The 55,859-nt window shown below is 59.2% G+C and carries 53 protein-coding genes and 1 tRNA gene (1 of these 54 only partly in view); 35 read left to right on the forward strand and 19 right to left on the reverse strand.

Translation table 11 applies throughout. The annotated features are described in order from the left end of the window. Window positions 1-79: 79 nt before the first annotated feature. Window positions 80-161, reverse strand: a tRNA-Leu gene (locus AC24GY_RS06295). Between the two features lie 50 nt (window positions 162-211). After that, window positions 212-1,150, reverse strand: coding sequence for a CPBP family glutamic-type intramembrane protease (locus tag AC24GY_RS06300; RefSeq protein ID WP_487681251.1), 939 nt, complete (start codon window positions 1,148-1,150; stop codon window positions 212-214). Window positions 1,151-1,184: 34 nt separating this feature from the next. Here AC24GY_RS06300 and AC24GY_RS06305 point away from each other — a divergent pair, with 34 nt between their 5' ends. Beyond that, window positions 1,185-1,481, forward strand: a complete 297-nt coding sequence (locus AC24GY_RS06305; protein ID WP_487681253.1) for a hypothetical protein — start codon at window positions 1,185-1,187, stop codon at window positions 1,479-1,481. 7 nt (window positions 1,482-1,488) lie between these two features. Here AC24GY_RS06305 and AC24GY_RS06310 read toward each other — a convergent pair whose 3' ends face one another. Then, window positions 1,489-2,226, reverse strand: a complete 738-nt coding sequence (locus AC24GY_RS06310) for a hypothetical protein (protein WP_487681255.1) — start codon at window positions 2,224-2,226, stop codon at window positions 1,489-1,491. Between the two features lie 207 nt (window positions 2,227-2,433). Between AC24GY_RS06310 and nuoD the strand changes: the two genes are divergently transcribed. Next, a complete protein-coding gene (gene nuoD, locus AC24GY_RS06315; protein WP_422317586.1) occupies window positions 2,434-3,693 on the forward strand; it encodes an NADH dehydrogenase (quinone) subunit D in 1,260 nt (419 codons plus the stop codon). A 36-nt stretch (window positions 3,694-3,729) separates the two neighbouring features. Beyond that, entirely contained in the window at window positions 3,730-4,230 is a 501-nt protein-coding gene (locus AC24GY_RS06320) for an NADH-quinone oxidoreductase subunit NuoE family protein (protein ID WP_487681257.1), read from the forward strand. Between the two features lie 64 nt (window positions 4,231-4,294). Here the strand turns inward: AC24GY_RS06320 and AC24GY_RS06325 are convergent, their stop codons facing one another. Then, window positions 4,295-4,957 carry a type II secretion system protein gene (locus AC24GY_RS06325; protein ID WP_487681259.1) on the reverse strand — a complete coding sequence of 221 codons (663 nt, stop codon included), beginning with the start codon at window positions 4,955-4,957 and terminating at the stop codon, window positions 4,295-4,297. A gap of 315 nt (window positions 4,958-5,272) precedes the next feature. Here AC24GY_RS06325 and ppdK point away from each other — a divergent pair, with 315 nt between their 5' ends. Beyond that, window positions 5,273-8,221, forward strand: coding sequence for a pyruvate, phosphate dikinase (gene ppdK, locus AC24GY_RS06330; protein WP_487681261.1), 2,949 nt, complete (start codon window positions 5,273-5,275; stop codon window positions 8,219-8,221). 142 nt (window positions 8,222-8,363) lie between these two features. On the opposite strand, the gene AC24GY_RS06335 is transcribed toward ppdK, so the two are convergent. Further along, complete coding sequence (locus tag AC24GY_RS06335; RefSeq protein WP_422317594.1) at window positions 8,364-8,921, reverse strand: hypothetical protein; 558 nt, start codon at window positions 8,919-8,921, stop codon at window positions 8,364-8,366. A 75-nt stretch (window positions 8,922-8,996) separates the two neighbouring features. On the opposite strand from AC24GY_RS06335, the gene AC24GY_RS06340 reads away from it, so the two are divergent. Genes AC24GY_RS06340 through AC24GY_RS06365 form a run of 6 tightly spaced genes read left to right on the forward strand, consistent with a single transcriptional unit; the run spans window position 8,997 to window position 14,509 of the window. Further along, window positions 8,997-9,452 (forward strand): DUF2452 domain-containing protein, encoded by a 456-nt coding sequence (locus AC24GY_RS06340; protein ID WP_487681263.1) that lies wholly within the window; start codon window positions 8,997-8,999, stop codon window positions 9,450-9,452. Next, a complete protein-coding gene (locus AC24GY_RS06345; RefSeq protein ID WP_487681265.1) occupies window positions 9,452-10,702 on the forward strand; it encodes a valine--pyruvate transaminase in 1,251 nt (416 codons plus the stop codon). Before AC24GY_RS06340 ends, AC24GY_RS06345 begins: the two co-directional genes overlap by 1 nt. A 16-nt stretch (window positions 10,703-10,718) precedes the next feature. Beyond that, entirely contained in the window at window positions 10,719-11,666 is a 948-nt protein-coding gene (locus AC24GY_RS06350; RefSeq protein ID WP_487681267.1) for an SAM-dependent methyltransferase, read from the forward strand. Continuing rightward, a complete protein-coding gene (locus AC24GY_RS06355; RefSeq protein ID WP_422317602.1) occupies window positions 11,663-13,081 on the forward strand; it encodes a TonB-dependent receptor in 1,419 nt (472 codons plus the stop codon). Before AC24GY_RS06350 ends, AC24GY_RS06355 begins: the two co-directional genes overlap by 4 nt. A 52-nt stretch (window positions 13,082-13,133) precedes the next feature. Continuing rightward, the gene (locus AC24GY_RS06360; RefSeq protein ID WP_487681269.1) at window positions 13,134-13,439 is read left to right on the forward strand and encodes a PLD nuclease N-terminal domain-containing protein; all 306 of its coding nucleotides are present in this window, start codon (window positions 13,134-13,136) and stop codon (window positions 13,437-13,439) included. 8 nt (window positions 13,440-13,447) lie between these two features. Beyond that, window positions 13,448-14,509 carry an HD domain-containing protein gene (locus AC24GY_RS06365; protein ID WP_487681271.1) on the forward strand — a complete coding sequence of 354 codons (1,062 nt, stop codon included), beginning with the start codon at window positions 13,448-13,450 and terminating at the stop codon, window positions 14,507-14,509. Here AC24GY_RS06365 and AC24GY_RS06370 read toward each other — a convergent pair. Continuing rightward, window positions 14,506-15,606 carry a site-2 protease family protein gene (locus AC24GY_RS06370; protein ID WP_487681272.1) on the reverse strand — a complete coding sequence of 367 codons (1,101 nt, stop codon included), beginning with the start codon at window positions 15,604-15,606 and terminating at the stop codon, window positions 14,506-14,508. The genes AC24GY_RS06365 and AC24GY_RS06370 overlap by 4 nt on opposite strands. A 17-nt stretch (window positions 15,607-15,623) precedes the next feature. After that, window positions 15,624-17,402, reverse strand: a complete 1,779-nt coding sequence (locus AC24GY_RS06375) for a SulP family inorganic anion transporter (RefSeq protein WP_422317609.1) — start codon at window positions 17,400-17,402, stop codon at window positions 15,624-15,626. A 187-nt stretch (window positions 17,403-17,589) separates the two neighbouring features. Here AC24GY_RS06375 and AC24GY_RS06380 point away from each other — a divergent pair, with 187 nt between their 5' ends. After that, entirely contained in the window at window positions 17,590-17,886 is a 297-nt protein-coding gene (locus tag AC24GY_RS06380) for a Smr/MutS family protein (RefSeq protein WP_487681274.1), read from the forward strand. Between the two features lie 6 nt (window positions 17,887-17,892). Here AC24GY_RS06380 and AC24GY_RS06385 read toward each other — a convergent pair whose 3' ends face one another. After that, on the reverse strand, window positions 17,893-18,276 hold the full coding sequence (locus tag AC24GY_RS06385) for a hypothetical protein (RefSeq protein ID WP_487681276.1): 384 nt from the start codon (window positions 18,274-18,276) through the stop codon (window positions 17,893-17,895). A gap of 254 nt (window positions 18,277-18,530) precedes the next feature. Here AC24GY_RS06385 and tig point away from each other — a divergent pair, with 254 nt between their 5' ends. From tig to AC24GY_RS06405, 4 genes are all read left to right on the forward strand, one after another. Beyond that, window positions 18,531-19,880 carry a trigger factor gene (gene tig, locus AC24GY_RS06390; protein WP_487681278.1) on the forward strand — a complete coding sequence of 450 codons (1,350 nt, stop codon included), beginning with the start codon at window positions 18,531-18,533 and terminating at the stop codon, window positions 19,878-19,880. Window positions 19,881-20,040: 160 nt separating this feature from the next. Then, entirely contained in the window at window positions 20,041-21,987 is a 1,947-nt protein-coding gene (locus AC24GY_RS06395) for a RecQ family ATP-dependent DNA helicase (RefSeq protein ID WP_487681280.1), read from the forward strand. Between the two features lie 96 nt (window positions 21,988-22,083). Beyond that, window positions 22,084-22,770, forward strand: coding sequence for a hypothetical protein (locus AC24GY_RS06400; protein WP_487681282.1), 687 nt, complete (start codon window positions 22,084-22,086; stop codon window positions 22,768-22,770). Window positions 22,771-22,851: 81 nt separating this feature from the next. Then, window positions 22,852-24,102: an SGNH/GDSL hydrolase family protein gene (locus AC24GY_RS06405; protein ID WP_487681284.1), complete on the forward strand. Its 1,251-nt coding sequence runs from the start codon at window positions 22,852-22,854 to the stop codon at window positions 24,100-24,102. Between the two features lie 8 nt (window positions 24,103-24,110). Here the strand turns inward: AC24GY_RS06405 and AC24GY_RS06410 are convergent, their stop codons facing one another. Then, the gene (locus AC24GY_RS06410; RefSeq protein WP_487681286.1) at window positions 24,111-25,667 is read right to left on the reverse strand and encodes a phospholipase D-like domain-containing protein; all 1,557 of its coding nucleotides are present in this window, start codon (window positions 25,665-25,667) and stop codon (window positions 24,111-24,113) included. Between the two features lie 72 nt (window positions 25,668-25,739). Between AC24GY_RS06410 and AC24GY_RS06415 the strand changes: the two genes are divergently transcribed. Genes AC24GY_RS06415 through AC24GY_RS06430 form a run of 4 tightly spaced genes read left to right on the forward strand, consistent with a single transcriptional unit; the run spans window position 25,740 to window position 29,364 of the window. Next, a complete protein-coding gene (locus tag AC24GY_RS06415) occupies window positions 25,740-26,498 on the forward strand; it encodes a creatininase family protein (RefSeq protein WP_487681288.1) in 759 nt (252 codons plus the stop codon). Beyond that, window positions 26,471-26,920, forward strand: coding sequence for a hypothetical protein (locus tag AC24GY_RS06420; RefSeq protein ID WP_487681290.1), 450 nt, complete (start codon window positions 26,471-26,473; stop codon window positions 26,918-26,920). Before AC24GY_RS06415 ends, AC24GY_RS06420 begins: the two co-directional genes overlap by 28 nt. A gap of 4 nt (window positions 26,921-26,924) precedes the next feature. Next, window positions 26,925-28,166 (forward strand): MFS transporter, encoded by a 1,242-nt coding sequence (locus AC24GY_RS06425; protein ID WP_487681292.1) that lies wholly within the window; start codon window positions 26,925-26,927, stop codon window positions 28,164-28,166. 7 nt (window positions 28,167-28,173) lie between these two features. Further along, window positions 28,174-29,364, forward strand: a complete 1,191-nt coding sequence (locus AC24GY_RS06430) for a sialidase family protein (RefSeq protein WP_487681294.1) — start codon at window positions 28,174-28,176, stop codon at window positions 29,362-29,364. 6 nt (window positions 29,365-29,370) lie between these two features. Here AC24GY_RS06430 and AC24GY_RS06435 read toward each other — a convergent pair whose 3' ends face one another. After that, the gene (locus AC24GY_RS06435; RefSeq protein ID WP_422317631.1) at window positions 29,371-29,802 is read right to left on the reverse strand and encodes a hypothetical protein; all 432 of its coding nucleotides are present in this window, start codon (window positions 29,800-29,802) and stop codon (window positions 29,371-29,373) included. Between the two features lie 46 nt (window positions 29,803-29,848). Further along, window positions 29,849-32,158: a hybrid sensor histidine kinase/response regulator gene (locus tag AC24GY_RS06440; protein WP_487681297.1), complete on the reverse strand. Its 2,310-nt coding sequence runs from the start codon at window positions 32,156-32,158 to the stop codon at window positions 29,849-29,851. A gap of 325 nt (window positions 32,159-32,483) precedes the next feature. Between AC24GY_RS06440 and AC24GY_RS06445 the strand changes: the two genes are divergently transcribed. The 8 genes from AC24GY_RS06445 to AC24GY_RS06480 all read left to right on the forward strand — a co-directional run bounded on the left by AC24GY_RS06445 (window position 32,484) and on the right by AC24GY_RS06480 (window position 40,630). Next, on the forward strand, window positions 32,484-32,891 hold the full coding sequence (locus AC24GY_RS06445) for a ComEA family DNA-binding protein (RefSeq protein WP_487681299.1): 408 nt from the start codon (window positions 32,484-32,486) through the stop codon (window positions 32,889-32,891). A 174-nt stretch (window positions 32,892-33,065) separates the two neighbouring features. Next, on the forward strand, window positions 33,066-33,611 hold the full coding sequence (locus tag AC24GY_RS06450; protein WP_422317637.1) for a NuoI/complex I 23 kDa subunit family protein: 546 nt from the start codon (window positions 33,066-33,068) through the stop codon (window positions 33,609-33,611). After that, window positions 33,611-34,189: an NADH-quinone oxidoreductase subunit J family protein gene (locus AC24GY_RS06455; RefSeq protein ID WP_422317639.1), complete on the forward strand. Its 579-nt coding sequence runs from the start codon at window positions 33,611-33,613 to the stop codon at window positions 34,187-34,189. The genes AC24GY_RS06450 and AC24GY_RS06455 overlap by 1 nt, the downstream gene beginning before the upstream one ends. Beyond that, on the forward strand, window positions 34,186-34,503 hold the full coding sequence (gene nuoK, locus AC24GY_RS06460) for an NADH-quinone oxidoreductase subunit NuoK (protein WP_487681302.1): 318 nt from the start codon (window positions 34,186-34,188) through the stop codon (window positions 34,501-34,503). The genes AC24GY_RS06455 and nuoK overlap by 4 nt, the downstream gene beginning before the upstream one ends. A gap of 9 nt (window positions 34,504-34,512) precedes the next feature. Then, window positions 34,513-36,393: an NADH-quinone oxidoreductase subunit L gene (gene nuoL / locus AC24GY_RS06465; protein ID WP_487681304.1), complete on the forward strand. Its 1,881-nt coding sequence runs from the start codon at window positions 34,513-34,515 to the stop codon at window positions 36,391-36,393. A 12-nt stretch (window positions 36,394-36,405) separates the two neighbouring features. Then, entirely contained in the window at window positions 36,406-37,866 is a 1,461-nt protein-coding gene (locus tag AC24GY_RS06470) for a complex I subunit 4 family protein (protein WP_487681306.1), read from the forward strand. Between the two features lie 7 nt (window positions 37,867-37,873). Then, window positions 37,874-39,346: an NADH-quinone oxidoreductase subunit N gene (locus AC24GY_RS06475; protein WP_487681308.1), complete on the forward strand. Its 1,473-nt coding sequence runs from the start codon at window positions 37,874-37,876 to the stop codon at window positions 39,344-39,346. A gap of 36 nt (window positions 39,347-39,382) precedes the next feature. Continuing rightward, the gene (locus tag AC24GY_RS06480; protein ID WP_487681309.1) at window positions 39,383-40,630 is read left to right on the forward strand and encodes a C39 family peptidase; all 1,248 of its coding nucleotides are present in this window, start codon (window positions 39,383-39,385) and stop codon (window positions 40,628-40,630) included. Here the strand turns inward: AC24GY_RS06480 and AC24GY_RS06485 are convergent, their stop codons facing one another. Both AC24GY_RS06485 and AC24GY_RS06490 read right to left on the reverse strand, forming a co-directional pair. After that, window positions 40,631-41,062 carry a DUF5069 domain-containing protein gene (locus AC24GY_RS06485; RefSeq protein WP_487681310.1) on the reverse strand — a complete coding sequence of 144 codons (432 nt, stop codon included), beginning with the start codon at window positions 41,060-41,062 and terminating at the stop codon, window positions 40,631-40,633. It abuts the gene before it with no gap. A 43-nt stretch (window positions 41,063-41,105) separates the two neighbouring features. Continuing rightward, on the reverse strand, window positions 41,106-41,819 hold the full coding sequence (locus AC24GY_RS06490; protein ID WP_487681312.1) for a LamG domain-containing protein: 714 nt from the start codon (window positions 41,817-41,819) through the stop codon (window positions 41,106-41,108). A gap of 67 nt (window positions 41,820-41,886) precedes the next feature. Here AC24GY_RS06490 and AC24GY_RS06495 point away from each other — a divergent pair, with 67 nt between their 5' ends. Then, window positions 41,887-42,996, forward strand: coding sequence for an alpha/beta hydrolase family protein (locus AC24GY_RS06495; protein WP_487681314.1), 1,110 nt, complete (start codon window positions 41,887-41,889; stop codon window positions 42,994-42,996). A 28-nt stretch (window positions 42,997-43,024) separates the two neighbouring features. Here the strand turns inward: AC24GY_RS06495 and AC24GY_RS06500 are convergent, their stop codons facing one another. After that, window positions 43,025-44,173, reverse strand: coding sequence for a 6-phosphofructokinase (locus AC24GY_RS06500; RefSeq protein ID WP_422317657.1), 1,149 nt, complete (start codon window positions 44,171-44,173; stop codon window positions 43,025-43,027). Window positions 44,174-44,261: 88 nt separating this feature from the next. On the opposite strand from AC24GY_RS06500, the gene AC24GY_RS06505 reads away from it, so the two are divergent. The 3 genes from AC24GY_RS06505 to AC24GY_RS06515 all read left to right on the forward strand — a co-directional run bounded on the left by AC24GY_RS06505 (window position 44,262) and on the right by AC24GY_RS06515 (window position 46,197). After that, window positions 44,262-45,182: an EamA family transporter gene (locus tag AC24GY_RS06505; protein ID WP_487681316.1), complete on the forward strand. Its 921-nt coding sequence runs from the start codon at window positions 44,262-44,264 to the stop codon at window positions 45,180-45,182. A gap of 90 nt (window positions 45,183-45,272) precedes the next feature. After that, on the forward strand, window positions 45,273-45,488 hold the full coding sequence (locus AC24GY_RS06510; RefSeq protein ID WP_487681318.1) for an addiction module protein: 216 nt from the start codon (window positions 45,273-45,275) through the stop codon (window positions 45,486-45,488). A gap of 187 nt (window positions 45,489-45,675) precedes the next feature. After that, complete coding sequence (locus AC24GY_RS06515; protein ID WP_487681320.1) at window positions 45,676-46,197, forward strand: hypothetical protein; 522 nt, start codon at window positions 45,676-45,678, stop codon at window positions 46,195-46,197. A gap of 35 nt (window positions 46,198-46,232) precedes the next feature. On the opposite strand, the gene pbpC is transcribed toward AC24GY_RS06515, so the two are convergent. Beyond that, complete coding sequence (pbpC, locus tag AC24GY_RS06520; RefSeq protein ID WP_487681322.1) at window positions 46,233-48,488, reverse strand: penicillin-binding protein 1C; 2,256 nt, start codon at window positions 48,486-48,488, stop codon at window positions 46,233-46,235. Between the two features lie 327 nt (window positions 48,489-48,815). On the opposite strand from pbpC, the gene AC24GY_RS06525 reads away from it, so the two are divergent. From AC24GY_RS06525 to AC24GY_RS06535, 3 genes are read left to right on the forward strand one after another with little or no spacing between them, the layout of a single operon-like run. Then, window positions 48,816-49,649, forward strand: coding sequence for a prephenate dehydratase (locus AC24GY_RS06525; protein WP_397381162.1), 834 nt, complete (start codon window positions 48,816-48,818; stop codon window positions 49,647-49,649). A 46-nt stretch (window positions 49,650-49,695) separates the two neighbouring features. Continuing rightward, window positions 49,696-50,700 (forward strand): BPSS1187 family protein, encoded by a 1,005-nt coding sequence (locus tag AC24GY_RS06530; RefSeq protein WP_487681324.1) that lies wholly within the window; start codon window positions 49,696-49,698, stop codon window positions 50,698-50,700. 44 nt (window positions 50,701-50,744) lie between these two features. Then, window positions 50,745-51,722 carry a 3-keto-disaccharide hydrolase gene (locus AC24GY_RS06535; protein ID WP_487681326.1) on the forward strand — a complete coding sequence of 326 codons (978 nt, stop codon included), beginning with the start codon at window positions 50,745-50,747 and terminating at the stop codon, window positions 51,720-51,722. Window positions 51,723-51,769: 47 nt separating this feature from the next. Here AC24GY_RS06535 and AC24GY_RS06540 read toward each other — a convergent pair whose 3' ends face one another. Then, the gene (locus AC24GY_RS06540) at window positions 51,770-52,594 is read right to left on the reverse strand and encodes an FHA domain-containing protein (RefSeq protein ID WP_487681328.1); all 825 of its coding nucleotides are present in this window, start codon (window positions 52,592-52,594) and stop codon (window positions 51,770-51,772) included. A 473-nt stretch (window positions 52,595-53,067) separates the two neighbouring features. Between AC24GY_RS06540 and AC24GY_RS06545 the strand changes: the two genes are divergently transcribed. After that, on the forward strand, window positions 53,068-53,508 hold the full coding sequence (locus AC24GY_RS06545; RefSeq protein WP_487681330.1) for a hypothetical protein: 441 nt from the start codon (window positions 53,068-53,070) through the stop codon (window positions 53,506-53,508). A 7-nt stretch (window positions 53,509-53,515) separates the two neighbouring features. Here the strand turns inward: AC24GY_RS06545 and AC24GY_RS06550 are convergent, their stop codons facing one another. The 3 genes in view from AC24GY_RS06550 to AC24GY_RS06560 are tightly spaced (at most 22 nt apart) and all read right to left on the reverse strand, a layout consistent with a single transcriptional unit that may run on beyond the window. Then, complete coding sequence (locus AC24GY_RS06550) at window positions 53,516-54,256, reverse strand: TVP38/TMEM64 family protein (RefSeq protein ID WP_487681332.1); 741 nt, start codon at window positions 54,254-54,256, stop codon at window positions 53,516-53,518. Continuing rightward, complete coding sequence (locus tag AC24GY_RS06555) at window positions 54,256-55,422, reverse strand: outer membrane protein assembly factor BamB family protein (protein ID WP_487681334.1); 1,167 nt, start codon at window positions 55,420-55,422, stop codon at window positions 54,256-54,258. The genes AC24GY_RS06550 and AC24GY_RS06555 overlap by 1 nt, the downstream gene beginning before the upstream one ends. Before the next feature lie 22 nt (window positions 55,423-55,444). Continuing rightward, window positions 55,445-55,859: the final stretch of a hypothetical protein gene (locus AC24GY_RS06560; protein WP_487681336.1), read on the reverse strand. It continues 695 nt past the right edge of the window; 415 of the gene's 1,110 nt are visible here — the last part of the coding sequence; its start codon lies beyond the right edge, outside the window; its stop codon occupies window positions 55,445-55,447.

A 55,859-nucleotide genomic window follows, 5' to 3' on the forward strand; every position in this document is an offset into this window, starting at 1 on the left:
GCGGAGATAAGATGCGGGCTGGGTCGGCTTTGTTCAATGTGATTTTTTGCCAGCGCCACAGCGCAGCCCCCATCGCAAGTGCCGGAGACAGGACTCGAACCTGCACTAGTTTCCCAACCAGATCCTAAGTCTGGCGCGTCTACCAATTCCGCCACTCCGGCATGGAGTTGCATGCGGCATGATCCGTGCGGACACCCATGCTGCAAATGAATTATCGCGTGCGCAGCAGACGGCAGGCGATCCAGCCGGTGGCCAGGACAGTGCACAGCGGCATGAGCCCCACCTTCAAATTGGCTCCGATCCAAGGCAGCCAGCTGCCGGAATAGGTGGTCAGGGCGCTGAAGTATTTCAGGCCAAAGACCCAGCCACCATGCAGGCCGATGCCGGCCCACAACGCCCCCGTTTGCATGCGCGCTTTGGCCAGCACCCAGCCGACGGCGAAGAGCGTGGCAAATTCAGCGAGGAGAAAGTGCACATCCCCAAAGCCGACGGCGATTTGTCGGAGCACGAGGAATCCACTGCTCCAGGTGACGGCGGCATCACTGATCTGCCAGCCTTCCGGGGGTTTGAGAAAATGTACCAAAGCGAAGACGAAAGTGAGTGAGAGCAGGGCTTTCGTCTCCTTCATGGTGCGCAGCAGCAGGCCCAGCAGCAGACCACGGAAGAAAAACTCCTCCACGATGCCCGCGCCGAGTGCGGCGGTGATGGGTTCCCCCAGTTTCCACCAGCGCGGGTCGGGGCGCAGTTGGTAGGCGCCCATCTCGAGGAAAAAGAACCCGAGCGCGAGCAGCAGACCCGAGGCCAGAACAAAGCCGACGGCCCATTGTTTGAGCCCCGTGTTGAACGGACGCCAGGCAGGCAGCAGCGTGCGTTCCAGCCGCACCCAGCGCATGAAGGGCCAGATGAAGGCGATGGCGCAGACAAGCACGGCGCGGTTGAAGTAGCGCGTGAACTGCGCCCGCTCGATTTCTGAGAGCAGCCACTTCACCAGCCCGGCGTCATGCAGGGATGAAGTGGAAAGCCAGCCATGGGCGGCTTTGCCAAGGTGAAACAAAGGCGCGGACAGCAGCGCCCCGCCAAGCATGACAGCGAGAAGATAGAGCAGGAGTTTCGGCAGGGCAGGGGAACTGCCGGGGCTGGCGGCTTGCATGGGAGCGATACTAGCGCATTCTGCGTGCTCTCAAATGACCAAAAACCAAATCCACGAATGGCATGAGCGTCTCGAAGACGGTCGCAAACAATACATCCGCGCGTACTGGAACTCGCGCGAATGGCTGTTTCGCTATGCCCATCCCGATGGCGAGGCGTGGATGCCCTTGGAAAATCCACCGCCGGAGCGCTGGCTGGAGCTGCGCGATCTGCTCTTCCGCAAGTATCAGCGCAAAAAGCTCCCTTGGAAGTACGTCGTCGATCTGGACAAGAAGCTGGAGGACATGGGGATCAAGATCGAGGAAGACGAGCCGAAGACAGAGGACGACTGACGCCCCGTCATTGGGCCCCGGCATTCGTTTTGATCTCGGATGTCACTCCTCCGCCGTAGGCCGCGCCAAAACGCATGCCCACCTGCACCTCGGGGAAAAGAAAACGACGGCCTGCGCGTGCGCTGCGCCGCCGTGAAACAATCCCGAGCAAGGCCAGGAGGACACCCCCACAAGCCAGAAAGATTGGAACTCCCAGCGCGAACGGTTTTTCACCCCGTTGCAGCCAGAGCGACTGTTTCAGCCGCACGGTTTCCATGCTGCGCAGCCGGTCCATCCAGTAGCGCGTGGCCTGGATGAGCCTTTCTTCGAGCGTGAGTTTGGTGTCGGCCTGGATGCGGCGAGCCTCCTGGATGATCTCGACGAGATCGGCCGCCGGGTAGCGTTCCCAAAAATCTGGAGAAAAAGAAATCGCGTTGCTGTTGCTGGCACGGTCGTAGGCCATCAGCACGGCAGGCCGCGTCCCGCTCCATTCACGTCTCGTGATCTGGGCCTTTCTGCGGACGGTGAGCCCGGCAGGCATGAAACTGGTGGCCTGGATCCACGCATCGCATTTCAAATTCTGGGAAAACTGTTTGAGCTCCTCGGCGAGCACCCGGTGGCCTTCAGCGGTGAGGGCGCGGGTCTCATCGCGAATACCGTCTGCAGGTGGCTCAGTCTGGGCCACTCCCCATCCTGCCATGGCTAGCCACACCGCAGCAAAAACCGGGAAAAGCAGGTGTCGATTGAGGCGTGGAGCGTATCGCATGTCCGGCCTCAGTCTGTCCCAGACCGGGCCTGAGGGCAACTTCCGGCGTGGCAGCCCTCGGTCCTTGACCCTATAATAAACGGGCTGGAGAGGGTTTTTTGAGGCTGGTTTGAGCGCGCTTGTGAAATTTTTCACAAAATCGCCTTGCCGCTCTTTGGGCAGCGTAGATAGATACCCCTCACGCACGCTACCAGCCCCCTGCTTTTCATGCCCACTGTCACCCGAGAATACGAGGCCCCGGATACCGCCGCCAAAGCGGCCCGGCAGCTCGAAGCTGTGGAAGAAGCCACGACGGACATCGTCGGAGAGAAACTGGTGCTCAACATGGGGCCCAGCCATCCGGCCACCCACGGTGTGTTGCGGCTGATTCTGGAACTCGACGGCGAAATCATCACCAAGTGCGATCCCGATGTGGGCTTTCTGCATCGTGGCGACGAAAAAATCGCCGAGAACATGCACTACAACCAGTTCGTGCCCTACACGGACCGGCTGGACTACCTGGCACCGCTGGCGAACAACGTCGCCTATGCCCTCGCTGTGGAAAAGCTCATGGGCTGGGAAGTCCCTGAGCGTGGCCGCGCGATCCGCGTGATCTGCTGCGAACTGGCCCGCATTTCCGCCCACATGCTCGGAGTCGGGGTGTTTGCCATGGATGTCGGTGCCATGACCGTGTTCCTCTACACCTTCACCGAGCGCGAAAAGATCTACAATCTGTGCGAGCAGCTCACCGGCGCGCGCTTCACCACCAGCTACACCCGCGTGGGTGGCCAGATCCGCGATCTGCCCAATGGCTTTGTCGGTGCCGTGAAAACCTTCCTCGATCAGTTGGAGCCTGTCATCGATGAGATCGACAAGCTGCTCTCGCGCAATCGCATCTTCATCGACCGCACGCAGGACATCGGGATCATCTCCAAAGAAGACGCCATCGGTTACGGTCTCACAGGCCCAAACCTGCGCGGTTCAGGTGTCGAACATGACCTTCGCAAGGCGCATCCTTACCTCGATTACGACAAGTACGAGTTCGACGTGCCAGTCGGCACCAAGGGCGACTGCTATGATCGTTATCTGGTGCGCATGGAAGAGATGCGCCAGAGCGTGCGCATCCTCCGGCAGGTGTTCGCGACTCTGCCGGAAGGCCCCATCAATGTGGCCGACGCCAAAGGGCTGCTGCCAAAGAAGGAAAAAGTGCTGATGAAGATGGAGGAGCTCATCCACCACTTCATCATTTCCACCCAGGGCATTGATGCTCCTGCGGGAGAAGTTTATTTCGCCGCCGAAAATCCCAAGGGAGAGCTCGGCTTCTACATCAACAGCACCGGCGGCGGTGTCCCGCACCGCTTGAAAATCCGCGCCCCCTCTTTCCTCAATCTCAGCATCATCTCCAAGCTGATCCCCGGCCACATGCTCAGCGACATTCCTGCAGTGCTTGGCAGCCTGGACTTCGTCATGGGCGAATGTGACCGCTGATTCATCCTAACCATTTCATCCGAGACACTCCCCCGCATGGCCTTTGAAGTTCCAGCCGAATTGGAAAAACGCATGGACGAGGCGATCTCGCATTACCCCGTTTCAAAACGCAGCGCCGTCTTGCCCCTGCTGCATCTCGTGCAGGAGCACTTCCGCTTCATCAGCGAAGAGGCTGTGAACTGGGTGGCCGCCAAGCTCTCTCTGGAGCCGATTCAGGTGCTCGAAGTCGTCACCTTCTATCCGGGCTTCCGCCAAACCGCTCCCGGCAAGTACCACATCCGCGTGTGCCGCACGCTCTCATGCGCCATGGCAGGAAGCTACGAGCTGATGGACGCGCTTTGCAAAGCCGGCAACATCGACCGCTCCCACACGGATCATCATCATCCCATCGCGGCCAGCGCCGATGGCAAGTACAGCATTGAATTTGCCGAGTGTCTGGCAAGCTGCGGTTTTGGTCCGGTCTGCATGATCGAGGACGACTTCTATGAGAAAGTCGATCCCGCCAAGGCGGGTGAACTGCTCGCTCAGCGCGTCTGATCAAGGCACAAAAAAGCGCAGGGTTTGCCGCTGCGCCTCTTGAGGTGTGACTGATGTCGGTTTCTTACTTGGAACGCCAGGACACAACGTCATCCTGCGTTTGTGCCTTCAAGTCCTGGCCCCAGCTGTAAATGGCGACTTCCAAGGGGAGCTTCTGCGGCGGAGGGCTGATGGTGTTCGCAGAGATCTTGGGATCCGAGTTGGTCAAATCTGGATTGGCCACCTGAAGATCACCATTGGTATCAAGCAGCACGTAATAGACGGTGCCCCAGAGATCGACCAACTTGTAGGGAGGCTGTGCGTTGACCAGGCCAAACTTGCCATTCCTGGCAATCGGCAGGTCGATGAATTTGATGCCCTTGGGGTTCAGGTTGACTGCTCCGCCGCCGCCACCTGAGGCAGAGGCTGATGTCAGCGTTGTGAGCGCACCGACGATGCCGCTGTTCTCATCTGTCGGCAAAGCCTGAATGTCCATTCCGGAGGCTGCCGCGCTGAGCAGGCTGGGATTCACCGGCCAGCGGTTGTAATCAACCTGATAGCTCGTGATGGCGCTACGCATGTCTTTGAGGACCACCTGCACCTGCAACTTTCTCCCATCCGCCATCAGCTTGTTGGCCTGTGAGATGACCAGACCTGCAAGGACGGCGATGATGGTGATCACCACCAGCAGTTCGATGAGCGTAAAGCCCGGTCGTGTGGAAAAGTTGGAACGAGGTTTGAGTTTCATGATCTTCGGTTGGGTTTGTGTTGGGCGTGTACCAGGAACGAAAGGGGTTCGAAAAAAACAGTCGTCGTTCCGACTGAAGTATTTAATCGTTTTTGCGTTGCCACGTCAATACTTGTCATGAACAAGCGCCAACTTCGACGGGTGCTGACAAGGTGAACCACGACCCTTGTGACCCTTGATGCGCCGCCTTCACCGGGAGCTTTGATTGTCAACTAATGCTTGCATCATATACTGCAACGATTTAAATCCGCGCTTCAAACCCCACTGAACACACACACAACCACGAATCGCATCAGACGATTCGAAATATCTCATATGGCAAAGACAGCATCCAAGGGCAGCGCAGACAAAAAGAAGTACGTTTACTTTTTCGGACCAGGAAAATCAGACGGTGATGGTTCCATGAAAGCATTGTTGGGCGGCAAGGGCGCCAATCTCGCAGAGATGAGCCGCATCGGCCTTCCCGTTCCTCCCGGGTTCACCATCAGCACAGAAGTCTGCACATACTTCTACGAAAACAAGAGAACCTACCCTGCCTCTTTGCAGTCGCAGATGGAAGCTGCCGTCAAGGGCATGGAAAAAATCATGGGCTACAAGTTCGGTGACGCCAAAGGCTTCCCGCTTCTCGTTGCCGTGCGTTCCGGTGCACGTGACTCCATGCCCGGCATGATGGACACGATCCTCAACCTTGGTCTGAACGATCAAACCGTTCTCTCCCTGGTTGCCGCCACGAACAACGAACGCTTCGCCTGGGACTGCTACCGCCGTTTCGTTCAAATGTATGGTGACGTCGTTCTCGGCGTGCAGAAGCTCGAAGGTGAAGACCATGAGCCGTTTGAAATGGCCATCGAAAAGTTCAAACACGAAACCTACGGCAAGGACATCATCGACAGCGATCTGACCGCCGATGACCAGAAGGAACTGGTGAAGCGTTTCAAGGCTCTCGTCAAAGAGCGCACCGGCAAGGTGTTCCCTTCCGATCCATGGGATCAGCTGCGTGGTGCTGCCGGCGCCGTCTTCGGCAGCTGGATGAATGACCGCGCCATCGTTTATCGCCGCAAGTACAACATCCCTGCCGAGTGGGGCACTGCCGTGAACGTGCAGGCCATGGTCTTCGGCAACACCGGTCCGACTTCTGGATCCGGCGTGGCCTTCACCCGCAATCCTGCGAACGGCACCAACGAATTCTACGGTGAGTTCCTCATCAATGCCCAGGGCGAAGACGTCGTCGCCGGCGTGCGCACTCCTGAGCCGGTGATCCAGCTCAAGAAGGAAATGCCGAAGTCCTACGCCGAACTGCTCCTGGTCCGCCAGAAGCTTGAAAAGCATTTCAAGGACGTACAGGACATCGAGTTCACCATTCAGGAAGGCAAGCTGTTCATGCTGCAGACCCGCAATGGCAAACGCACCGCCGCCGCCGCTCTGAAGTTCTCCATCGACATGGTGAAGGAAAAGCTCATCGACTGGGAAACCGCCGTGCTGCGTAATCCTGCCGATCAGCTCGAACAGCTCCTTGCTCCGATCTTTGACGTCGCTGACGTGAAGAGGGCCAAGGCCATCGCTTCCGGTCTTCCTGCAGGCCCGGGTGCCGCATCTGGCAAGATCTACCTCAACGCCGACCGCGCCGTCATCGCCGAAGCAAAAGGTGAGAAGGTGCTCCTCGTCCGCAACGAAACCAGCCCGGAAGATCTTCGCGGCATGATCGCTGCCGAAGGCATTCTGACTGCACGTGGTGGTGTTTCATCCCACGCCGCTCTCGTCGCCCGTCAGATGGGCAAGGTTTGCATCTGCGGTGCCGCCGCTCTGGAAATCGATTACGACAAGAAGACGGTTTCTGTCGCAGGTGTGACCTTCAATGAAGGGGATTACCTCTCCATCGACGGCACCAGTGGCATCGTTTACGGTGGCGAGCTGAAGACCGCTCCTTCCGAAATCATCACTGGCATGATCAGCGGCGACAAGGCCGCCCAAGGCACCGAAAAATTCAAGAGCTTCCAGCAGCTCATGATCTGGTGCTCCAAGGCCACTCGCATGCAGGTCCGCACCAACGCCGACAATCCGGAGCAGACGCAGAACGCCATCGCTTTCGGTGCTCAGGGCATCGGTCTCACCCGCACCGAACACATGTTCTTTGAAGGTGACCGCATCGACGCCGTGCGTGAAATGATTCTGGCTGACAACGTGGCTGACCGCAAAAAGGCGCTCGCCAAACTGCTGCCTTATCAGCGTGATGACTTCACCGGCATCTTCAAGGCCCTCAAAGGTCTTCCTGCCACCATCCGTCTGCTTGATCCTCCGCTTCACGAATTCGTGCCGCACGAAGAAAAAGCTCAGGCTGAACTCGCCAAGAAAATGGGCGTGTCGGTTGAGAAAGTCACCGCACGTGTTGCTGCTCTGCATGAGTTCAATCCGATGCTCGGACATCGCGGCTGCCGTCTCGGCATCGCCTATCCTGAGATCACCGAGATGCAGGCTCGCGCCATCTTTGAAGCCGCCGCAGATGTGGCGAAGCTGAAGATCAAGGTGAAACCTGAGGTGATGATTCCGCTCGTCGGCTTCAAGAAAGAACTCGACCTGCAGGTCGAAATCGTGCATAAGGTAGCAAAAGAAGTGATGGCTGAGAAAAAAATTAAGCTCGACTATCTTGTCGGCACCATGATTGAGGTGCCGCGTGGAGCTCTCACGGCTGATGAAATCGCCGAGACCGCACAGTTCTTCAGCTTCGGCACCAATGACCTCACGCAGACTGCGCTTGGCATCAGCCGTGATGACATGGGCAGCTTCCTGATGCCTTACACGGAGAACGAAATCTTCAAGAAGAACCCCTTTGCCACGCTGGATCAAACCGGTGTTGGCCAGCTCATCAATATCGCCATCGAAAAAGGCCGCAAGACCAAGCCCGACATCAAGCTGGGCATCTGCGGTGAACACGGCGGCGATCCTGAGAGCGTCAAATTCTGCCATCGTGCAGGCCTCACGTATGTGAGTTGCAGTCCTTTCCGGGTCCCAGTCGCACGCCTTGCCGCAGCGCAGGCCGCGATCGAAGAAAAGCGCGCCGCCGCTCCGGCCGCCGCAGGAAAAAGTGTCCGTGGAGGTGCCAAAAGCGCGTCCGTGGCAAAACAAAACAACAACGCAACCAACAACAAACAGAGGATAAACACCATGGCTAAGAAAGCTGCAAAGAAAGCCGCCAAAAAGGCGCCCGCAAAGAAAGCCGTCAAAGTCGCAAAGAAGGCCGCTAAGAAGGCTGCGAAGAAGAAGTAACGCATTGGCCTCCTAGGGAGGTCAATGTGGCGGAGCAATCCGCCGCCAAAAGCCCTGTGGGGATCACTCCTCACAGGGCTTTATCTTTGAATGCGATGGCCTTTGTCGCGATCTCGGTCCAGAAATGAACGTGTGTCTGTTCTTAACGCTTCACGTCTTGGTCGTAAACGGAGCCGGGAGGCGGCGCAGAAAGATAGGTTCCCCCGGCCGACATGGCATCATTGCGGATGCTTTTGGATTGGCTGAGCTGTTCATTGGCAGCTCGCATGCTGCCCATGCCTGCGGAACCTCCCATGCCTGTAACGGCCCCATAATTCTGGTAGGATGGGCTGTAGAAGGAGTTGCCTCCCTGAGTGACTTGGACTGAATTCAAAGCCACGGGCTGGTCAGGAGTCGGAACCCCGTCGGATTTGCGCTCTGATTCCGCAAGGTAGTGTTTGTTCCATGCCGCGTTGTTGACGTTCTCAGCGACCTTGGAATCCAGCCGGTGCTTTTCTTCCGCATAGTCAGCCTTGCTCAGTGCACCGCTGGCGCGCTTTTTCTCAAGTTCATCGTACATGACCTGATATCTGGCGCGGACCACTTTTTCGTAGGCATTCAGATCTGCCAATGTGGGGATGCTGTCCATCGTTCTGCTGGCGCATGAAGCCAGAAGACCAGAGAGCACTGCGGCCTGGAGGAGTTTCGAGACGTTATTCATAGTTCATTCTAAGCCCCCCGCAGCGGCATTTCAAATCAAAGCGCCGTTGCATACCGCACCCCCGCAGCCCATCTTATGACAGAAAACGCCCCTGTTTTGGACCCCATCGACGCTGCTCTGCAAGCCCCCGAACCCCGCGGCAACTACCTGCCGTATCCGGCTTCACGCCTGGCTGCCAAAATCATCCCCCAGGATCTTACCAACTTCAAATCCCGCGGAGTCTCCCGGGTCGAGCGCGTCCTCCAGCAGGAGATGGTGGAAATCCAGGAGCGCTACATGGAGGTCATCGACGCGTTCAACTGGAACAAGCTTATCTACGAAAGCAGCTTCGGTTTTGAACCCGTCTGTGGCGAGGTCTACCACCTCTACGAAGTCTCGGGCAGGCACCAGCTCAGCATGATTTCTCCCGAAGAGTGGCATCAGCGCTGGCTCGGCAGTGTCAGACTGAATGCGGATGGCCGCTGGCAGATTGAAAAAGCTGCGCCAGATTTCAGCATTCGCGACTGGGTGCAGACCTCGGTCGCCTCTTGATGCAACCCACCTTCTCAGACATCGGCCAGCGCCTAGCGGGCCCCAGCGGCATCCAGGAACTCATGGATGATTGCGGAGCCGCGCTCACCACCCATCCGGACATGCGCATGCTCGGCGGCGGCCAGCCTGCGGCCATTCCCGAGGTGCAGCAGCTCTGGCGCGCTCGCATGCACGCCATGCTCGACGATGGCAGCATCGACCGCACCTTGCTCAACTACGATCCCCCCGGTGGCAATCCGCTCTTCCGCGAAGCCTTCGCCGCCTTTCTCCAGCGTGAATGCGGCTGGAACGTGACCCACGAAAACATCGCGGTCATGCCGAGTTCGCAGTCCGCATTCTTCCTGCTCTTCAATCTTCTCGCCGGTCAGACCGGCACCACCAAGCGCCGCATCCTCTTCCCGCTGCTGCCTGAATACATCGGCTATGCCAATCAGGCGCTCTCCCCCGGCCAGTTCACCGCTTGTCTCCCCCGCATTGTCGAAACCGCCCCGCACGAGATCAAATACCACGTCGATTTCGATCAGCTGCGCATCACACCCGACATCGCCGCGATGTGTGTCTCGTGCCCCACGAATCCCACGGGCAACGTGCTCACGCAAAACGAGTTCGAAAGCCTGCACGCACTGGCGGATGCGAACGGCATCCCTCTCATCATCGACAACGCCTACGGCCATCCCTTTCCCGGCGTCATTCACAACGGCTTCCAGCCCCAGTGGCAGCCGGGCATGATCTTCAGCATCAGCATGAGCAAAGTCGGCCTGCCCGGAGTGCGCACCGCCATGATCGTTGCCGATCCTCACATCGTGAAGGCGCTCTCAAACATGAACGCCATTGTCTCGCTGGCGAATGGCAATCTCGGCCAGGCGCTCCTCATGCCGCTGCTCAAAGACGATACCCTCGTCAAACTCGGCCCTTCGGTCATTCGCCCCTTCTACCGCGAACGCTCCGACTTCGCCAAATCCGTGCTCGCATCCGCGTTGGGAGATCGCGTCCCGTGGGCTCTGCATGCTCAGGAAGGGGCTTTCTTCCTCTGGCTCTGGGTCAATGGACTGCCCATCCCTGCAGCAGAATTGTATCGCCGGCTCAAAGAGCGCAAAGTGCTCGTCATCCCGGGGCATTACTTCGCTTTCGGTCTGGAGAAGGAGTGGCGTCATCCACACGAATGCCTGCGGCTCACCTACTCGCAGCCGGAGCACATCGTGCGCGAAGGCTTGGAAATCATCGCTGATGAAATCATCCGCAGTTTCTGAGCCCTTTTCAGCCTTCATGGCGCGTGCCCTGTTCGATCCCGAACGCGGCTACTACACCCGCCACATCAAGACCGTCGGCGCACGCGGCGACTTCTCCACTTCTGCCACTCTCTCTCCAGCGTTGGGTCACGCCGTAGCCGACTGGCTCAAGGCCGAATCCCGCTTGCCGCCGCAGGTGCATCACATCATCGAGGTCGGCGCAGGCGATGGATCGCTCATGCATGCGGTGCACAAGGCGCTCGGCTGGTGGGCGCGCCGTCGCTTCACGTTTCACATCGTCGAGACCTCCCCGGTGCTGCGGCAGGAGCAGCAAAAGAAGCTGGGCACCAAGGTGACATGGCATCAAAATCTCGAATCCGCACTCGTTGCTGCGCAAGGCCACGCGCTCATCTACCACAACGAACTCCTCGACGCCTTCCCCGCCACCCTCGTGCAATGGAACGCCGCCGAGCAGCGCTGGCTCGAAGTCTGGGTGCCGGAAGAGCTTCACTCACACGCTCTCGACTCCGCCCATTACAGCGCCCTGCGTCACACCACCTTTGCCGACCGCCAGCGCTGCGAGCTCCACCCCAGTGTGCGCGACTGGCTGCACCGATGGACACCGCATTGGAAAGGCGGCGCCATGCTCACCATCGACTACGGCGACGAATTTCCCCGGCTTTACCATCGGCGGCCACACGGCACGCTGCGTGCTTATCTCCTGCACCAAAGACTCACCGGAGCCGACATCTATGCCAATCCTGGCCGCCAGGACATCACTGCCGACATCAATTTTACCGACTACGCCGCCTGGCTGCTTGAACTGGGCCTCACAGAGGCTTCGCGCCAGACCTTGGCCGTATTTCTGCATTCACACTCTGCACCTGCACCAGCCGCGCTCACCGATGCCGATGGAGCCGGAACTGCCTTCAAATGCTTCGTGCATCGCCGTCAGCCATGCGCATCATCAAATCACCCCACATGAATTCTGTTAACGACCGCCCCGGCACACTTGAAAAAGCGCTCAAGATCAATCTCGCGCACACCATCTACGGCACCTTTGCTGAAATCGGAGCCGGACAGGAAGTCGCCAATTGGTTTTTCCGCGCCGGCGGCGCATCTGGCACCGTGGCCAAGACCATGTCGGCTTATGACATGACCATCAGCGACGAGATTTACGGCAAATGCTCCCGCTACGTCTCGCGCCAGCGCATGTGCGACATGCTGGAGCATGAATATCCCATGCTCATTCAGCGGCTGAATGCCAAGCGGGGCGCCACCACCACCTTCTTCACGCTGGCAGACACTGTGCGCGCTCGTTCCTACCGCGACACCAAGGAGGAATGCCACGGCTGGATCGGCCTGCGCTTTCAGACAGATCCCGGCGGTCCCAGCAGCGAAATCCAGATGCATGTGCGTCTCTTGGACGACTCCAATGCGCGGCAGTCGGATGCCCTCGGCAAACTCGGCGTCAATTTCATCTACGCCGCTTTCCATTTGCGGGATGATCTCTCCACTTTCCTTCAAAGCCTGCTCGATGATCTCAGCCGCAAGCGTGTGGAAATCGACATGATCGACTTTACCGGCCCTGCTTTTGCAGCCTCGGAGTTCCAGGACCGTCTCGTGGCATTGAAACTCGTCCGCCTCGGTCTGGCTGACGCCGCACTGTTCGGGGCCGATGGCGAAATCTGGCAGGCTTCCGATGTGCTTTACAAAAAGCCGGTCTTCCTCAAGCGCGGCAGCTTTGATCCCATCACCAAGCTCAACCTCGACATGATCGAGCGTGGACAGGCCGCGTTTCAGGCAGATTTCGGTGAGGCCGCCCGCAACAACATCGAGATTCTTGAAATCACCATGCACAATCTCCTCGCCAGTGGTGCCGAGGTGCCGGACAGCGAATTCCTCGCGCGTGCAGATGTCCTCCAGGCACTTGGCAAAAACGTGCTCATCTCGACATACCCGGAGTTCCACCGTGTCAGCAGCTACCTTGCGCGCCACACACAGTGCCCCATTGGCATCGTGCTTGGCCTGCCTTTGTTCCAGGAGCTGTTCAACGAACGCTGGTGCACCGATCTCGAAGGCGGCCTGCTCGAAGCCTTTGGGCGGCTCTTCAAAAATCAGGTCCGTGTCTATGTCTATCCCATGGGCAACCCCATGAACGGCCAGATTCTCGGGTTGAACGACGTTCGCGTCACTCCTGAGCAAAGGCATCTGCTCCGCTACCTGATTGAAACCCAGAGCGTGCGGGCGCTGGAGGAGCCAAATCAGGACTTCCTCTTTCACACCAGCGCCGAAGTGCGCAACATGATCCACGCACGGGATGGCAACTGGCAGTCCCTCGTGCCAGACATCGTTCTTAAGCAGGGGCCGTGGCGTGAGATCGGGCAGCCAGTTATATAACACCGGCATACCTATTGCTTTTCTGGGCGCAACCGCTTGAATTCGCGGCTTCATGCCGGACTTCAAATTCACCAGCACAGAACCGCTCTGGATCGCAGTCTGGGTCGTTTATATCCTGATTTACTGGGTGACTCTCGCCTACCTGCTCAACCGCAGACGCTTTGGGACCCATGAGCGCATCCTCTGGTTCTTGGTCATCACTTTCGCACCAGTCATCGGCATTCTGTTGTTTTTCCTCATCAGCGAAGAAGACAAACTTCCAACCGGTCACGCATCCCAAAGCCGCCCCCCGCTTTCAGACACCACCGGCACTCCCTGGCAAAACAATCCCGGCCACACCAAAGACTCCGCCCCATGAGCGATCAAATGCCAGACGACCTCGACCTCATCACGATCACCCAGCTGCGGCAGGTCGCGAATCCAACACCGCAGCCCTACCGCTTGCACCTGCAGGTCGAATCACGCATCGAAAAAGCCACCAGCTCTGGCAGCCCGTTCTTCGAGGTGAAGCTCGTCGATGCCGCCGATTCATTCATCTGGCGAGTTTTTGACAACAATCCGCTCTTCCAAGATGCGTCCAAACTGGGGCGCAATGCTTTCATCCAGCTCGCGGGACAGTGGGTGGAGGGCAAATACGGTCTCGAACCACGGCAGGTGCAGATGCGCATGCTCGCCGAAGACGAAGCCAGTACACTGCTTCTCGGAGATCCCGATCTTTCAGCGCGCCAGTCGGTCGATTACGCAGACATCATCGCCTTCGTCGAATCCTTGCGTGACCCACGTCTTGCAAAGCTCTGCCGGGTGTTTCTTGAACGCCACGGCGAACGCTTCCGCCGCACCGGCGCGGCACGAAAGAACCATCATGCCCGCCGTGGCGGTCTGGTGGAGCATGTCGCGCAGATGATGCGCTGCGCGGTGGCGCTGGCGGGCCTCTATCCGCAGTTGAACCGCGACCTCATGATCGCGGGCGTCTTGTTTCACGACTGCGGCAAACTCTGGGAGAATGTCTATGCCGAGTCCGGCTTCACCATGCCCTACAATCTCACCGCCGAAATGCTCGGCCACATTCCGCTGGGACTAGAACTGGTGAACAAGCTGTGGCGGGATCTGCTGGAAGATCCTGCCGCGGTGGAATGGACCTCCTTGGAGCCCGCTTCGGAAATCGTGCGTCTGCATCTGCTGCATCTCATCGCGGCCCATCATGGCAGCCTTGAATTCGGCTCCCCCGTACTGCCAAAGACGCCTGAGGCCGTGGCGCTGCATCACGTCGATAACATCGACGCCAAGCTCGAAATGTTCCGTCGCGGCTATGCCAGCAGCAAAGAACTCGCGCCCGGCATCTTCGAGAAATTTTCCCCATGGCCGGTGAACATCGTCGCACCGCTGCCCGCCGTGCATCTGCCGCCGGCGGAGAGCGCAGCTTCTTAGGCGCGCAGTTTCATCAGTGCTGCGCGTACCATGAGGGTCTCACCCACGTTTTCCGTGGTGAGCAGGCCGATGAGTTCACCGCTGATGGGATCAAGGACCGGCAGGGCCGGGCAATTGCTGGAGTTCAAGGTTTCCAGCGCCTGAGTGAGGTCAATGGTTGACTGAGTCGATTCAGGGCAGGGGCGCATCACATCCACCACCGGCTGCCCCGGGCCCTTTTCCGCGAGAGCCGAGATCAGATCATGTCGCGTCAGCATGCCCTGGATGCCGCCATGGGCGTCCAGCACAGGAAAGTCCTGCTGTGCACCCGCGAGCAGCAGCTCGACTCCATCGCGCAGAGTGGCCTCTGGTGGCAGGCTGCGGAAATCCGTGAGCATGGCATCACGCACGCGCAGATTCCGCGTGGCCTCCTGCTGGGTTACCATGGCTGCCTCCTGCCCTGCGGCCATGAAGATGAAGAAGCAGATGAGCAGCAGCATGGGTTGAAACGTGTGGTTCAGCAGCATGTAGATGGCCACCATCATCGCAATGCCCTGCCCGATCGAAGCCGCCCGTCGTGTTGCAACACCGTACTCCATGAACATGGCAAACAAGGCGCGCAGCACCCGGCCGCCGTCCATGGGAAAGGCGGGGATCAGGTTGAACACGACCATGAGGATGTTCCACATCATGAGCTTCTGGAAAAAATGGCCTGATTGCAGAAAATCGTAGCCGGGATGGAACGCCGTGTTGATGCCAAGGCCCAGCCAAATAGCCGCTGCGATGATCACATTGACCAGCGGGCCGCTGATGGCCACCACCAGCTCCTGCGAAGGTTTGCGCGGCATGCGCTCCAGCCGCGCCACGCCGCCGATGGGCAGCAGCGTGATGTCCGGCGTGCGGATGCCGTAGCCCCGTGCAGCCGTGACGTGGCCAAATTCATGCAGCACCACGCACGCAAACATGGCGGTGATGAACAGGGTCGACTCCAGCGCTGCAGGAAGCCCCTGTCCGCTTAAAAAGCTCTGGCTGGCGACAAACAGCAGCAGCAGCAGGAAGGTGACATGAACACGAACCTCAGTGCCGGCAAAGGTGAAGAGGCGAAAGGACCATTTCATAGAGGGGGAAGTCAAAACTAGAGCTTGGGGGATTTCGAAGGGTCGTAGTAGATACGCACATCAGCGTCTTTGATGCCTAGAATCTCCTGCGCACGGCGCAAAGCATTCCGGGTGGAAAGATTGGGATTGGACGGACTGGCCGGGAAGAGATTGTCCTTGCCGATCACCTCCACCATGCCCGCACCTTTCAGCACGCGGTACAGATCTTTCGACACACCGCTGACGATCAGGTCCCGCCCGTCGGCACGCAGCGTTCGCACCAGTTCTTCGATGGCCATGGCGCAGGTGGCATCGAGGTGGCGTGCATTCTTCAGCCGCAGGATGACAATCCGCAGATTCGGGTCAGTGCAGGAGCCCTGGATTTGCGTGCGGAACAGGTCGGCCGACGCAAAAAACAAATCGCCCTCCACATGCACGATGGAGATGGCCGGATGCTGGCGCCCGCCCTGGTGCGCTTCGGCCAGATTGCCTTCCTCATTGAAAACGTACTCCACCAGCGAGGGCTGGCTGGCTTTGTGCAGATAGAGAATGATCGAAATGCCCACACCAGTGAAGATCGCCACATGCAGAGGCACCATCAGCGTGGCCACGAAAGTTGTGATAAACACCGCCGCATCCGCCCCCGTGGCTCGCAGGGAAATCTGGATCTGCCGCTTGTTGATGAGCGCCACGGCCACGCAGATCACCATCGCCCCCAGCGCAGCCTTGGGGATGAACGCCACCAGCGGGCCGATCGTCAGCGCCGCCACCAGACATACCACGCCACTGACAATCGCGGAGACTGGCGTCACCGCCCCGCTCTCATACGCTGCCAGCGAACGCGTCAGTGAATGGGATGCAGGCATGCCGCTGAGGTAGGCGCAGGCCAGATTCGCCGCGCCCAGGCTCAGCATGTCCTGATTGGCATCGACGTTGTGCCCCGATCGGCTGGCCAGCGTGCGCGCCATCGCGGAGTTTTCCATCATCGCCACAAACGCGAGCGAAAGCGCCAGCCCAAAGAGCTGGCTGAACTGCGCCGAGGCATTTCCACTGGTGAAGTCCGGAAACGGCGGCAGCAGCGTGCGCCAGGTGAAGGACAAATCGGAATACGTGGCCACCTGCAGCCCGGCTTTGTTCATCATCACGGCGATGAGAGACATCAGGATGAGCGTCAGCGTCAGGGCCGGGAAGCGTTTGCCGAAACGTTTGAGGCCGTAGTAGCAGCCTATAGCCAGAGCGCAGATCAGTGCACTCGGCCAGTGAATGCCCCCGAGATTGCCCAGCACATCATGCACATCGGAGACCAGTGTTCGAGCCACCGGTTTCCCGGAAGGCTCGGAGATCTGCTGCCCCAGCACCACCGGGAGCTGATGTGCAAACATCTGCAATGCGGCGCCTGTAAGATATGCCACCACCACCGCCCGGCTGATGAACCGCGCCATGTCCGCCACGCGGAAATACGCGCCGAAGATCAGCAGCGCACCCACGAGGAACACCAGCATCGGCATCGAGGCCATTTGATTCAGGTTGGGAAACGCGGCGAAATAGGACGACACCATGAAGGCCGTGGCATTCGTCGGCCCATAGATGGAATGCCGTGAGCTCATCAGCAGCGCGCCAACCACACAGGCCACGGCGGAACACGTGATGCCATAGGCCAGCGGCAGCCCTGCCACCACGGCAAACGCCATGCCTTGCGGGATGGCCAGCAGCGCACCGTCCAGCCCGCTCCTGGAGTCCGCCTTGAACATTTCTTTGTTGTAGCCCTTCAGCATCTGCCTGAGCGGAAACGGGTCCAGCTCGCTGGCTGCGGCCATGGTCTGCAGCCATGTTCGGCCCCGACTTGCGAATTCACGCAGTTGCTGGAACCAGGCTTGTAGATGGGAGGGCAAAAGAAACTCCTTGGAAACGCTTGGCCCATGCTAAACGCCTCAGCACAGATCACAAGCTTTGTGCTTATACGATTGCCACTGGACTCAAGGTTCTATCGAATCACCTTTAACCATGCCCGCAGATGCCGACGAACCCATCCCCGATGTGGTGGAGCATCCCATCGGTCCAGAGCTCGACCTGCACACCTTCCGGCCCAATGAAATCGGCAGCCTGCTGCCTGAATATTTCGCCGAATGCCGCAAGCGTGGCATCCTCCGCGTTCGCATCATCCATGGCAAAGGCAGCGGCACCCTTCGAAGCGGCGTCCATCAATTGCTCGCGAAACTGCCCGAAGTTCACCAGTTCATCTGGCCTGCCGATGAAACCAGCGGCTCTTGGGGCGCCACCTGGGTCATTTTGCGGGCCTGAAGCTCGTCAGGGAGCCCAGTTGGTACTCGTCCACACCTTCGGCTTGGCGTTTTCCAACTTTTCCAAATCCAGCGCCTTACCGTTTTTGACTTCCATCTTCTGCCCGCGGATTTCCAGCGTCAGGGGGCCAGTGAGATCGGTTTTTTCCAGCCAGAATCGCAGGCGGACGTCGCCCGTGCTCTGGGCTTCGATGCTCGGCGGGCGTTCCACAGGCAGAATAAAGGGGGGCACCTCTTTGCCTGCGCTATTGATCAAACGCACGTCCGGCGCCTGCATGGAGAGCGGCCGGGGGCTGGAATTCTTGTAGCGCACCTCCAAATCCAGCCGGGCATTGCCAAAATCCCGTTCCAGCGTGCTGCGGCGCAGCTGCAGGGGGGAATCGGCGCTCATTTCGGCTCCAGAACTGTTTTCAGCGGGGTTTGGGGCCGTTTGAAAGGACCACCAAATGGCGATTCCGCCTACGATAAGCAGCAGCCAGACCTCAAATCTCTGAAAAATACGCATGATGGCTAAAATCGGGGATGTCGTTCTCTGTTTGTCAAAACCGTCAAACTGTCTATCATGCGCGCCCCTCCGGCCCGGACGCGGTTCCCCACCGCCCGGTTGTTGGGATGGAAAACACTTCGCCCCCTAACCTCTTTCTCATGAACATCAACGTCGAACATCAGCCCAACTGCCGCGCCGTCGCCCACGTCCGCGTTCCTTCCGACCAGGTCGGCAAAGAACGTGACGAGATCATCACCTACTTCGCCGGCATGGTTCGCATGCCCGGCTATCGCCCCGGCAAAACGCCGAAGAGCATCGTCGCCAAGCGCTACGAAAACGAAGTGAAGGACGAACTCGAGAAGAAGCTCATCAGCGAAGGCCTGCGCCAGGCCGTGAAGAGCGAAGGCCTCGAACTCCTCAACGTCCTCGCCGTGAACGACAAAATGTATCACGACACAGACAAGAGCTTCAGCTTCACCATCGAGATGAGCCTCGCGCCGAAGTTTGAGCTGCCCGAGTACACCGGCATCCCGGTCAAGCTCCCCCGCATCGAAGTCACCGACGCTGATGTGGACCACGATCTCCTCCACCTCCGCGAAAACCAGGCCACCTACGAAGACGTGGACCGTGTCGCCGCCGTGGGTGATGTCGTCGTTCTCAGCGTCACCGGCAGCCTCGACGGCCAGCCCATCGCCGAAGCCATGCCAGATGCCCCCTCCCATCTCAAGGAGATGAAGGAAAACTGGTTCCTCCTCGCCGACGAAGACGATTTTCTCCCCGGCTTCTACGCAGGCCTCGTCGGCATCGCCAAAGATGACGAGCGCACGCTCAACATCACCCTGGCGGACGACTTCAACTTCGAAGCCCTGCGCGGCAAGACTATTGCCCTGAACGTTAAATGCCACGGCGTTAAGAACAAGGCCGTGCCGGAACTCACCGAAGAGTTCATCAAAAAGATCGCCGGTGAGGAAATGACCCTCGAAACCCTGCGCAATGAAGTGCGCGACGCCATCCGCCGCCGCCGTGAACAGGCCCGTGATGCCGCGAAGTCCAATCAGGTCATCGCCCACCTCTTTGAAAAGGTGGAGTTCGAACTTCCTCAGGAAGTCGTGAACCGCGAAGCCCAGCGCCGCACCAACGAAATCGCCCAGCGCGCCATGCAGCAGGGCATCGGCGAAGAAGAATTGATCAAGCAGCAGGACGAAATCCTCAACAGCGCCACCAATCAGGCACGCCAGAACGTCAAAGTCAGCTTCATCCTTGAGCAGATCGCCAAGAAGGAAGCCCTCGAAGTTCCCGGCCAGAAGATCGCCATGGCCCTCGCACAGATCGCTGAGCGTCAGAAGACCCCCGCCAAGAAGTTCATGGCCGAGGCTCAGAAAAACGGCCTCATCGACAACGTCCGCAGCGACCTGCTCCTGCAGGAAGCCATGGAGTTCCTCAAGTCCAAGGCCATCGTCGAAGAAACCGAGCCCGAGCCGGAACACTGCGACACGCACAGCAAGTGATCGCGGAGCCTGGCTCTTGGGTTGAAAAGTTCCTGAGTTAAATCAGGCTGGAGGCCGGCGAATTTTCGCCGGCCTTCGCATTTTGCGGCTGCGGGCTTGGTGTAATCCCAGCCGCAAGGTTTGCATTGCATGCCAAAGCCCGCATGTGCCATGAGTGCGCATGCCTCACGATCTCCACGCCGCCCTCAAACAGCACTTTGGCCACAAGGCCTTTCGTGCGGGACAGGAGCAGGTGATGGAGGCCCTGCTCGCAGGAAGAAGCGCACTCGCGCTGTTCCCCACCAGCGCGGGCAAATCGCTCTGCTACCAGCTCCCGGCGCTTTTGATGGAAGGTGTCACGCTGGTCATCTCGCCGCTGATTGCGCTGATGAAGGACCAGGTGCAGGCGCTGCGCGCACGTGGCATTGCCGCAGCACGCTTGGATTCCTCACTTTCAGCGGATGAAGCGGCGCAGGTCTTTGACGACATGCGCAATGGCACGCTGAAGCTGCTCTACATCGCCCCGGAGCGGCTCATGAATGAAAATTTCGTCGAGCGCCTCAAGCGTCTGCGCATCTCCATGATGGCGGTCGATGAAGCGCATTGCATCTCCGAGTGGGGTCACAATTTTCGCCCGGAATACCTGCGCCTGGCACTCGTCGCGAAGGAGCTCGGCATCAAGCCCGTGCTCGCCCTCACCGCCACCGCCACGCCTTCAGTCGCGGCAGACATTCGCAAGGCCTTTGGCATTGAGCCTGCGGATCATGTGCAGACCTCTTTCCTGCGGTCCAATCTGCACTTCCGCATCACGCCCTGCACCGCGCAGCAGCGCCTGCCCGTGCTCACCAAGCTGCTGCTGAAGCGCAAGGTCCCCTCCATCGTTTACGTGACGTTGCAAAACACCGCCGAGCATGTGGCCACGCATTTGCAGAAGAATGGCGTGAACGCTCTCGCCTATCACGCCGGTTTGCCGGACGAGCACCGGCACGCCGCACAGGATGCCTTCATGAACGGCCAGACCGATGTCATCGTCGCCACCATCGCTTTCGGCATGGGCATCGACAAAGCGGACATCCGCGCCGTCTATCACTACAACCTGCCCAAGACCCTCGAAAACTACTCCCAGGAAACCGGCCGTGCGGGTCGCGATGGCAAGGTCTCCGTCTGCGAGCTGCTCGCCTGCGCGGACGACTGCATCGTGCTGGAAAACTTCACCTTTGGCGACACCCCCACGCCGCAGGCCATCCGCCAGCTTCTCGATCATCTGCTGCTCCAAGGCGCGGAATTCGACATCTCGATGTACGATCTCGCCCATGCCACGGACATTCGCCCGCTGGTCATCGAGACGGTCATCACCAACCTCGAACTCGAAGGCATCCTGCGTCCGCTCGGCTCGTTTTACGCCAGCTACCAGTTCCGCTTCATCCAGCCGGAGCAGCGCATCCTTTCCGGCCATAAACCCGAGCGCCAGGCATTCCTCCGCCTGTTGTTTCAATGCGGCAAACGCGGCACCAAGTGGATCACGCTGAATCCTGACGAAGCCGCCGCCGAACTCAATGAACCACGTGACCGCGTGCTCAAAGCACTCACTTGGCTGCAGGAATCCGGCGACATCGAACTCAAGCCCAGCGGCAGCCGCCAGAAATATCGGCTGTCCGAAGACGCGCATCGCCGTGACCCCAAGGAGATCACCAAAAAGATGCAGCAGCTCTTTGCGGATCGCGAACGTCGCGATGTAGAGCGCTTGAACGAAGTGCTCGCCTTCGCCCAGCATCGCGGTTGCCTCACCCGCTGGCTCCTGCACTACTTCGGTGAAGAAATGGCCGCCGATTGCGGCACCTGCACCAGCTGCAAAGAGCGCGAAAAAGGCATCACCGACGAATCGCCACGCGAAATCCCGCAGTCCGAGCCGCCGCCGATCACTGTCGAGCATGTCGCCGCCATTCACGAGGTCATCGCCGAGCGCAAAGCCGCGCTGCGCTCATCGCGCCAGCTCGCCCGCTTCCTCTGCGGCCTCACCAGCCCTGCCACCACGCGTGAGCGCCTTGGCAGACATCCCAGCTTCGGTTTGCTGGAGCGCATTCCCTTTGGCGATGTCCTCGCGCAGACGGAATCCATTCTGAGCTAGGAAGCGCGTCAATAACGGGAATATACAGCGAGGAAGTGCTGCATAGGTTTGCTTGGAATTTTGCTGGCCTGATCTGAAACCGGCGCACTTTCCTCAATGAAACTTAAATGGAGCATCTGCGGTTTGTCCGCTTGTCTCGTCATCGCCCTGATGCTCCCGGCATGTGGTCGGAATTCTCCTCCGCTGCCGAAAGTGACGGTCAGTGAAGTTCCAGCACCCAAGACAACTTTGATCGTGTTGAAAAGCGGTATGCTGCTCAGGGATGTGGCCAGAGAGGTTTATGGGCATGAGCGGTTCTACCGCTTCATCATGGTGGTGAATGGATTGACGGACGAAAGCAAGATTCCGGCGGGGAAGAACCTTCAGACCCCGTCCCTTGCAGCCGCGTTTCAGGATGTTGGGTTGGACCCACATTATCAACCGGCGATCAATGCGCTCGCCAAAGCGACGATGGAGTTTGAATCCCTGATGCCAGCATACATGACAGTCCGGCAGGCCAGTGGAGTCAGTTCAGGAACATTCACCATTCCCAGAAATATTGGATCTGCCTTTTTTGCACAGGCGGATGCTATGGAGGCGGCAAAGAATGTTTTGTGCAAAGCCAAGCCGCCTCACGAAATTCCCACCATAACCATCCAGCATCTGGAGCAGTCTGTAACTCTCCTTCGAATCCTGGCTAAAGGCGAGATCGACGGTTATGGCTATGATTACGATATGGTAAGCCAGCATACAGCTTTGAGTCTCTCCTGCGCCTTTGTCTGGATGAAGGACGGCTACCGCTGAATGCGGAATCCTTCGAGTGAAACAATTCCTTGCCAGAACTCCCCTTTTTTGGAGGTATGTCCCTCTCTCAATTCAACCATCATGCGCATTCTCCCGCTTCTTTGCATCCTCCTCGCCGCAGCCAGCCTGCGTGCGGAATCCCTGCTGCCGCCAAACGCCCGTGTCGCCGTCATTGGTGACAGCATCACGGAGCAGAAGATCTACTCCAAATACATCGAGACCTACCTGCTGGCCTGCACCGGGCGCAGCGATATCAAGGTGTTTCAGTTCGGCTGGAGCGGCGAACGCGCTGGCGGATTCGCGGCACGCCTCGAAAACGATCTCGCGGTGTTCAATCCGAATGTCGCCACGACCTGCTACGGCATGAACGACGCCAGCTACAAGCCCTACGCCCCCGAGATCGGCGCTGAGTATGAGAAGAACATGCGTGCGGTGATCGATGGCATGAAAAAGGTCGGCGTGAAGGTCATGGCCATCGGCTCCCCCGGCGGCGTGGACCCGGATTACTTCAAGAAAAACGTCACCGGCCAGGACTACAACGACAACCTCTCCCACCTGCGTGACATCGCCAAGAAACTCGCCGAAGAGAACAAGCAGCCCTTTGCCAACGTGTTTGACACGATGATCAGCGCTCTCACCAAGTCGAAGGCGGCGCTGGGCAAAGAGTACGGTCCTTTTGGCGGTGACGGCTTCCATCCGGCACCAGCGGGCCAGCTCTTGATGGCGCAGGCATTTTTGAAGGCGCTGGGCTTTGACGGCGACATCGGTCGCGTCACGGTCGACATGAAAGGCCCCAATACCGCCAGCACCGGTCACACGGTTAAAGGCCTGCAACTCGGCAGCGTCACGCTGGAAAGCACGAAGTGGCCGTTTGTCTTCGACGCAGATCCATCCTCAGCAGGCAGCAATCGCAGCATCCTGCCCTTCACCAGCTTCAATCAGGACCTCAACCGATTCACTCTCAAGGTGGTGAACCTCGGCAGCGCCAAGGCCAAGGTCACCTGGGGCACCCAGAGCAAGGAATTCAGCCGCGAGCAGCTCGAAGCAGGCGTTAATCTAGCCGCCGAGTTCACCAAGACACCTTTTGATAATGACTTTGCCGCATTGACCAACGCCATCACCCAGAAGGAGAGCTATGAAACGATCCTGATCAAAAATCTCGTCACCCACATGCGCGTGATCGCCGCCGAAGCGGCCGAAGATCCCAAAGTGGCCGTGGCTCTGACGAAGCTGAAGAAAAAGCTCGCCGATGAGCATGCCAAGCAGGACGCCAACGTCCGCAAGTTCATCAAGCCCGTCACGCACACGATCAAGGTCGAAGAAATCCGCTGAGGCGGCACTCAGAGCAGATCTTCCCAGGGCAGGCAGCGGTAGATGCAATACTCAAGCCGGCGCACCAGCGACGTGCCGGGTTCGATGCGTCGCACGGTTCGCCAGCCATTGGGAAGCTGCCCTGTCCAGAGGATCGAGCCGCTGGCATCTCGCGTGATGTGCCAGCTGTTCTCCGGCTGCAAACCCTTCAGCAAATAGGCCTTCAAGCGTGCTGCGAAGGCCGGACTGTGGACGATCACCCCCGTCTCCGTATTAATGTATTGGGAGCGCGGGTCCATGTTGTAGGAGCCGATGAACGACAGGCGGTCATCGATGACGAACCCTTTCGTGTGCATGCCCAGCGGCGTGAGTCTGCGGGCATGGATGTAGTCTTTACGGTCTGCCGCATGGGAGTTGAGTTCAAAAAGGCTGACTCCGCTGTCCAGTACGTCGGCGCGACGGTTTGCGATCCCCGCCATCGCGGCCACCCCGTCGATGGAAGCCAGGGAATTGGTCAGCACCTGCACCTGCACACCGCGTGCGGTGGTCGTTCTCAGCAGCTCCAGCGTGTCTTCCTGGGGAATGAAATAAGCGGCATGCATCACCACATCCGACTTGGCCTTGCGAACGGCAGTTTCAATTTTGCGCCATACTGGTGAGGCTACTTGTCCTTGGCGCATCATGCGCTCTGGCGGGTCTGCCACAAACTCGTACTCAGCCCAGATCATGCGGCTCACGATGTTGTGCAGGGTGTCCAGTGACTCCGCCCGGCTCAGAGAGAGGGGGAAGGGGCGGCCGCTCCTCGCGGCGAGCGTGCGTTTTTTGCGTGCGATGTGCCGGCGCAAATCATGGAGTTCTTCACGATCACGATCAGTGATTTTTGTCTGATCGCCCATGCGGGTCAGCGGCGAGCGCCAGAAGAGCTGAAAAGACCTGGCAGCAGCTTCCACCACCGGCCCTGCGGCGATGAAATCCAAATCCCGCATGTTGTGACGGCGATCAATGCCAAAATAAGCATCTCCAAGATTGCGCCCGCCGCCCATGACGAGGGTGCCGTCCGCGATCATGAGCTTGTTGTGCATGCGGCTTTGCATGCGGTCGATCTCTCCGATCACCGGAATGGGGTTTCCGGCGAAGATGCCCTTGAGGTCGGTCATCGGATTGAAGAAGGCCACACGGATGTTGGGATGCGCCGCCAGCGCCGCAGAGCGCACCTCCACCTGGGCGTCGGTGGTGTTGTCCAGCAGCAGGCGCACTTTCACACCTCGGTCGGCGGCTGCCAGCAGGCGGTCGGCAAAGGTGGTGCCGACCACATCGTCTCTCCAGATGTAATATTGCACGTCCAGCGTGCGCTGCGCGGCCTCCACCATGGCCAGACGCGCCAGGAAGGATTCGCGGCCATCCTCCAGCATTTCAAATCCAGCCGTGCCCTTGCGGTGCACCGTGTGCTGGCGGCAGGCGTGCGCGATGGTTTCCTGACTGACAAATCCCACCGTGGGGAGTGTGCCATTTTTCGAACCGGAGGTCCCGCAAGCTGCCAGCAGAATGAGTGTCCCGCCAAGCAGTAGACGAGGCCATAATTTCATCAGGCATGATTCCAGTGCGGAACAAAGATGCAAGTCCATCAAAAAACGAATCGCGAATGACGTTCTAATCGGATGCTTTTAGCTGATCTCACCTGGCCCGCTGTGGCCGCCCTGGACAAAAACACCCCCGTCATCTTTCCCGTTGCCGCCTTGGAGCAGCATGGCCGGCACATGCCCGTCTTTACGGACAGCATGCTGACAAACGAACTCGTCCGCCGTACCGAGGTCACCCTGGGAGAGCGGGTGTTGATTGCGCCGCTGACCTGGCTCGGAAATTCGCACCATCACATGGACTTCCCCGGCACCTTGTCCGCAGAGCCACGGCTGTATCTCGATCTGCTCAACGGCTTGATGGACAACTTCATCGCCCATGGCTTCAAACGCCTCGTCTTCCTCAACGGCCACGGCGGCAACGACATCCCTGGCAAACAGGCTGTCTTCGAGACCCGGCAGAAATATCGGGATCGCAGTGATCTGCTGCTCCTCTTCGCCACCTACTGGAACCTCGGCGCCGAACCCTGGACTCGTGATCCTTCCATCCAGCAGCGCGTCATGGGCCACGCCTGCGAATGGGAGACCAGCATGGTCCTCCGCCTCCGCCCCGAACTCGTCGTCGATCTGACCAAGACAACGGATGTCCCCTTCGGCAACGCCTTCGAACCCGCCTCCCGCGGCTGGATCATGCCCGACCGCAGCGAGCCCGGCCACGTCGGCGATCCCCGCTCCGCCACCGCCGAAAAAGGCGAGGTGCTGTTCCAATGCTTCAGCGAGTCCGTCGTGAAGCTGCTGGAACGCGTGATTGCATGGGATGGGAAAACATGGGAAGGCTAACCGAAAGAATAAAACAATTGCCTGTGGATTCCAAACCTCGCTCTACATGGAAAGGGTGTCTCTGCGGCTTTGCGCTCTTTCTTCCCATGGCATGTGTCCAACACAAAACCATTCAGTCGGTTTCGAATCCCATGGATGCAGTATGGTCTCGGATTCGTGATCGTATCGACAAGCTGGGGGATGAACATGCGCATGAAGCTGATTGGCGTAAAGCCAGCGAGCCTCAGCCCGAGGTTGTCAGCTCGATTTCTGATTTGCATGAACAGACCAAGGACTTGGAGATTACCGCAGCCGAGAGAGAAGTGCTGCCGGCGGCTTTCAACAAGTCTTCACGGGTCGTTAACTTTGGGTTCGAATGCAACTATCATGCGCTGGTCTTTTTCGACCAGGCAGGGAAATGCTGGAAGGTAATCAAATGGTGAATGTATGACTGCACAACGCTCCTCCCTCTGGAAATGGTATCTCTGCGGCCTCCTGCTGCTGGCCACGACGATCAATTACATGGACCGCCAGACGCTGGCGAATGCCTCGACGCGCGTAACGAAAGAGTTCCATCTGTCGCAGGAGCAGTATGGCGACATGGAGCTGGCCTTCGGCTGGGCCTTTGCGGTGGGATCGCTGGTCTTCGGCTTTCTGGCGGACCGCTTTCGCATTTACTGGCTCTACCCCGTGGTGCTCAGCGGCTGGTCGCTCATGGGCATTGCCTCCGCACAAACGGAAGGCTACTGGCCGCTGCTGTCTTGCCGTGTGCTGCTGGGTTTCTTTGAAGCAGGCCACTGGCCCTGTGCGTTGAAGACCACGTTCGCACTGCTGCAGCCAAAAGACCGCACCATGGGCAACAGCGTGCTGCAAAGCGGGGCGTCCATCGGTGCTGTGGTGACACCCCCGCTGATGATCTGGCTCATGACGGACGAGCTTTCCAGCTGGCGTCTGGCCTTTGAAGCCATCGGCTTCATCGGACTGCTATGGGTGGTGCTTTGGTTCGTGTCGATGCGCAAAAATGATCTGGATGTGGTGGTGGAGGATGATCCATCGAAACGCGAGAGCATGTGGGGCATTCTTCGGGGCGGCCGCTTCTGGGCGCTGGCCATTTTAATCTTCGGTGCGCAGACCTGCTGGCATCTCTTCCGCGTTTGGCTGCCCAAGTTCATGCAGGAAGGCCGTGGTTACTCAGAGACAGAAGCACTGGCGTTCAATTCCGCCTACTACATCGGCACGGACATCGGCTGCATCGCCGCTGGGATCATCTCACTCTGGCTCGCCCGGCGGTTCACCATCTCCGCTCACGGCGCACGGCGTTGGGTGTATGCAGGCGCTTGTTTCATGACGTCGTTCAGCGTGCTCCTGCTGTGGCTGCCCAAAGGCTGGCCGCTCATGGGGGCCATCCTCATCGTCGGTGCCGGTGCGCTGGCTTTGTTCCCGTGCTACTACAGCTTTGTGCAGGAGCTTTCCGACCGGCATGTGGGTAGGCTCACCGGCTTGCTCAGTACCTGGGTATGGGCGGTCTCATCGCCCATGCACAAGCTTTTCGGCAGGCTGGTGGATGAAACGAAGTCCTTTGATCTCGGCATGGCAATGGCTGGTCTTGTGCCTTGGCTCGGCGTCATCGCCATGAAGCTCCTGTGGGACACGCAAAAGTCGAAGGACCCGGCTGCTGCGCTGCGTTGAGTGGGCCATGATTCGTCTGCTGATTCCTGCCTTGCTCGTCGTTTCGCTGCTGCACGCCGCCGAGCCCTATGAACTGAAGCTCGAAACAATCACCAAAGGCTACGATGGTACCATGTGCTGGGTGCACCCTCGTGCAGGCGCCATCCCCGGCAGCCCTCCGCAGGTCGTGCTGACCATGCAGAAGCTGCTGCTCACCGGCAGCGATGTCTTTTATGCGCTGAACCATGTCAGCACCTCCGATCTCGGCAAGACGTGGACCCCGCCAGTCGAGCACACGAACACCCTGGGTCGGCGTGCGGAACCGGCTGGCGTGATCGTAGCCGCCTGTGACTTCACTCCGAAGTGGCATGCCAAGTCAGGCAAACTCCTCGGCATCGGCCACACCGTGCGTTATTCTGATGACAAGGTCATTCACGAACGCCCCCGCGAAACCTGCTTCTCCGTCTATGATCCGCAGAAGTCCACCTGGACGCCATGGGCCACGTTGCCGATGCCCTCAGATCCGAAATTTGAAAATGCAGGCGCAGGTTGTGTGCAGCGGGTGGATTTGGAGAATGGCGACATTCTGCTGCCCATCTACTTCAAAGCCAAAGGAGATAAATACTACCGCGTCACCGTGCTGCGCTGCAGCTTTGACGGCAGCACACTGCGCTTCATTGAGCAGGGCAATGATCTCGCACTGGAATCAGGACGCGGTGTGTATGAGCCTTCATTGATCCGCTGCGCGGGGAAATTCTATCTGACCCTGCGCAATGACACCGCAGGCTACGTGTGTGTCAGCGATGACGGCCTGCACTTCAGCGAACCGAAGCGCTGGGACTGGAGTGACGGCGGCGATCTGGGCAATTACAACACCCAGCAGCACTGGGTGGCGCACAAAGACCATCTCTACCTCGTTTACACCCGCAAAGGCGCGAACAACGATCACGTCTTCCGCCATCGCGCCCCGCTTTTCATGGCGGAGGTGGACAAAGCCAGCCTCACCGTGAAACGCGAAACCGAACGCATCCTGGTGCCGGAACGCGGCGCACGACTCGGAAACTTCGGCGTGTGCGAGGTCAGTGAAAACGAAACCTGGGTCACCGTGGCCGAGTGGATGCAGAAGAACGGCCCGGACATCGTCATCAAGCCCGACAACAAGTATGGCGCTGACAACAGCGTCTATGCCGCGCGCATCCTTTGGAAAGATGACAAATAGCCTGCATCAGCCCAGATACTCCCCCGCAATGACTTCCTCCTCGCCCTCATTTTCATGGATGGCACTGGATATGACCCGTTCGGTCACTTCATCGAGGTAAGTTTGCAGCACCTTGCTGAGTTCAAGAAACTCTGGCCACAGCGTTTCGTCCACAAAACTGCGGGGCACTCTGACCATGACCGTGGTCCGCCGCTGACGCGCATAGCGGTACGGTCTGAGCTCATACCGGCGCAGCAGGGCGGTGAAGAGTTTTTTCGACCAGCCATCCGCAAGGGTGAATTTGTACTCAATCGGTCGCTCAACCTTGGCGGTCTCCCCCAGTCGGCGTTTGATGCGCAGGATGGCATCGGCAGCAGCTTCCTTCTCACCGGGAGTCGCAGCACCTGCATAAAGCCGCTCGATCTTGCTGAGCTTGTCGAGAAGGTCCTGTTCGCGCATGTAGGTTCTTTCTCAAACCAGACGCGATTGTCAACGCAAGCCCCGCTTACGAAGCGCGGCGGATGCCACGTGTCGCCAGGATGTTGCGCACCAGCCGCAGCATGTCGGCAGGTTCATAGGGCTTTGGCAGCACGGCGGCAAAACCGTAGGCGGCTGGATTGGCCATGACGGGATCATCCGAGTAGCCGCTGGAAACGATGGCAAAGACTTCAGGGTCGATGGCACGAAGCTTTTCCATCGCACGCACCCCACCCATGCCATTGGGAATGCTGAGGTCGAGAATGACGAGGTCAAAGGCTCGGCCTTGGGTCACGCTTTCCTGATACATGCGCACCGTTTCACTGCCTTCGGAGCTCTCAGCCACATCGAAGCCGTTGCCAGTGAGATTGCGGACAATCAACGAGCGTACGAGCGGATCATCTTCCAGCACCAGGATGCGCGGATTGGCGGCGTTCAGTTCCGGTGCTGCATCGAACACTTTGCTGAGGCCAAAGGCATCGGCTTCCTCACCATCAGAATCCAGCGGCAGGTAGAAGCGCACCGTGGTGCCTTTGCCATGCTCGGAACTGACGGTCAGCGAGCCCCCATGGGCTTTCGCGATGGATTCACAAACCGTGAGGCCCAGACCCGTCGCGTTGTCAGCCTTGCGGGTGCTGAAGTAAGGCTCAAAAATATGCGGCAGATGCTCCGTCGTGATGCCTTCGCCTTTGTCTTCGACTTCGATCGCGAGACCGGAGGGCTGGAAGTTCGTGTCGGCGACCATTTCACCGGGGAACATCTCGGCGTGATCAGGAGCAAAGCAGCGCACCGTGATTTCACCGCCGTTCGGCTGCGCCTGTTCGGCGTTGCGGATCAGATTGCTCAGCAGGCGGCGGATCTGAGCACCATCAATGGCTATTTGCGGCAGGCCGGGCTGCACTTCGATCCGGTACTCCACTCGATTCGCACGCGTATGATGCGTAAAGAAGGTCTCAATGAGATCGCCAAGGCGGATCTGTGTTTTGATCGGCGCACCACCACGCGCGAAGGTCAGCAGCTGCTGCACAAGGTTCTGCGCCTGCAGCGTGGCCTGCTTGGCCGTGTGCAGTTCAGGCAGGGTGATGGCATTGCGCAGGCGCATCTCGGCCAGCGAGATGTTGCCCAGCAGCACGGTGAGCAGATTGTTGAAATCGTGGGCAAAGCCACGCGCCAGCAGGCCGAGTGATTCCAGGCGGTCGATGCGGTTGCGGCGCTCCGCTTCCTCGCGCCGGGCCGTCACATCCTGCACCAGGAGCAGCAGGCCTTCACCAAAGGGGTAACCGCGCAGTTCCAGCCAGATCTGTTTTTCGTCGAGGTAAAGCTCACGGTTCACCGTCTCACGGTGCAGCATGGCATGGGCAAAGGCCTCATGATGCAGTTCGCGCGTGGCGCTGGGCATGATGTCCCACAATGAAAGACCCAGCATGTTCTGCAGGTTGCGGTCAAAGAGTCGCAGCGCGCTCGCGTTGGCATAGGTCACCCGCCAGCGGGCATCCAGAGCAAACAGCGGGTCGGAAATGCTTTCCACCACATCCACCAGCGGCGCAGTGCTGCGGTTGGGCATGGGCGCGGCTTCCACCGGCGCTGGCACAGTCGCAGCTCGGAAAAGAATGATGAGTCCGGTCAGTTGGCCCTGCGCATCACGCAGCGGTGCCGTACGGTCCTGGATCGGCACGCGTTCACCCGCCAGGGTCGTGAGATAAACCGTGCGCTCAGCGGTTTGCGTGGCTGACTCCGCTGAGAGAATCTCGGCGGGCTCACCAGTACTCTGATAAATACGAAAAACTTCGTTCAAGGAGCGGCCCACGGCTTCCTGCGCATTCCAGCCCGTGGCACGGGCGGCGGAGGGGTTCATGAACACCACGCCTCCAGACAGATCTGCGGCGATCACGCCATCAGCCAGGCTTTGAAAGGCCTCAAAGTAGCTGTGCTCACGCCGCTGACGCTCGTTCTCTTCAAAATGGCGCTGCGCAGCCACTTCCACGGCAAGGCGCAGTTCGTCATGATTAAACGGCTTGAGCAAGTAGCCATGCGGGTGCGTTCCTCGAGCGCGGGCCACGGTGTCCAGATCCGCGCACGCAGTCACATAGACGATGGCCACGCGGCTGCGGCTCTGCAGCTCACGGGCAGTGTCAATCCCATCCATCTGTCCCGCCAAGTGCACGTCCATCAGGACCAGATCAGGCCGAAACTCATCCAGCCGCTCCAGTGCTTCCTCCCCAGAAGCACAGATGGCGACCACCACATAGCCGAGTTTACCAAGAGTCGTGGCCATGTCACAGCCCACGAGGCCCTCGTTCTCGACGATTAATATACGAATGCGGTCAGAATTGGTCATTTCCCCGTTAGTTCCATTATTCTAACCGATATGAATTAGAAACGCCATAGGAATTCTAAGTCCTTTTATTCGACTGGTGAGAATTTGCCAGAAATGACTCACGGTCCGGACGGCATTTTGCCAGGATGCCTTGCCTGCTTGTACTGACAGGGCCGTGCTTTACTGAAACATAGAAACTTACATCAGTGCCTTTGTTCAGTCTAGTTTCCCCGCATCGCTCAATTGGGCATAGTGGCCTCTGAAAAAAAGAGACCTGTCAAAATTTGGCTCGCCATTCCGCGTATTCTTTTAATAACCTTGCCGGGCACTTCACAAAATCTCTCTCATGAAATCTTTTCTCGCATTTCTCGCCGCTCTAGCTCTCAGCTTCTCTCTTTCTGCTGCTGAAACCTCCCCACCAAAGAAAAGTCCGGAGAAACCCTCGGCCAAGGTGGAGGCTGTAGCCAAAACACTGGCCCCCCAGGAAAGAGCCCAGCTGCTGACTTTGCTGAATCAGGGTGATCTGGCGGCACTCATGGCGATTCCCGGTATTGGTGAAGTGCGCGCCAAGGGTATTCAAAAAGCCCGCCCCTTGGCCGATGTGACCAACGTGGTCAGTGTCGATGGCATCGGCGAGGGCATTTTTGCTCAAATGGTCGCCTATGCGAAGGCAGGCTTTCCCCAGCCGGAGAAAAAAGCTCCCGCCAAGAAAAAGGCCGCGCCGAAAAAAGCGGACGCTCCGAGCCCCAAATAGCCTGCAGAGGGGAGCTTTGGAGCCCCTGCCGCTCATTCAGGCGATTCAAGGCCCATTTCGGCCTGATTTTGGGATTCCGGCCCGGCCTTGTGAAATTTTTCACAAATAGCGGTTGCCGCACTGCGGGACGTTCGGATAATCAAACCCGGTTCTCCTGCGGTTCCCTGCTCATACATGGCCACTATCATTGTACAACGTCCCAAACTTGCCTGGCATGAACGCTGGTTCATTTCCACGCTGCTGAAAGGGCTGAAAATCACGATTGGGCACGGCATCAAGACCTTCCTCCAGATTGCCGGGGGCAAGCCCAAGGTCACGATGGAATACCCGGAGCAGAAGTGGGACGAGCATCTGCCCGAACACTACCGTGGCGCCCCCGCCCTCGTCACGGACGAGCACGACCGCGAGCGCTGCGTCAGCTGCCAGCTCTGCGAGTTCATCTGCCCGCCCAAGGCCATCAAAATCATCCCCAGTGAGATCCCCAGCGATGATCCGTGGGCCAAGGTCGAAAAGCGGCCCAAGGAATTCGACATCGACATGATTCGCTGCATCTACTGCGGCATGTGCGAGGAGGTCTGCCCGGAGCAGGCCATTTTCCTGCGCAAGGACTACGCCATCACCGGTCTCTCACGCCAGGAGATGGTGCACAACAAAAAGCGCCTCTATGAAATCGGCGGCCAGCGCGTGGGGCTGGTGAACAAGTGGAACGAGCTCAAGTAATGCCCCCTCTGCTGTTCTATCTCTTTGCACTGATCACCCTGGGCTTCGGCTTCCTGGTCGTCACCGGTCGCAATCCAGTCACCTGCGCTCTCGCGCTTGCGGCCAGTTTCGTCGGCCTCGCCGCGCTGTTCCTCAGCCTTGACGCTTACTTTATAGGAGTCATCCAGATTCTCGTCTACGCCGGCGCAGTGATGGTGCTCTTCCTGTTCATCATCATGCTGCTGGACATCAAGACGGAGGAGGGCAAGAAAATCAATGTCCCCGCGATCGTGTCCGGTGTGCTGCTGGCGGTGTTGCTCACTCTGCAGATCATTGCAGTTGTCGGCAGTACCGAACTGGCGAATAAAACCTCGCAAAATACCCCCCTGGCTCTGGCCGAGGCGGCCGGAAAGATCGGCAAAGCGGCGCTTCCCACGATTACCAACGATCTCAAAACAGGCACGCTGCCTGATGCCAAGCTGATCGGCTTCACTCTTTTTGATCAATACGGCTTCCACCTTCAAGTCATCGGCCTGCTCCTGCTCGTCGGTACGATCGGTGTCGTCGTTCTCAGCAAACGCGAAAGGAGCGCCCCATGATCACCCTTGGCCACTATCTCGTTGTCAGCGGCATGCTGTTCTCTCTGGGTCTCGCTGGCGTCATTGCCAGAAGAAACATCATCATCGTCTACATGTGCCTGGAGATGATGCTCAGCGCTGCCAATCTCGCTCTCGTCGGCTTCACCCGCTTTCATCTTGTCAACGGCCTGCCGGATTACACCGCGCAGTCGCTCGTGTTCTTCACCATCACCGTGGCTGCTGCTGAAGTGGCCGTGGGTCTCGCCATCATCGTGGCTCTCTTCCGCTCCAAGCAGAGCGTGGATGTGGAGTCCGTCACCAAACTTCAAGGATAACGCGCCCGCATGCACGCCAGCATCATCCTACTGCTGCCATTCTTTTCGGCGCTCGTCATCCTTCTGGGCCACCGTCAGCTCAAAGGGGCCTCCGTGCTCATTTCGGTGGGTTCCTCGATCATTTCCTTCATCGCCTGCCTGTTTTTCCTGGCGGCTGAAGATGACAACAAGCTCCTCCTGCCCTTCCTCGATGTCGGCGGCCATTTCCATGCAGGCATCGATGTCCTGATCGACAAACAGAGCCGGGGCATGATGTTCATCGTCAGCTTCATCGGCATGCTGGTGCACATCTTCTCGCTCGGCTACATGAAGGACGACGATGCGAAGCCGCGCTTCTTCGGTTCTCTCTCCCTCTTCATGTTCTCCATGACCGGCATCGTGCTGGCTGGAAACCTGATCATGATGTTCATCTTCTGGGAGCTCGTCGGTCTGAGCTCCTACCTGCTCATCGGCCACTGGTATCAAAAGGCCAGCGCCGCCGAAGCCTGCAAAAAAGCCTTCCTCACCAACCGCATCGGCGACTTCGGTTTCATGATCGGCATTTTGCTGCTCTTTGGGGCCAACCACGGCAGTGTGAACCTCGATGATCTCGCCACGGCCTTCAAATCAGGCCCGCTGGCTCCCGGGGCACCCGGTTACAGCGCAGGTTTCACCACGGCGGCCGCCTTGTGCATCTTCCTCGGCGCTGTGGGTAAATCCGCCCAGTTCCCGCTCCATGTCTGGTTGCCGGACGCCATGGAAGGCCCCACCCCCGTCTCCGCCCTCATCCACGCCGCCACCATGGTCGCTGCAGGTGTTTACATGCTGGTGCGCGTGAGCTTCCTCATTGAGGCTTCGCCCTTGGCGGCGGAAATCATCGCTGGCATCGGCTGCTTTACCGCCTTGTTGGCGGCCTTGATGGCCACCCAGCAGAACGACATCAAGCGTGTGCTGGCCTATTCGACTCTCTCCCAGCTCGGTTACATGGTCATGGCCGTCGGTGCCGTGGCGATGGCCGCCCAGCACGGCCACGAGGCGCACGGCCCGAACCCCGGCCATCCGGCCATGTTCCACCTTTACACGCACGCCTTCTTCAAGGCGATGCTCTTCCTCGGCTCCGGTGCCGTCATCTATGCCTGCCACCATGAGCAGGACATCTGGAAGATGGGCGGCCTTCGCAAGCACATGCCCGTCACCTTCTGGACCTTTCTCATCGGCACCCTGGCATTGATGGGCCTTCCATGGATCACCAGCGGATTCTACAGCAAGGAAGCCATCCTCGGCGCGGCTTATGACAGCGGCTGCAGCATCCTCTTCCACTCTGCCTCGCTCACCGCGCTGCTGACTTCGTTCTACATGATGCGTTTGGTCATCATCGCCTTCTTTGGCAAGCCCCGCACTGAATCTGCGCATCATGCCACCGAGGTGCCTGTGATCATGCTGCTTCCTCTCGTCCTGCTGGCGGTCTTTTCCATCTTCTCCGCCTGGGACGGCTTCGCCACGCCGCTGCAGGCCTACAAGCCGGCGCATGAGCCGCCCCATACCACGGTGCTGGCGGCTTCCATCCTGGCATTCCTCTTTGGCACCGGCGGCGCCATCTACCTCTATCGCGGCAAGGACAAGGACCCGCTCAGCATCAAGCTTTTCGCCAACAAGTTCTACTTCGACGAAATCTACGCCGTCATCGTCCGCATCTGCCAGGACCGCCTCGCTTGGATCGTCACCGCCTTGGAGCGTGTGTTGGTCGATGGCCTCATCGCCCGCCTGCCCACGGCGATCGTCGCCCGTCTCGGAGCCGCCACCCGTCTTCTGCAGGGCGGCCATCTGCAAGGCTACACCTTCCTGCTGGGCGGTGGCGTCATTGCTGTGATTTATTTAGTCGTGTTTGTGCTGCCCCGCATGGGCCATTGATGGAGAAACTGAATGAGCGTTCTTGAACTAATCATCGCACTCCCGCTGCTCGCCGCTCTGGCGATCTGGCTCGGTGCGCCTGCCCGCGCTGCATCCCTCGGTGCCACGTTCATCAATCTGATCCTCGTGTTCTACACGGCGGTTCAATACTGGGGCAAAACGGGTCTCGCCTTCACCCATTCCCGCCCGATCCTCGAAAATCCATCGCTCAGCTTCGCCGTCGGTGCGGATGGCATCTCGATCATCCTCGCCCTGCTCACCGCGCTGGTGATGCTCGCTGCCATCTGGCAGATTGAGGATCGTCCCCCGATCTTCTACGTTTCCTCGCTGCTCATCGGCGGTGGTGCGCTTGGGGCCTTCCTCACCACGGATGTTTTCTTCATCTACGCCTTCCATGAGCTCGCGTTGATCCCGACCTTCCTCATGATCGCGCTGCACGGGCGTGCCGAGCCTGCCCAGCGCAAGGCCGTTGCATGGAAGGCCACCATTTACCTCGGTGTCGGCAGTCTCGTGCTGCTCGCTGGTTTGGTGTGGCTGGTGCTTGAATTCAGCGGCGGCTCCAAGCTCACCTTCGATCTCGAAGCCCTCCGCAGTCAGGCCAAGCTCACTCCTCTGCCAGATGCCAAGCAGGCGCAGATCTTCTTTGTCCTCCTTCTTGGGTTTGGTTCCCTCGTCAGCCTCTTTCCCTTCCATAGCTGGGCCGCACCGGCTTACGCCACAGCACCCACACCCGTGGCCATGCTTCATTCCGGCGTGCTGAAAAAATTCGGTCTCTACGGCCTCATCCGCATCGCGCTTCCGCTGCTTCCTCAGGGAGCTCATGTGGAATGGGTGCAGAACGCACTGCTCTTGATGCTGCTGGGCAACATCCTCGTCATGGGCCTCGTCACCATCCATGCGAGCCGCCTCGACAATACTCTGGCCAACTCCAGCGTCATGCACATGGGCTACATCTTCCTCGGCATTGCCGCAGGAACCGAGATCGCGCTGAAAGGTGCGGTGATCCTCATGTTCGCACATGGTATCTCCATCGCGCTGCTGTTCGGTCTGTGCGGTCGCATGCGGAATCAGCTTGGCACTCTGGAATACAACAAGCTCGGCGGCCTCGCCACCCATGCTCCAGCGTTCACGGTGCTGTTCGCCTTTGGTTCCTTTGCTTCCATCGGCCTTCCGGGCCTCACCAACTTCGCCGGCGAAGTTTTGATCTTCCTCGGCAACTTCACCGAGTTCAAAGCAGGCGTCCTGACCAATTTGCAGTGGACCGTCATCCTGGCGCTTTGGGGCGTGGTGATGTCCGCAGTTTACATGCTGCGCGCCTACCGCAGCATCTTCCACGGCAGTCCTGCCACAGGCCTCTTCATGATCGATCCTGTGTTCTCCCAGCGCGTGCCGTTCATCATGCTCGCCACCACGCTGCTTGTCACCGGCTGCTGCCCTTGGCTGCTGCTCAACCTCATGAAATCCGCGCTGTAGTCCTGCCATGAGCGTTTTCACCATCGAAGCCGGCCTCGCCATTCTCGGACTCTTCCTCCTTTTGCTGGAGGCCTTCAAGCCCGACATCTCCCGTCGCACTCTCGGTCTCACCGCCATCGCTGGCGCCGCCATCGCGCTCGTGCTGTTGACCATCGCGCCGCACGACTCTGCCAGCCTGCCCGGCTTCATCCAGCCCTGGCATCAGCTCGACAGCCTCGCCCTCTTCTACAAGGGCTTCGCGCTCGTCATCACCATTCTCGTGCTCTGGCTCACGCTGGAATGCGCCCCCTACCTCACCCGTTTCACTGTCGATGGCAAACTGGCCGAAATGTTCAGCCTGCCGCTCATCGTCTGCGCCGGCATGATGTGGATGGCCTCCGCCCGTGACCTCGTCACCGTCTTTGTTGCGCTCGAACTCGTCACCGTTTCCTTCTACGTCCTCGTCGCCTTTGCACGCAAAAGCGCCTTCAGCCTCGAAGCCGGCGTTAAATATCTCATCCTCGGCGCTCTTTCCACCGGTGTCCTCGTCTATGGCATCGCCTGGATCTACGGCGCCACCGGCACCATGAGCTTCGATGGCATCGCCAAGGCGCTCGCCAATCCTGCCACCAGCAAAACCACCGCTCTCTTCGGTGCCGCCGTGCTGCTCTGCGGTCTCGGCTTCAAAGTCGCCGCCGCTCCTTTCCACATGTGGGTTCCGGACGTCTATCAGGGCGCTCCCACTCCTGTGACGGCCTTCCTTTCCGTCGGTTCTAAAGCCGCTGGCTTCGTCGTCCTCACTCGTGCCCTGGACGCCTTCATGGCCGAAGGCTCCATCATTGGCAGCGAGGTCCAGGGCTTCCTGCTCGTCATCGGTTCGCTCACCGCCCTGCTCGGCAGTCTGCCCGCCATGTTCCAGACCAGCGTCAAGCGTCTGCTTGCCTACTCCAGCATCTCCCACGCAGGCTACCTTCTCCTCGCACTCGCCTGCCGCGAAAGCGCCCGCTTCGATCTCTCCTCCGGTGGTGTCGTCGCCTTCTATCTCGCCACCTACCTGCCCATGACCGTCCTCGGCTTCCTCGGTCTCGGCCTCATGCGCGCCAACGGCCTTGGCGAAGACATCAAGGACTTCACCGGACTCGCCAAACGCAATCCGCTGCTCGCGTTGCTGATGACCATTTCCTTCGCCTCGCTCGCCGGGTTGCCGCTCACTGCCGGTTTCCTCGGCAAGCTCTTCGTCTTCCTCGGCCTCGCCGATCACGGCTACTGGGGTGCCATGAGCTGCGCCGTCATCGCCGCCGCCGCCGGTTTCTACTACTACTTCAAGACCATCCTCGCGATGTACACCACCGAAGGCACCGACGTCCCCGCGCTGACCTTCTCAGGTCCCGCCAAAGCCGTCGCAGGTGCCCTGGCTCTCGTCATCCTGATCCTTGGTGTCTATCCCAAGCCCCTCCAGAACGTGCTGACATCAGATCGCCCTGCTGTTGTGGCGAAGTGATTGACTTGGATGGGGCGCAGCGGTTAAAACCGTTGCATGAACCGTGGCGTTAGTCTGGCAATCCTCGCTTGTCTCCTTTCCTTGCCGGCACAAGCCCAGGAGCGCAAGCTTCCCGAGCTCTCCGCCAATCTCGATGCATTGCTGAATTTCGCAGATCTCTGGAAATGGAGTGCGTCAGACATGGAAAAGCACTACGTGCTGAAGCTCGAAGATCAGGAAAAGCAGCAGAAGCCCCCGCAGTTTGAATGGGTGAGCAGTGCCAGGGACCGCGCGCGCTTCTCCCGTCACATGTTCAGCAACGCGGAGACCAATCTGACCATGTTCGGCGGTTCCATCAAACTGGAGGAAGCCATTCTGGAGTTCGTGAACGGCAAGGCTGCTCGTGCCACGATTTCTTTCTACAATCGCGGCGACTCGGGCGATATCACCACGGCGGAATTCGACCGCATTTTCAAACTGATCGGTCAAAACCTCGGCCAGGTGATGAAGGTCGCTCCCAAGCGCCAGATATTGTCCTCCAATGCCGCGCTGCCCGTCACCGGCTGGAACTGGACTTCGCCCGGCGGTGTCGCCCTGCTCGAATACAACGAATACAATGCACCCGGCAAAGTCACCAAGCCCGAGTTCCTGCGCCTGAAACTCGCCGCACCCAATCAGGCCGACTGGAGCATGGGCAAGATGGCCACCGGCGTTCAGCGCATGGAATTGCTCCAGCGTGTGAAAAAGACGCCTGAAGGTGATGTCTATATTTCCGGCGTCCCCATGGTGGATCAGGGACAGAAAGGCTACTGCGTCGCCGCCAGCTGCCAGCGCCTCTTTGAATACATGCGCATTCCCTGTGACCAGCACGAGATGGCCAAACTCGTCAGCATCGATGGTGAAAGCGGCGCTGATATCACCACCATGCAGAAGAGCCTCGCCAAGATCGATGGCGCCTTCAACGTGATTTTCAAACCGCTGGTGAATCCCGAACAGTATTATTCCAGAGGCAAGCGCCGTGTCTCAGAGAAGGAGTTCCTCTCCATCATCAAGGAATACACCGACAAAGGCGTGCCACTGCTCTGGGGTTTATTCCTTGGCCAGAAGCCCGAAGATCCACCGCTGCCGGGTGACGGCCAGGTCAGCGGCGGCCACATGCGCATGGTCATTGGTTATAACCTGGCCAAGAATCAGGTGCTCTTCACAGACTCCTGGGGCGCAGGTCATGAGCTGAAGCGCATGACATTGCTCGACGCCTACGATGTCACCTTGGGCCTCTACTCCATGGCACCACGCGGGTTCTGATCAGGGCGCACGTCCTTCTTCGACATCCATCATGTCAAAGAACGTCACCAGGTCTTCGCGATGAGCCAGACCAGCCTCGGCCCGCTGCTTGATGAGCCCTTCACTGGCGGCATCGCGCCAGCCGCGCTTGTGCATGAAGCCGTTCCAGATTTCAATCTGCTCTGCCGTCGGCCGGTTGCCATTCAGGCAGCACCATTCCAGGATTTCTTCGTCCGTTCCACCTGCCAGCGTGCGCTCTGACAGATCATAGAAATCCACTCCGAGAAACTTGCACACACGCTCGTCAAAGGTGCGGCTCCCACTCAGGTAACCCAGGTGATAGCCGTCGGGCAGTTTGCCTTCCTTGGCGTTGAGCCGGATTTTATCGAGGATGCGCCCGAAGACGGCAATGCCGCCGACCAGATCACGAGGAGAACGAATGGGAAATGCCATGCGCCTTTTTAACGAGGACGCATGGCAAAGTCAATTCGCCGCCTTATTCCGCCTTCTTCTTCTTCCCTTTGCCAGCCGGTTTGGCAGCAGCAGCCACCTTTTCACCGGGCTTCGGCAGGGTGGCCTTCACCTCTTCCCACGCAGGATTGAGCGTGGCTTCAGTCAGTGAAAAGTTACGAAAATCCACCGACTGGCCGCTCACCGTGAATCCGGGGCTGGCTTTCTCAGTCAGGAAAAGGTCACTGGCACCCCAGGCCACGAGGTCATCCACTTTGCCCAGCATCTTGTCTCCCACCATTTCCAGGCGGACCTTGTGCCAGCCCTCGCCGAGTTCCGTGGGAAAACGGGCAAAGACGACCGCCTTGTCCGGTCCTTCATGGTCGTTGTCATCACGCTGGATGGCCACCGTCTTCGGCGTGATCATGATGCGCGCCATGTGGTCCTTGACGGCATTGATCGAAAGGCTCGTGCTCTTGGCCCCTGAAAACTTAAACTCATACTCAATGACAAAGTCCTTCAGCTTGTTGGGCAGGCGCGTCACCGCACCATGCTTGTCAGCCTCCAGCTCAGAGCCGCGCAGCACACCATCCACCGCCTCCCACTTGCCCTTGGCCGCTTTCCACGGAGCGCCTGCACCGTCGGTGAGCTTGTTTTCATAGATGACTTTGCCTGGGATGGCGAGCAGTGGCTTGTCCTCGCCACGTGCCGCGAAGGCGGCAAGAGCGAGCGTTAGGGTGAGCAGGGAGGTGTGTTTCATGGGCCGTTGTGAACGACAGTACCGCATCCATGTTGCGCGAAAATTCCCGACCTGATACAACCGGCGCATGCGCACCACCGCTGTCTGCCTCACTCTCCTGCTCACCTCCATGCAAGTCGCTGAATCCAACGCCGCCGCCGAAGCCTGGCTCGCAAAGACAAAAATCGCCCCGCCACTGCAGGTGCCAGCATCCCTCGATGCATGGCAGCAGCAGCGAGCACAAATCCGCACAAAATTAAACGAACTCCTCGGTGATCTGCCCCCACGCCCACCGGTATCCGCATTCCAAGTCATCACTCGCGAAGACAAAGGCAGCTACACTCTGGAGACCCTCCAGTTCGACAATGGCGCAGGCGAAATTGTGAAAGGCTACGTCTTTGTGCCGAAGACCGCCACATCACAGAGCAAGGCCCCGGCCATTCTCTACTGCCACTGGCATGGCGGGCAGTACGACGTTGGCAAACAGGAGCTCCTGCAAACGAACGCCACACCCGTCCCCGCAGGCCCTGCGCTGGCCGCGGCCGGTTACGTCGTCCTCGGCATCGACGCCCCTTGTTTCGGCGAGCGCAACGGTCAGGGCCCCGACGGCCCGCAGCAGAAAGGCGGCAATGGCGAGATGACCGCCGCCAAATTCAATCTCTGGGCCGGTCGCACGCTCTGGGGCATGATGATTCGCGATGATCTCACCGCGCTCGATTACCTCTGCTCGCGGCCCGAGGTGGATGCTCAGCGCATCGGCGTCACCGGCATCAGCATGGGCTCCACCCGCAGCTGGTGGATCATGGCGCTGGATGACCGCCCCCGCGCCGCCGTGTGCGTCGGCTGCATGACGCGCTATGAAGAACTCATCCGCGCCGGCATGCTCAAGGCCCACGGCATTTATTACTTCGTCCCCGGCATGCTCAAACACTTCGACACCGAAGCCGTCATCGCCCTCGGTGCACCACGCCCCATGCTCTTCATGACCGGTGATCAAGACAATGGCTCACCCACCGATGGCGTGCGCCACATCGGCAAGATCGTGAGCCAGATCTATCTTCTTAATGGCCTGAATGCGGCTGAGTTTTTTGAAAACAAGATCTACCCCGGCGTCGGCCACGTGTATCTGCCGGACATGTGGGAGAAGACGGTGAAATGGATGGACCGCTGGGTGAAGAACGGAAATCTAGCCAAGTAGGTCAAAGCTGCGCTCAGGCGCATCTGGGCTACCAAGAACTCAAATCATCATGCAGCCGCTCCATCTCACGGGAGAAGGCCGCGCGCTCCGGCATGTCAGGCTCGCCGTAAGGCACGATTTCGATGACGTTCTTGCGCAGGGCGGTGATGCCGCTGCCCCCGTCCGCCTGCTGGATGCTGGTCCATGCGCAATCCGCAAAGCGTGCGGCAAGGATGCAATCCTGCGGCGTGGTGTGGCCGCCGCGCTGCAAATGACCAAGCACAGAAGGACGCACTTCGAGGTCGGGGAAGGGGGCGCCAGCTCGTTGGAAATACTGCTGGAAGGCATCCATCAGCACGTAGGCGCGGTTGCGCTTCTGCGGCGGATCAAACTCCACGCCTTCCGCCACCAGCACGATGGCGTGACCGCGTCCGCGCGTCATCGCGCCTTCGATCTTGGCCGCAAGCTTCTTCATGGCCTCCTCGTTCAGCGCACCCGATTCCGGGGTGACGATCATCTCCGCACCGGAAGCCAGGCCGGCCATCCGCGCCAGATCTCCGCTCGCGCGACCCATCGTTTCCAGCACCATCACCCGGCGGTGGCTGCGTGCCGTGTCGATGAAGTGATCCACCGCCCAGACCAGCGTGTTCACCGCCGTATCGACTCCCAGCGCCATGTCAGTAAATTGAAGATCGTTATCAATCGTCGCAGGAATGCCGATCACGCGCAGATCGCTTTCTTCCGCCAGCAGCCGGGCACCCGTGAGCGAGCCATCTCCGCCCACGACGACCAGTGCGCGCACGTTGAGGCTTTTGAGAAGCTTGAGCACGCTCTCACGCACCTTCTTCTCGTGAAATTCCAGGCAGCGCGCGGATCCCAGGATGGTGCCGCCTTTGCCCATGATGCCGCTCACGCTCGCGTGGTCCATCTGGATGACGTGCAGTTGCTCGGAGATCAGACCCGCTCGGCCCGTGTGGGTGGCGATGTCCTTTTTCAGGCGCACCAAAGCTTCAGCATCATCATTCACAGCACGTGCCGTACGGACGAGGCCGCGGTAACCGTCTCGGATGCCGAGCACCGCGATTTTTTCACGGTTCAGGCCCAGTCGCACGATGGCACGCAGAAAAGCATTCATGCCGGGCGCGTCACCACCACTGAAAAGGACGGCGACGGATTGTTCGGGGAAAGTGGCGCTCATGGGAGAAAATGGAAAATGGGGGATTCTCTGCTTAGCGAGCACTCTGCGCGTGGCAAGTGGCTGCTTAAGAGCTTGAAATTCCTCGCACTTGCTACCCCGCCTGCGCGTGTTAATGGCGGGGGTGTCCCCAGCTTTCGCCACCACGCTTTTCCCGCTCATTGCCGCCCTCCTGTATGCTTTCGGGGCGCTCGTGCTGAAACGCTCCAGCGACCTCGGCGTCGGCCTCTGGCGCACCACATTTGTCGCAAATTTGATTGTCGCGGGGCTGTTCTCCTTCCTCTGGCTGCTCGGCGGCCCCCCCGTGGAAATAGTCGATCTCTGGCAGCCCGGCGTCATCGCCATGTGCCTCTTCATCGGCCAGCTCGCCCAGTTTCTGGCCCTGGAAAAGGGAGATGTTTCCGTCGCCGTGCCCGTTTTTGGACTGAAAGTCATCCTCGTCGCCTTCTTCACCCCGTTGCTTATCGGTGAGGCCGTGGGGGTGAAACTGTGGATCGCCGCCTGTCTCAGCGTCCTGGGCATCACCTTCCTCAACCGCAAGGATGCCGGCCAGCCGCCGCGTCATCTGCTCATCACCTTCGTCGCGGGTGGCATCGGTGCGGTGGCCTTCGCCATCTTCGATGTGCTCGTGCAAAAGTGGGGCCCCTATTGGGGTGTCGGCCGCCTGCTTCCCTGCATTTTCTGGATCAATGCCCTGCTCTCCTTCGGCCTCATTTTCCGCTTTGCGGCTCCCCTGAGCGCCATCCGGGTCCAGGCCTGGCCATGGCTTGTGGGAGGGGCGGTCCTGCTCGGCACCCAGAGCATCATTTTCGTCAGCACCCTCGCCGTCTTTGGCAAGGCCACCTCCGCCAACATCGTCTACGCCTCACGCGGCCTCCTCAGCGTGGCCCTCGTCTGGATGATCGGCCACTGGTTCATGAACGCCGAACAGCACCTCGGCCCCAAAGTCATGCGCTGGCGTCTGGCCGGCGCCCTGCTCATGATGAGCGCCATCGTTTTAGTGGTGGTTTGATCACGGGTCTGTCGCCACGCAAAAAGAAGCCGTTGCCACCCGGCCATGCGAAGGGCATGTTTCCCCATGATTCTGGAAACAATGCCCGCCTTGAGTGCGCTCACCGTGGATCAAAAGCTCCGTCTCGTGTCGGAGCTTTGGCAGGATGTTTCACGTGACAGCACCATCACCGCCGAGACTGCGGCGTTGCTTGATGAGCGGTTGCAGGCATATGATGAGGGAGATATTGAAGCAGTCCGCGCCACAACTCAGGTGGCTGCGGGTATTCGGGAGCTCAAAAAACGCATCGCGGCATCGCGAGCATGATGGCTATCTTGCGTTGAGGCTGATGTTCAACGTCTCAATCAACAGCAGGTGAGACAGCCGAGGGGATATGCCGGCGCACGTTTTAATCAGCGCTATTTTTTAGATGGGGGAGGAGGTGGAGTGTTGCTTGGTCTCACAAAACCAGTTGCGCGATCAACAATGATGGGCGGACTGATTGGGGCTGGACGTGAAGGTATTGGCGATGGCGTGGGGATTGGCTTATTCATGTTCTATGAGAGAAAGAATTTGGGAAATTAGATGTAATGCTGAATTCAACTCCGCTTACTGGCGGCGTTTTGAAAGTAAGGTGTTAAAAGTTGATCTTGGCCTTAAAATTGTGCTCGGTATTGGCACTGTCACAAGTTTCTTTTGTTTTGTCACTAGCACAGGCCTACAGACTGCTTCCGCTATTATTGGGTTAGTTTGTGCATTCATTAGTACGGTGATCCTGCCCGCGTGTTCTTGGGAAAAACTTATTACTCGTATTCAAAGTGTGAGGCATCGGTGGATTGATCTTGCTAGTCAAGCGAAGCGGGTATGGGAAGACTTTGAAGACGGAGAGCGTGTTACTCGCAAAACTGTTGAAGGCATGGAAAGTGTGCAGTTTGATTTAGACCGCGAAAGCTTTTGGTTTGACGACTATGAACGGATAAAGGAACTCGCCGAAAAAGATCTATATTTGGCACTTGGGGCCAAAACGGAGAAATAAAACGGCTTAAATTTCGAAGTCGAGTTAGTCGAGCGTCACTCCTCCCTCACAATCACAAACGTCCTCGCACTCAACCCGCTCGCCTCATCCCTCACCTCAATCTCATGCCTCCCCGGCTTGAGGATGGCAAACGTGTGAGCACCCTCACTGCGCAGCTCCAGCGTCTTGCAACTCCAGCGCGTTTGAGTTGATCCCGCAGCCTGCAGCAGCAGCCGGTTGCCACTGTTGCGAATATCCGGATCAAGAATCACCACCGTGCCCGGAATCGGATTCGTGATCCGCAGCACCGGCCTTTCCCCAGTCTCCGCCGTCGTAACCAAATCCCCCAGCCAGTTGGCGCTGCTGCCAATCCATGCTGCATATTCACGCGGCAGAATCGCCCGGCCACGCGCATCATAATCACCAGCTTGCGCCACAGCGGGGAGCTTGCCGCCAGCGAAAAACTCCTCGCGACTCACCCGCACCGGCGGTGTCTGCGGTGTCAGCCGTTTCCCCGTGCGCGGATCAATGCGCGCACGCACCATGTCCTTCGGCGTCGCAAACCACGTGGCCGGATGCTTCTCATGCAGGTGCAGCATCACATCCTTGAAGATCGGTCCCGCACCCGTCACACCGCTGACATCCTGCATCGGCGTGTTGTCGAAATTACCCACCCACACTCCCACAGTGAACTCCGGCGTGTACCCCAGCGTCCAGTTGTCGCGAAAGGTGGAACTCGTCCCGGTTTTCACAGCACACTTGAACGGCAGCCTTAGCACCGACCAACTGCCAAATGACATCTCACGCGCTTGATTGTCGCTCAAAATATCCGCGATCAGCCAGCTCTCGTTCTCTCCCAAAAGCCGCCGCTCTTCAGCAGCTCGATCATCCTGCGTCAGCGTCCAAGCCTTGAACCGCCCCAGCCGCGCGAGACACGCATACGCATTCGCGAGTTCAACCAGTCGCACCGAGGCATTCCCAATCGTGAGGCCCAGCCCGTAGTGCGCCGCATCTTCCATGAGCGTGCTCATGCCGAGCTCCCTCAGCTTCGGCAGCAGCGTTTCCGCTCCACCAATGCTGTCCAGCACACGCACCGCCGAGATGTTCAGCGAATTGCCCAGCGCATAGCGGTACGTCATCGGCCCATAGCTCCGCAGAGAAAAATTCTCGGGACGATACGTGCCCGACGCAGTCCCAAATTCCACCGGAAGATCAGCCACAATGCTCGCTGGCGTAGCCCCGCGCTCAAAAGCGATCTCATAGGTAAACGGCTTCATCGCCGATCCCGGTGAATGCGCCGCCCACGCCCCATTGAGCTGCCCACCATCCTGCGCAAAGAAATCGCGTGACCCCGCTAGCGCGAGCACCGCCCCCGTCGCATTCTCGATCACCACCACCGCCGCATGCGTCACATGGCGTCCTTTCAGCGATTCCAGCCTCTGCGCGATGATCGTCTCCACCTGCTGCTGCAGCGTGGCATTCAGCGTCGTGCGGATCGTTTCTCCATGTCCTCCTCCGCGCAGCATCTCCACCGCATGCGGTGCCTCGAACCCACCACTGAATCGTTGCAGCACGATCTTCTGGTCCAAGGCCACACGATGCTGCTCGTCATCCAGCCAGTGCAGTTCGTGCATCTTGTCCAAAATTCGGCGCTGACGCGGCAGCACGCCCTCCAGTTTGCGAAACGGATTCAGCCGCGCCGGGGACTGCGGCAGTGCAGCCAGCAGTGCACACTCCGCAGGCGTGAGATCACCCAGCGGTTTGTGAAAATAGCCTGACGCAGCCGTGGCGGCCCCGGTCATGAGATTGCCAAACGAAACCCGGTTCGCATATGCCGCGAGCACCTCCTCGCGGCTCCAGCACATCGCCAGCCGGCGCGCACGCAGCGCTTCAGCAATCTTCACCCCCAGCGTCCGTTTGCCCCTTTGCGGCGTGGTGTTCTTGATCAGCTGCTGGTGAATCGTCGAAGCACCGGAAACAATGTGTCCGCTGCGTCCATTGTCCCACGCCGCGCGCATGACCGCCAGGAGGTCGATGCCACCATGCGAGAAGAAGCGTTTGTCCTCCGCCGCCAGCAGCGCATGCACCAGCGCAGGCGGAATCTCAGGGTATTTCACCGGCGGTGCAGAGCGCGTGCCGTTCTCGTTCAGCAAATGTCGCAGCGGCGTGCCATCGCGGGCGAGATAAAGCGTGGAGGATGGCGGCGGCTTGAGCAGCCCCTCCGGCAGCGGTAGCAGCCACGGCACCCCCCACCAGCCGCCTGCCGCCAGCACGAGCAGGGTGATGAGAATGATGTTCCAGCGGCGGCGCATGCGGCAATCAAGCCCTGAGTGGCGGTGAAATCCAGAGCGCTGTGCTTTTGAGAAGCCGCCTGGCACATTCAAGCATCGCGGCAGCGTCTTGGAGTGCGGTGGCAGAGATGCACGGCGCAAGCCTGCATCGGCGACACCGCTTTCGCTGGGTGGATGATGTTCTTCGGCCTCAGCCCGCAGTCCGGCCAGCGAAAGCGGTGTCGCGCTAAAGCTTGCCACCGCACTCCAAGACGCTGCCGCACTCGCTCAACACATGCCTCCTAGCGTGTTCTTTGAGAACGCGTCCTCTTGACCATCTGCCCCAGCGACGGAGCATGCGCAGCCCGCATGAATCCGCCGCCAACCATCGCCTGCCTCGGTCCCGAGGGGAGTTTTTCGCATCTGATCACGCAGATGCGTTTTCCCGGCCTGGCGGTCAGCCTGCGGGACAATGTGGGAGATGTGTTCGAGTTCCTCGCCACGAATCCAGACGCTCTGGGCATCGTCCCCATCGAAAACTCCTCCGGCGGTTTCATCATCGACACCGTTGACCGTCTGGTGGACACCCGCAGCACCTTGTCCATTCTCGAAGAACTCACGCTGGATGTGAAGCTCGCGCTGCTCGGCAGGGCAGGGGAGCCCATCACCTCCATCCATTCCCACGCGATGCCCTTCTACCATGGCGATGACTGGCTCAAGGCCAACTATCCCGATGTGAAGCGCGTGGTGGAGCCCAGCACGGCGAAAGCCGCTGAAAAAGCCGTCGCCACCCCGGGGGCCGCCGCCATCGGCCCACGCCAAAACGCCGAGCGCCATGGCCTGCAGATCCTGCACTTCCCCATTGCAGGCGAGGTGCCAAACATCACGCAGTTCTATCTCATCGGACACGCGGCCAACACGCCTGGGCTCGAGCACAACCGCACCGCACTCATCGTCGAGCTTCCAGACCGCCCCGGCAGCCTGTGCCGTTTCCTCACGCCCTTGAGTGAAAACGACATCAACATGAAGCGTCTCGAATCACGCCCCATCCGCGGCCAGCCGAACAAGTACCGCTTCTACATCGAAATCGAAGGTTCCACCGCCGATCCCCGCGTGCAGAAGGCCCTCAATCAAACGCGTGCCGATGGCGCGACGATCCGCAGCGTGGGCTCCTACTCCGCCGACCTCCGCTTTGAATCGTAGCAGGGCCATTCCTGGCCCGTCCGGAAACAGAGCCAACAATCATTCCATGAAAAACATCCTCCCCTGCCTGCTGGCCTTGTCCATCAGCCTCAATGCCGCACCCACCATCTCAAAACGCGCCAGCGAAATCGACCCGCGTGCCAAGGAGCATCCCGAAATTGATTTCGTCTTCACAGACAAAAAAGGCAAGCCGCAGGACCTGCAAAACGCGAGCGTCGATGTGAAGGTCAAGCCGCAGGGCAAGCTCGTCATCTGGCTCATGGGCCACAGCGCCCCCCTGTTCGAGCGACTCAACAGCTACGGACTGCACGCGATTCAGGTGCACTACGCCAACAAGTGGTTCGGCCTCATCCCTCCGGCCCGGCTGAATGACGGCAAGACCCTGGGCGACATCCGTCTCGAAGCCTCCATCGGTGAGGACCACAGCGACCTCGTCAGCATTCCGCAGCCGGACGGCATGATGGAGCGCTCGTTTCAATTCGTGAAGTGGCTCGCCAAGGAACATCCCGAAGGCAAATGGGGTCAGTTCATCACCGAAGACGGCAAAGGTCTGCGCTGGGACAAAGTGATCGTCTCCGGCGCATCGCACGGCGCCACGACTTCCGCCCGCTTCGCCAAGCATCAGAAGGTGGATCGCGTGGTCTGCTTCTGCGGTCCGCGTGACAACTACGAGAGCTGGCAGTCGCTGCCCTCCGCGACGCCCGCCAACCGCATCTTCGGCTTCAGCCACGTCCTCGATGGTGGCTGGTCTGCCGACCACTACTGTCGCTCCTGGGAGATGATGGGACTGAATCAGTTCGGACCCATCGTGGATGTCGACATCAGCGCCCCACCGTTTCAAAACACCCGCCGCCTCATTACCAACGCCGATGTGAAAGGCGACGACAAACGCGCCCACAGCTCTGTGACCCCCGGTGGCGCGGCGGTGAAAGACAAGGATGGCAAATTCATCCACGAAGCCGTCTGGCAGTATCTCTTCAATCACCCGGTTGATAAAACCGGCACCCCAACACCCGCCGATCCCGACTGTGTGAAGGATCAGCGCAAATAATCCCGTTGATTCACGCCCAACTCAATCCTCCAACCCGCTCACATATGCTGCTCTCGCTTCGTCCCCTCTCCATCGCCGCCGTGTTCAGTCTCGGCACTCTTCTGAATGCTGCTGACAATCCTTTCATCGGCCGCTGGGCGCTCACCATTCCCGGAGGCGGTGCAGGCTGGCTCGGCGTGGAGTCCAAGGACGGCGCTCTCAGCTCCAGCGTGCTCTGGGGCGGCGGCAGCGTGGTGCCCACCGCTAGCACCAAGGTCGAGGGCGACACCCTGATCGTGACCCGCGAGCAGAAGAACAAGGAAGGCAAACTGGCTGCCATCGAAACGATCACCGCGAAAGCCGAAGGCGAAGTTTTGAAGCTCACCACCTCCAAGAAAAATGCAGAGGGCAAGGAGATCGGCAAGGCCCAGGAATTCGCCGGCAAGCGCATCGCTGACGTGCCACCAGCCCCGGATCTCTCCAAGGTGAAATACGGCGCCCCCATCCAGCTCCTGAACGGCAAGGACCTCACCGGCTGGCGTCTGCTCAAGGAAGGCGTCGACAACGGCTGGAGCGTTGTCGATGGCATCCTGCAAAACCGCGTGGTGAAGGCCAAGGACAAGCACTTCGGCAATCTGCGCACCGACGCTGAATTCGAAGACTTCAATCTCAAGACCGAAGTGCGCACCCAGGAAGGCAGCAACAGCGGTATCTACCTCCGCGGCATCTATGAAGTGCAGGTCATGGAAAGCTTCGGCCAGCCTCTGGATTCACACCACATGGGCGCGCTTTACAGCCGCATCACCCCAAGCGTCGCCGCGGAAAAGCCTATTGGCGAATGGCAGACCCTCGACATCACCCTGGTGGACCGCCACCTCACCGTGATCCTCAATGGCAAGACCATCATCGACAACGCCCCCGTGCTCGGCTGCACCGGCGGTGCCATGACCAGCGATGAATTCAAGCCCGGCCCGATCTACCTCCAGGGAGATCACACAAACGTGGACTACCGCAACATGGTCCTCACCCCGGTGGTGAAGTAACTCGATTGCCCGCTTTCGTGGGTGTGGGACGGATCAAGAAATTCGTTTCACACCCCCAGGCGCTCTTTCACGGTCTTGATGGCCTTGTGCCGGTTGTCCACGGCCAGCTTTTTGAAGATGTGCTCGTTGTGCCGGTTCACCGTGTGCAGCGTCACATCGAGAATCTGCGCGATTTCAGGGTTGTTCTTGCCCTCGCACACCCAGTGCATCACTTCAGCCTCACGCTCCGTCAGGCCGAGGCTCTGCAGCCTTTCGATGGAAACCTGCAGTGATTCCACACGGCCCAGCAGATAAAAACGGTTGTCCTTGCAACGTGCCAGCGAGAGCACGATGCGGTGCCCCTCCTGCTCCATTTCCAGCGGAGGAAAGATGTTCTCACTTTCGTCGGCCAGCTGCTGCAGCCATTGGCGGACGGTTGGAGGCAGAAAATAATGTGGGGCGCCAGGGGCCCGCTCCAAAGATTTGCCAAAGAACCAGTGGGCCGCTTTGTCACCTTCAAGGATTTCTCCCTGTTCCGTGACAATCAGGAGTTCGCATGCAGCCGAAGAGAGCGGCGCATCGCTCATGGTCTGAGGCGCAAGCTCCGTGGTCTTGCCCATGATGGAGCTGTGATGCGGCGCAGGCTGTGACGAGTTGCAGAAAATGAGCCGTTGATTGGCGATGCGGATTTCATCTCCGTTCTTGAGCCGGCGCGCACAGCTGATGCGCAGTCCGTTGACGATGACGCCATTGCGGCTGCCCAGGTCATTGATCCACCAGTCGTCATTCAAATTCATCAGCACTGCGTGGCGTCGTGAAGCCTGCACATTGCTGATGGGAATGTCGTTGTCCGAACGACGGCCAATGAAGCAGGGCCCTTGGAGTGTGTACACGCCTCCACTCCATTTCAATAAGGCTGGTTGATCCTTCATCCCGGCATTCACTGGCATGCAGGATTTTGCGCAGGAGCATGCGATGTGCAACGCGGGTGAAAAAAAGTTACGTATTGGCAGGTCTGCCAATAGCGCGTTTTTCGGTTCAGTTCGATTCGTGTGCTCGCTCACCCCTGCACTCATGAAAACCGATGTTTTGGAACCTATCCGGACACGCTCGTCGCGAGCGTGTTCTGCATCTGACAGTGCTGCCAAAAGAAGTCCCTGCGCTTCCAGCGTGACCAGCACACAACGTCCGTTTTGCATGCTCTGCGTCCATTGCCCGAAGTGTCTGGAGAATCCTCACACGGTCAGTTGTGACCTCTGCGCCGGATGCCGCGCATGCTCCATGCATGGCCGGGGTTGTTGAGTTTGGGAGAGTTTGTGTCAGAATTCAGGTGGGAGGTTCGTTTTAAATAACAACCATCAAACCTATGAACACGATCCCTGCACCTCAACGAGGACAGGCGGCCTCGTTTCAGCAAGCCGCCACCGCTCACAACGCCGAAGCGCGTTTCGTCACCCGCAATCTCCACCGCGTCTGGCAGCTCCGGCGCATGAAGGCCACCGTCCTGCGGCCCTTCCGTCAGGCCCTGCGCCCTCTGCTCGTCTGGCTCCGTCAGGAGCACATTTTTGTGGAAAGCGGCCAGCATGGCACCCCTCCCATCGGGCTTCACCTGAAGCAGTTCGGCTGGGAAACGATCACACTGGGCCTCGTGCTCGGCCCGCTCGCTTTCATCATGCTTCTCCCACTGCTGATCCTCATCTTCCCCGTTGTCGTGCTCGTTGGCTGCGGTGCTGTCGCTGCATCTGCACTGCAGGCCGACGCTGAGGATGCGGAACATCACACACTGACCTGGCACGCCATGAATTGAGCCTGCCTCAGCCGTTCGTCTTCTGCTTCTTCATCACTCGATACACCAGCCATGCTGCGATGTTGATCACCGCCATGGCAGCGAGGAGTTGTGTGAGCGTCGTCGCGAGGTCGCCTTTGCCCAATCCGCTGCCCACGAGGCTGAAAGCCACATTCAGCGGCAGATAGCCCAGCAGCGTGCCCAGCAGAAAACGCGTGTGCTTTACCGGCGTCATGCCCAGCAGCACGTTCAAGACCAAGCCCGGCACCATCAGCTGCCGCACCCAGAACACCCGCAGGACAGATGGCTTTTTCAGCAATTTTTTGAGCCACGGCCATTTTTCCGCCCGCGATTCAACCGCCCTGCGGAACCCATGACGTGATAAGACAAATGCTCCATATGAGCCCAAAGTCGATGCGACCAGCGAAAGCACCAGCCCTTCACCAAAGCCAAAGACCAGCCCGGCGGCGGCACACAGTGGCAGGCGCGGCACACCCAGCATCACAGTTCCGGCACACGCGATCATGAAGATCGCATGCGCCCCCCAGCCAAACTGGCGCACCATCTCCTTCCAGGTCTGCACATTCGTGATCCACGATTTCAGACCTGTGAAATGCGCCAGCGCCATGAAGGCAGCCACCAGCAGCACCGCAAACAGCACCTGGCGCGTTTCCTTCCCCAGCGCACGCGAGGTCTCCTGCTCCACTTCGCTCGTGATGGAGACATCCAGCTCTTCAGGCTCTGCTGCAGGCTCGTCCTTGGTCGCCATTATTGCAGCTTCCAAAGTTTCGCGTCACTGCGCACATAGATCGCCCCGCCGGAAACCGCAGGGGTCGTGAGCACAGTTTCCTTCAGCTCAATTTCCTTCAAGACCTTGCCTTCAGGTGCCTCGGGATCAATCACCTGGAAAATGCCGCGTTCGTTCACGATGTAGATCCGCTTGCCAGCCGCCACAGGGGAGCCGCTGAAGGGCCCCTTCATGCGCAGCTTCCAGGCTTCATCACCATTCTTGACGCTCGCCTTGATCAGCACGCCCGCGCCATTCACCACATAGATGGAGTCACCCAGCACCAGCGGGCTCGCCGTGCCCGGGTTCAGCTTCTCATTGCGCCACAGCTGCGTCACCGCGCCCTTCTCCGGTGCCAGCGCCGTGATGCCATGAGACACCGCATAAATCGTTTCGCCTGAGCCCACGCTCGAAGGGATCGTGCTCGCCCCGTCGCTGTAATCCCACACCGTCTTTCCCGTCGCCGGTTCCACCGCCAGGATGCCCTTGCTCGACTGCAGGGCCACCGTGTTCTTCCACACCGTCGCGCTCGTCCAGTTCGCTGCCTTCGGCCGTTCCAGCTTCCATTTGTTGCGGCCCGTCGCCACATCTAGGCCCGCCGCGAAGGACTCGCTGTCATTCTCGCTCTGCACCACCAGCGTCCCATCCATCACCACCGGACTCTGCGACATTCCCAGGCTGTTGCTCGCATTCGCATAATCAAACGTCAGCCCGCGCAGCCACAGCAGGTTGCCATCAAGATCAAAGGCAAACAGGTCGTTCGAGGAAAACAGCGCAAACACCCGGTCCCCATCACTGCACGGCGTGTTCGCCGCCACGCAGGTCTTGTTGTGCGTCATCGTGCGTCCTGTTGAGCGCATCGCACGCTCCCAGCGCTTCGTCCCATCCGACGCATTGAAGCAAAACACATGCAGCGTCTCCTGCCCCGGCCCGCTCGAGCACGTCACAAACACACGGTCTCCCACCACGATCGGCGCCGAAAGCCCGCGCCCCGGCAGATCCGCCGCCCACGCCACCTTCAGGTCATCCCCCGGTGCCTTCGCCTCCGTCGAAACTGCCGTCGCATTCGGCCCGCGAAACTGCAGCCAGTCCGCACGCACCACACCCGTTGCCAGGCACATCATCAAACACATCGAAATCGTCTTCATGGTCATTATCGAGGTTAAAAAATTACTTCGCAGCCAGGATCGCCGTGCCCGTCGCATCACACACCCGCAGCTGGAATTCCCACTCCACCGTCCACTGCTCCGTCTGCTCGTTCTGGCAGCACTTCACTAGGATCGTGTTCTTCCCCTTCTTCAGCTGGCACGGCAGCTTGTACTGATCCAGCTTCGCGCCGCGGTGATACTCATCACGTGCAAACAACAGCTCGCCGTTCAGCCACACCTTCCAGCCGTCCTTGCAGCCGATGCGGATCTCCGCCGGCCGGTCCTCCGTGCTGAAAAAATCCGTCGCCGCATAGCCCACCACACTCTTCTCCATCCCGAAAGGCTTGTTGAAGTCGATCTTGCCGTACTCATCCGCGCTCGTGAAGTCCACCCACTTCGCCTCCTTCGTCTTGCCTTCATAGACCGCATCAAACTTC

The organism is Prosthecobacter sp. Pr1, from assembly GCF_057652315.1.

What these genes read in the sequence shown, in the direction of transcription:
- AC24GY_RS06500 (WP_422317657.1), bottom strand. Translation starts at nt 44,173, where the DNA reads ATGAGCGCCACTTTCCCCGAACAATCCGTCGCCGTCCTTTTCAGTGGT.
- AC24GY_RS06350 (WP_487681267.1), top strand. Translation starts at nt 10,719, where the DNA reads ATGGCGCGTGCCCTGTTCGATCCCGAACGCGGCTACTACACCCGCCAC.
- nuoD (WP_422317586.1), top strand. Translation starts at nt 2,434, where the DNA reads ATGCCCACTGTCACCCGAGAATACGAGGCCCCGGATACCGCCGCCAAA.
- AC24GY_RS06420 (WP_487681290.1), top strand. Translation starts at nt 26,471, where the DNA reads ATGGGATGGGAAAACATGGGAAGGCTAACCGAAAGAATAAAACAATTG.
- AC24GY_RS06425 (WP_487681292.1), top strand. Translation starts at nt 26,925, where the DNA reads ATGACTGCACAACGCTCCTCCCTCTGGAAATGGTATCTCTGCGGCCTC.
- AC24GY_RS06310 (WP_487681255.1), bottom strand. Translation starts at nt 2,226, where the DNA reads ATGCGATACGCTCCACGCCTCAATCGACACCTGCTTTTCCCGGTTTTT.
- AC24GY_RS06490 (WP_487681312.1), bottom strand. Translation starts at nt 41,819, where the DNA reads ATGAAACACACCTCCCTGCTCACCCTAACGCTCGCTCTTGCCGCCTTC.
- AC24GY_RS06375 (WP_422317609.1), bottom strand. Translation starts at nt 17,402, where the DNA reads ATGGCCGCAGCCAGCGAGCTGGACCCGTTTCCGCTCAGGCAGATGCTG.
- AC24GY_RS06440 (WP_487681297.1), bottom strand. Translation starts at nt 32,158, where the DNA reads ATGACCAATTCTGACCGCATTCGTATATTAATCGTCGAGAACGAGGGC.
- AC24GY_RS06455 (WP_422317639.1), top strand. Translation starts at nt 33,611, where the DNA reads ATGCCCCCTCTGCTGTTCTATCTCTTTGCACTGATCACCCTGGGCTTC.
- AC24GY_RS06345 (WP_487681265.1), top strand. Translation starts at nt 9,452, where the DNA reads ATGCAACCCACCTTCTCAGACATCGGCCAGCGCCTAGCGGGCCCCAGC.
- AC24GY_RS06480 (WP_487681309.1), top strand. Translation starts at nt 39,383, where the DNA reads ATGAACCGTGGCGTTAGTCTGGCAATCCTCGCTTGTCTCCTTTCCTTG.
- AC24GY_RS06395 (WP_487681280.1), top strand. Translation starts at nt 20,041, where the DNA reads ATGCCTCACGATCTCCACGCCGCCCTCAAACAGCACTTTGGCCACAAG.
- nuoK (WP_487681302.1), top strand. Translation starts at nt 34,186, where the DNA reads ATGATCACCCTTGGCCACTATCTCGTTGTCAGCGGCATGCTGTTCTCT.
- AC24GY_RS06470 (WP_487681306.1), top strand. Translation starts at nt 36,406, where the DNA reads ATGAGCGTTCTTGAACTAATCATCGCACTCCCGCTGCTCGCCGCTCTG.
- AC24GY_RS06475 (WP_487681308.1), top strand. Translation starts at nt 37,874, where the DNA reads ATGAGCGTTTTCACCATCGAAGCCGGCCTCGCCATTCTCGGACTCTTC.
- AC24GY_RS06555 (WP_487681334.1), bottom strand. Translation starts at nt 55,422, where the DNA reads ATGAAGACGATTTCGATGTGTTTGATGATGTGCCTGGCAACGGGTGTG.
- AC24GY_RS06365 (WP_487681271.1), top strand. Translation starts at nt 13,448, where the DNA reads ATGCCAGACGACCTCGACCTCATCACGATCACCCAGCTGCGGCAGGTC.
- AC24GY_RS06450 (WP_422317637.1), top strand. Translation starts at nt 33,066, where the DNA reads ATGGCCACTATCATTGTACAACGTCCCAAACTTGCCTGGCATGAACGC.
- AC24GY_RS06340 (WP_487681263.1), top strand. Translation starts at nt 8,997, where the DNA reads ATGACAGAAAACGCCCCTGTTTTGGACCCCATCGACGCTGCTCTGCAA.
- AC24GY_RS06355 (WP_422317602.1), top strand. Translation starts at nt 11,663, where the DNA reads ATGAATTCTGTTAACGACCGCCCCGGCACACTTGAAAAAGCGCTCAAG.
- ppdK (WP_487681261.1), top strand. Translation starts at nt 5,273, where the DNA reads ATGGCAAAGACAGCATCCAAGGGCAGCGCAGACAAAAAGAAGTACGTT.
- AC24GY_RS06485 (WP_487681310.1), bottom strand. Translation starts at nt 41,062, where the DNA reads ATGGCATTTCCCATTCGTTCTCCTCGTGATCTGGTCGGCGGCATTGCC.
- AC24GY_RS06305 (WP_487681253.1), top strand. Translation starts at nt 1,185, where the DNA reads ATGACCAAAAACCAAATCCACGAATGGCATGAGCGTCTCGAAGACGGT.
- AC24GY_RS06535 (WP_487681326.1), top strand. Translation starts at nt 50,745, where the DNA reads ATGCTGCTCTCGCTTCGTCCCCTCTCCATCGCCGCCGTGTTCAGTCTC.
- AC24GY_RS06495 (WP_487681314.1), top strand. Translation starts at nt 41,887, where the DNA reads ATGCGCACCACCGCTGTCTGCCTCACTCTCCTGCTCACCTCCATGCAA.
- pbpC (WP_487681322.1), bottom strand. Translation starts at nt 48,488, where the DNA reads ATGCGCCGCCGCTGGAACATCATTCTCATCACCCTGCTCGTGCTGGCG.
- nuoL (WP_487681304.1), top strand. Translation starts at nt 34,513, where the DNA reads ATGCACGCCAGCATCATCCTACTGCTGCCATTCTTTTCGGCGCTCGTC.
- AC24GY_RS06550 (WP_487681332.1), bottom strand. Translation starts at nt 54,256, where the DNA reads ATGGCGACCAAGGACGAGCCTGCAGCAGAGCCTGAAGAGCTGGATGTC.
- AC24GY_RS06415 (WP_487681288.1), top strand. Translation starts at nt 25,740, where the DNA reads ATGCTTTTAGCTGATCTCACCTGGCCCGCTGTGGCCGCCCTGGACAAA.
- AC24GY_RS06530 (WP_487681324.1), top strand. Translation starts at nt 49,696, where the DNA reads ATGAAAAACATCCTCCCCTGCCTGCTGGCCTTGTCCATCAGCCTCAAT.
- AC24GY_RS06380 (WP_487681274.1), top strand. Translation starts at nt 17,590, where the DNA reads ATGCCCGCAGATGCCGACGAACCCATCCCCGATGTGGTGGAGCATCCC.
- AC24GY_RS06525 (WP_397381162.1), top strand. Translation starts at nt 48,816, where the DNA reads ATGAATCCGCCGCCAACCATCGCCTGCCTCGGTCCCGAGGGGAGTTTT.
- tig (WP_487681278.1), top strand. Translation starts at nt 18,531, where the DNA reads ATGAACATCAACGTCGAACATCAGCCCAACTGCCGCGCCGTCGCCCAC.
- AC24GY_RS06370 (WP_487681272.1), bottom strand. Translation starts at nt 15,606, where the DNA reads ATGAAATGGTCCTTTCGCCTCTTCACCTTTGCCGGCACTGAGGTTCGT.
- AC24GY_RS06410 (WP_487681286.1), bottom strand. Translation starts at nt 25,667, where the DNA reads ATGAAATTATGGCCTCGTCTACTGCTTGGCGGGACACTCATTCTGCTG.
- AC24GY_RS06335 (WP_422317594.1), bottom strand. Translation starts at nt 8,921, where the DNA reads ATGAATAACGTCTCGAAACTCCTCCAGGCCGCAGTGCTCTCTGGTCTT.
- AC24GY_RS06430 (WP_487681294.1), top strand. Translation starts at nt 28,174, where the DNA reads ATGATTCGTCTGCTGATTCCTGCCTTGCTCGTCGTTTCGCTGCTGCAC.
- AC24GY_RS06385 (WP_487681276.1), bottom strand. Translation starts at nt 18,276, where the DNA reads ATGAGCGCCGATTCCCCCCTGCAGCTGCGCCGCAGCACGCTGGAACGG.
- AC24GY_RS06435 (WP_422317631.1), bottom strand. Translation starts at nt 29,802, where the DNA reads ATGCGCGAACAGGACCTTCTCGACAAGCTCAGCAAGATCGAGCGGCTT.
- AC24GY_RS06545 (WP_487681330.1), top strand. Translation starts at nt 53,068, where the DNA reads ATGAACACGATCCCTGCACCTCAACGAGGACAGGCGGCCTCGTTTCAG.
- AC24GY_RS06325 (WP_487681259.1), bottom strand. Translation starts at nt 4,957, where the DNA reads ATGAAACTCAAACCTCGTTCCAACTTTTCCACACGACCGGGCTTTACG.
- AC24GY_RS06400 (WP_487681282.1), top strand. Translation starts at nt 22,084, where the DNA reads ATGAAACTTAAATGGAGCATCTGCGGTTTGTCCGCTTGTCTCGTCATC.
- AC24GY_RS06320 (WP_487681257.1), top strand. Translation starts at nt 3,730, where the DNA reads ATGGCCTTTGAAGTTCCAGCCGAATTGGAAAAACGCATGGACGAGGCG.
- AC24GY_RS06405 (WP_487681284.1), top strand. Translation starts at nt 22,852, where the DNA reads ATGCGCATTCTCCCGCTTCTTTGCATCCTCCTCGCCGCAGCCAGCCTG.
- AC24GY_RS06300 (WP_487681251.1), bottom strand. Translation starts at nt 1,150, where the DNA reads ATGCAAGCCGCCAGCCCCGGCAGTTCCCCTGCCCTGCCGAAACTCCTG.
- AC24GY_RS06445 (WP_487681299.1), top strand. Translation starts at nt 32,484, where the DNA reads ATGAAATCTTTTCTCGCATTTCTCGCCGCTCTAGCTCTCAGCTTCTCT.
- AC24GY_RS06360 (WP_487681269.1), top strand. Translation starts at nt 13,134, where the DNA reads ATGCCGGACTTCAAATTCACCAGCACAGAACCGCTCTGGATCGCAGTC.